The sequence below is a fragment of the Cellvibrio sp. ARAG 10.3 genome (genome assembly GCF_051846955.1).
GTDB lineage: Bacteria > Pseudomonadota > Gammaproteobacteria > Pseudomonadales > Cellvibrionaceae > Cellvibrio.
In genome coordinates this window covers 57672-115342 of sequence record NZ_JBPYCU010000014.1, presented here as the reverse complement: position 1 = coordinate 115342, position 57671 = coordinate 57672, and the positions used below count along the sequence as shown (strand labels likewise).

The following is a 57671-nucleotide window of genomic DNA, read 5'->3' as shown; positions in this document are numbered from 1 at the left end:
CAGCAGGGGCTTGAGCGTGGCCCGCGCCTCCGCAAACTGCTGGGCGTCTGTATAGGCCAGGACGAGGCCGTAGCGGCTGGCATCGGCAGAAGCACTTTCACCCTCGACTTCACCTTTAAAGCGTTTGACGGCTAATTGCGGCGTTTCTTCACTTCTGACCCGAATGCGGATGCGCATCAATTGGAATTCAAGGTTATCGTCATAATGTTTGCGCGGGTATTGCATGGCACGGTTACGCGCGTCCGAAATACGGCTTTCCGTCACCGGGTGGGTCAGCAGGAATTCCGGCGGGCGGCGACCGTAGCGACTGCCGCGCAGCATTTCCTCAAACATGTCGGAGGCAGCATAGGGATCTAGACCCGCCTGTATCATTGTCTGCATGCCGATTCGGTCGGCTTCCTGTTCGTTCTGACGGCTGAAGCGCAGTTGCGCATCAATAGCCGCTGCCTGGGTTGTGGCCAAAGCCGCCAGGCCCGCATCACTATTGGAGCCGCTGGTGGCCAGCAATACCAGGCTGGCCAGCATTCCCGCGTAAAAGGGCGCTGCCATATTTTTCTGTTGTTCCAACTGGCGGGCATAGTGGCGCTGGCTTAAGTGTGCCAATTCGTGTGCCAACACAGCGGCCAACTGGTTTTCGGTCCTGGCATAGGTCAACAGGCCGGTATGCACGCCGATGATGCCGCCGGGCACCGCGAAAGCATTGAGGGTATCGTTCTGAACAAGCACCAGTTCCAGGTCCTTGTTATCCAGTTGGCTATGGATGGCCAGCCGATTAAGCAGGTTTTCAAGGTAATCGATAATCAAGGGATCAGAGGACGTGGGAACCTGACTACGGTACAATCGCAACCACTTTTGCCCAAGTACACGCTCCTGCATGGGTGAAATCATGCTGGAGCTGGTGTCTCCCAACATCGGAAGTTCAATCTCCGCCGCCGCATTCATCGTAATGCCGCTTGCGAGAACCATTGGAATCAGCAAGGTTTTGCGAAACACAGACACAGTTGTTGGCACTCCTCCGGGTGGCGATATAGCGGCCGTTACTCTAGCGTCTTTGCTGGCCAAAGGCTATGGGCCGACGGATAGACAGGGATTGGACTAATATGCGCCAACTTTGTTCAACCGGACCGGGGCTCAGGCTTCACAGTACGAACGGGTTTTATCGACATGAGTGATCCAAATCAATCGCTGCCGCGCATCTCCTATGAAGAGATGATGGCTTGTTCTGTGGCCACAAGCCTTGACGCGAGCGGGTTGCGCTGTCCCTTGCCGCTCCTGCGCGCAAAGCAGGCCCTGCGGGACCTGGCCACCGGCGAATTATTGCGGGTCGTTGCAACGGATGCCGGTTCGATACGCGACTTTTATGCGTTTGCAGAGATCAGTGGCCACCGGTTAGAAGGCTTTTGTGAAAAGGACGGCAGTTATCTGTACGTCCTGCGCAAAAAATAAACCGCTTCGTTTCCTGTGATGTGACATCTCCCGTAGCACGTTCAATGAAAGGTAATTGTGTTAATGAATAGCGTAAGTCATTTTGCCCGGCATTTTTACTGGTTGTTACTTTGCTCTGCCTGCCTGTTGCGCAGTGGCTTGGTAACCGCCCAGGAAGAGCTGGCTGTGGATGATGACAGCGCGACGGTGGTGGCAAGGGTCGATGTCATCAAGAGTGAAAATGATGATCGCGAGTATCGCTACATTACGCTGCAAAACAAGCTGCGGGTTTTGTTGATATCTGACGCCGATGCCGAGAAGTCGGCGGCAGCCTTGGATGTTTTTGTTGGTCATAACCAAAATCCGGCGGATCGTCAGGGACTTGCGCATTTCCTTGAGCATATGCTGTTTCTGGGCACCGAAAAATATCCGGAGGCCGGTGAGTATCAGACGTTTATCAGTCAGCACGGTGGAAACCATAATGCGTTTACTGCACCGGAGCACACCAATTATTTCTTCGATATCGACAGCGATTATCTTGATCCGGCGCTGGATCGTTTTGCACAATTTTTTATTGCCCCCTTGTTTGATGCCGGTTATGTAGAGCGCGAACGCAACGCTGTGCATTCAGAGTACCTGGCGCGAATCAACGATGATGGCCGGCGCATTCTGGATGTGTATCGTGAATTGCTCAATCCGGAACACCCGGCGGCACAATTTTCTGTCGGCAGCCAGGAAACCCTGGCAGATCGGGAAGATGATGCCGTGCGTGATGATCTGATTGCTTTTTATCGCCAATATTATTCAGCTGATGCGATGACGCTGGTGGTGTTGGGTAAGGAGTCGCTGGATGAATTGCAAAAGATGGTGGTTGGGCGCTTCGGCGCAATTTCCTCCCATCCCCGCGAGCTTCCCGATGCTTACCCCGCACTGTTCCCGGCAGATTTTTTACCCGCCGCCGTCAGCATTAAACCGGAAAAAGAGCTGCGCCAACTCTCCATGCTTTTTCCCATTCCCAATCCCTGGGAAACCTACAGTAAAAAGCCCTGGCATTACATTGGCAATTTATTAGGTCATGAGGGGAAGGGCAGTGTCCTGTCGTTATTAAAAGATCTCGGCTGGGCGGAAGGGCTCAGTGCCGGCGTCGGGGCCAGCACGCGACACGATGCGTTCTTCCAGATCACTATACAACTGACCGAGAAGGGTACCCGCGCACGGGATCAAATTGTGCCTTTGATGTTTTACATGATTGAACAGCTGCAAGCGCGCGGTCTAAAGGATTGGCGCTACAACGAGCTGAAAGAGCTGGCCGATATTGACTTTCGCTTCCATGAACAAAGTCCACCTATAGATACGGTAAAAAACCTGGCGTACGTGATGCACATTTATCAGCCTCAGGATGTATTGCGAGGCGATTACCTCTATACCGCCTACGATGAAAAACTGATCCAGCAAGGATTAAGTTATCTGCGTGATGATAATGTGATGACAGTGTTTGTCGCCCCGGATGTGGAAACAGATAAATTAACGCATTTTTATCAGACGCCCTACGCTGTTGAAAAAATCAAATTTGAAGCATACGAAATCAAACCGAGCGTGCGCAAGAAATTATATTTTCCGGAGCCGAATGCCTTTATTCCCACGCGCCTCGCGGTTAAATCCCAGTTGCTGTTGCCTACGCCCAGCGAAAGTGCGGCGCCGCGCATCGCGGATCGGCCACAAATGGTGATCCGCAACGAGCGAACCCAAGCCTGGTTTAAGCAGGACCAGCAATTTCATGTTCCCAAAGCCAAGATAAACCTGCGCCTGAAACTACCCTTGGTGGCGATGAATGCAGAAGGTGCCGCACAAGCACAATTATTTGCCGCGTTGGTGATGGACGAGCTGAATGAGTTTTCTTACCCGGCAAGCTTGGCCGGTCTGCATTACGCCGTGCGTGCCAACACACGGGGGCTCGATATTTCCATTGATGGCTACAGCAGTCGTCAGGGCTTATTGCTGAGCAAGATCGCCAAAGCAATTCGGAAAGGCCGTTTTAATCAGGAGCGTTTTATTAACCTCAAACAGGAATTAATTCGCAACTGGCGCAACGAAGACAAGAACACACCTTATATTGTGCTGGCTCGCCAGATACCGGTGCTGCATTACGAGCCCTATTGGAGTAACGAGGCACTGATCAACGGGCTGGAAAGTAAAACCCTGGAGCAGTTCCACCAATTTTCCACGCGCCTCTTGCGCGACGGCACCATGGAAGCATTGCTGTACGGCAATCTGTTTCGCCAGGAGGCCATCAAGTTGGCGGCCCTGGCAGAGTATGAATTGCTCGGTACCAAAACCGGCAGGCCACAGCCCGCCGCACGCCTCTACCAGTTGTCGACAAAACAGGAAAAGCCCTGGCTATATCGCCATACGCTCGACCACAATGATCGCGTGGTGCAGTTGTATATCCAGAGCCTTCAGCCCAGCATCGTCGATACGGCGCATATGAAGTTGCTGCAACAAATGTTGCAGCCGGCCTTTTTCGATCGCTTGCGCACGGAAAAACAATTGGGCTACATCGTGAGCGTTTTTCCCATGCCGATTCGTAATCTCGAAGGAATGGTTTTCGTGGTTCAATCGCCTGCAACGGATGAAGCGCAGATTGTGCAAGAGATCGACAGTTTCCTGACAGATTATGCAAAAACTCTGGGCAAAAACCTGGCGGAAAACAAACAATCGCTGGTGCGCGATTTGAAAAAGCCAGCGCGCACCTTGACGGAGCAGGCTGATATTTATTGGGAAAGTATTTTGTTGGCGGACGAAGAGTTTGATCGGCGTCAGCAGATCGCGGCGGCTGTTGCGGGCATTACCGAAGCATCGCTGAATACTTATTATCAACGCGTCATTCTGGAAAAGCAGCGTCGGCTTTGGTTGACGTCGCAGAAGATGTCTGACACGGAAAACTTTCATTTATTAAACGATCTTGAAGCCTACCATCAACAGCTGGATAGTCTGGTATATCCCTGAATTATGTAGTGCTTTTCGGGTGATGGAATTTGCTTGGTATGAATTTGCAATTGACAACCTTGTCTGCACTCGCAAATAGATTGGGCAAAAAATGCGCAACGCTTTTTTACTTACCGCGCCTTTGTTCAGCTCCCGGTTAGTGGTGAGGGGCGGGGCTGGTAAAAAAACGCCATATATGTAAGAATTCGGGGATTTTTTCGCTCCGACGCTGGAGCGAAACCGCCAATAAACCTACAGAAATCAATGACTTCTGTGACACTACAAGCTGCGGTTACACCCTTCCCAATTCCTTTATTTGATACTGTTGCTACGTTTATATGTGCCACAGCGCGCATAGTTGAGGAGATTTGAATGCTAGAAGATATCGATGCCATTGAAACGAAAGAATGGCTGGATGCCTTGGAATCAGTTGTTCGCCATGGTGGCAAAGAGCGCGCCGCATACCTGTTAAAAATGCTGTCCGAGAAGGCTGTGAATAAAGGTATTGCGCAGCCTTCTTCCATCCAGACTCCTTACCGCAACAGTATTCCGCCGGAAAAAGAAGTTGCGTTTCCGGGTGATCGGGTTCTGGAGCGAAAAATTCGTTCCATTGTGCGTTGGAATGCCATGGCGATGGTCATGAAAGCCAACGATAATGAAGATGCTCTCGGTGGTCACATCGCGTCTTTTGCTTCATCCGCCACACTTTATGATGTGGGCTTCAACCATTTCTTCCGCGGTAATGATGGCGATGTGCCCGGCGACCTGGTGTATTTCCAGGGCCACGTTTCTCCCGGTATGTATGCTCGTTCTTATGTCGAAGGCCGCTTCGATGAACAACATCTGGACAATTTCCGCCGCGAAGTTGATGGCGGTGGACTTTCTTCTTATCCGCACCCCTGGTTGATGCCGGATTACTGGCAATTCCCGACGGTGTCCATGGGCTTGGGCCCAATCAAGGCTATTTATCAAGCGCGCTTTATCCGTTACATGGAAGCCCGTGGTCTGGTACCGGAAACTGATCGTAAAGTCTGGGCGTTTTTAGGTGACGGTGAATGTGATGAGCCGGAAAGCCTGGGTGCAATTTCGCTGGCAACCCGCGAAAAGCTCGACAACCTCATCTTTGTCATCAACTGTAACCTGCAACGTCTCGATGGCCCGGTGCGCGGCAACGGCAAGATTGTTCAGGAGCTCGAAGGTGTGTTCCGTGGTGCTGGCTGGAATGTCATCAAGGTGCTGTGGGGTAGCAGTTGGGATCGCCTGCTCGAAAAAGACAAGAGCGGTTTATTGCAGAAGCGCATGGACGAAGTCGTCGATGGCGAGATGCAAAATTACAAAGCCAACGGCGGCGCTTACACCCGCGAGCATTTCTTCGGCAAATACCCGGAGCTGCTTGAATTGGTAAGCGATATGTCCGATGACGAAATCCTGCATCTGGCACGCGGCGGCCACGACGCGAGCAAGGTGTATAACGCTTATCATCAAGCGGTAAATACCAAGGGCCAACCCACCGTTATCCTGGCGCAAACCGTCAAGGGTTATGGCATGGGTGCATCCGGTGAAGCGATTAACAAGACGCACTCCGTAAAGTCCCTCGATATTGAAAGCCTCAAGAAATTCCGCGACCGTTTTGAATTGCCTATCAGCGACGAAGACCTTCCCAAATTACCTTACTACCGTCCGTCCGAAGACAGCCCGGAGATGCAATATTTGCGCGCCCGTCGCCAGACGCTGAAAGGTTATTTGCCTGCGCGTAAGTCAGATTTTGAACCGCTGCAAACACCGGATCTGGATGCATTTGCTGCACAGCTCAAGTCTACTGGTGAGCGTGAAATTTCTACCACGATGAGTTTTGTGCGTATTTTGTCGTCGTTGGTAAAAGACAAACAAATCGGCAAAAACATTGTGCCGATTGTGCCGGACGAAGCGCGTACCTTTGGTATGGAAGGTATGTTTAAAACCATCGGTATTTATTCATCCGAAGGTCAGAAATACGTCCCCCATGATGCGGGCCAGATGATGTCTTACCATGAATCATCAAACGGTCAGATTCTGGAAGAGGGCATCAACGAAGCCGGCTCCATGTCATCCTGGATTGCAGCCGCAACCTCCTACAGCAATCATGGTGTGCCCATGATTCCGTTCTACATCTATTACTCCATGTTCGGTTTCCAGCGTATCGGTGACCTGGCCTGGGCTGCCGGTGATTCACAAGCGCGCGGCTTTATGCTGGGTGCAACCGCTGGCCGTACCACACTGAACGGTGAGGGTCTGCAACACCAGGATGGCCACAGCCATGTAATGGCGAATACCATTCCCAATTGTCGTACCTACGATCCGACCTACGCCTACGAGTTGGCAGTGATCATCCAGGACGGCATCAAGCGCATGTATCACGACAAGGAAAATTGTTTCTACTACATCACCTTGATGAACGAAAACTATCAGCACCCGGATCTCCCGGAAGGGGCGCAGGAAGGCATCATTAAAGGGATGTACTTGCTTGAACAAGGCAAGAGCAAAAAGAAAAATCGCGTGCAGTTGATGGGCGCCGGTACCATCCTCAACGAAGTGCGTGCAGCAGCAGAATTGTTGCGCAACGACTTTGATGTGGAAGCGGATGTGTGGAGTGTCACCAGCGTGAACGAGTTGACCCGCGATGGTCAGCGTGCCACGCGCTGGAATTTGCTGCACCCGACCGAAGCGCCGCGTAAGGCATACATTACCGAGCTTCTGGAAGGTCGTGACGGCCCGAAAATTATTGCAACAGACCATCTGAAAACCTACAGCGAACAATTGCGTGCATTTGTTCCCGGCACCTACACCGTATTGGGTACAGAAGGTTTCGGCCGCAGTGATTCTCGCGCGAAATTGCGTCATTTCTTTGAAGTGAATCGTTATTTTGTGGTTATCGCCGCGCTCAAGTCACTGGCCGATGAAGGCAAGATCAAAGCCGACGTTGTCGCCAAGGCCATCAAGAAATTCGGGATTGATCCGGAAAAAACGGACCCGATGAGCGTGTAAATCCAACGCCCTCTTACAAAGAGGGCGTTCTTGTATTCGCATTGAATAACAGTTGATCGAATTTGCAGAAAGTGAGGAGTTACAGTGGCAATTCAAACCATTAAAGTGCCCGATATCGGTGGTGCGGAAGGCGTCGATGTAATTGAGATCTCCGTGAAAGTAGGCGATGTAATTGCCGAAGGAGATTCCATCGTCGTGCTTGAAACGGACAAAGCATCCATGGAAATTCCTGCCGATAAAGCGGGTAAAGTTGTCGCTATCAAGGTGAAAGAGGGAGATAAGGTTTCGCAGGATGATGTACTGATCGAGGTTGAAGCAGAAGGTGCTGCCGAGGCCGCTCCGGCTCCTGCTGCCAAAGCACCCGCTGCCGCCCCGGCTCCGGCCAAGGCATCTGCTGCGACCAGTGAAATTACCATTGCGGTGCCGGATATCGGCGGCGCAGAAAATGTGGATGTGATTGAAGTCAGCGTCAAGCCCGGTGATGAAGTCGCCGAAGGCGATTCCCTGATTGTGCTGGAAACCGACAAAGCCTCTATGGAAGTGCCCGCTACCGCGTCCGGTAAGATCCTCAGTATCTCCGTGAAGGTGGGCGATAAGGTTTCCCAGGGCTCAGCTATTTGTGTTGTGGCTGTCAGTGGCGGCGCAGAAGCGGCCGCAGCGCCTGCGCCCGCCGCAGTGACACCTGCCGCCTCAGCGGGCAGCAGTGAACTTACCATCACGGTCCCGGATATCGGCGGCGCAGAAAATGTTGACGTGATTGAAGTGACAGTGAAGGCGGGCGACGACGTAGCGGAAGGCGATTCCCTGATCGTCCTTGAGACTGATAAAGCGTCTATGGAAGTACCGGCTACTGCATCGGGCAAGATCGTCAGTATCGCAGTGAAAGTGGGTGACAAGGTATCGCAAGGTTCGGTTATCGGTGTGATGACGACCTCAGGCGGCGCTGCACCAGCACAAGCTGCTGCACCGGCCAAAGCGGAAACCAGTGCGCCGGCACCTAAAGCGGAAACCCCAAAACCTGCCCCGGCGGCAGCGCCTGCAAAAGCTGAAGCGGTAGTAAACAGTGGTGATGTTTACGCCGGTCCGGCAGTGCGCAAGTTGGGCCGTCAATTGGGCGTGGATTTGGCCAAGGTGCCTGGAACCGGTCCCCGTGGTCGCCTGCTGAAAGATGATGTGCGCAACTATGTGAAAAACATTGTTGCCAGCGTCCAGTCCGGCGCATCGGTAGGCGGTGGTTCAGGTATTCCGCGTGTGCCAGCGGTTGATTTCGCCAAGTTCGGTGAGATTGAAATGGTCAAGATGAGCAAGATCAAAAAGCTCACCGCTGAAAACATGACCCGCAATTGGTTGAACGTTCCCCACGTGACCCAGTGGGATGACGTCGATATCACCGAGATGGAAGCTTTCCGTACCGGCCTGAAAGCGGAAGCGGAGAAGCGCGGCAGTAAATTAACGCCCTTGCCGTTCCTGTTGAAAGCCTGTGCTGCCGCATTGCGCGCTGAGCCGAGTTTCAACGTATCCATGCATCATGACGGCGAGCACATTGTGCAGAAAAACTATGTGCATATCGGTGTGGCAGTTGATACGCCAATTGGCCTGCTGGTACCGGTTGTGCGCGATGTGGACAAGAAAGGCCTGTGGGAACTGGCGGATGAGATTAACGTGCTGGCCAAGAAGGCGCGCGATGGTAAGTTGATGCCGGCAGAGATGCAGGGTGGTTGTTTTACTATCTCTAGCCTGGGTGCGATGGGCGGTAGTGGTTTTACGCCTATGGTGAATGCACCGGAAGTGGCGATCCTGGGTGTGTCTCGTGCGCAGATCAAGCCAGTGTGGAATGGTAAGGAGTTTGTGCCGCGCAATATGCTGCCGATTTCTTTGTCTTATGACCATCGTGCGGTGAATGGTGCGGATGCTGGTCGGTTCTTTACGTTCCTGACGAGTGTTATTGCGGATATTCGGCGTTTGGTGCTGTAGTAGTTGATAGGGTTTCGAAACAAAAGCCCTAACGCCAAACTCGCATTGTGCGAGTGCATAAATTGGTAGTGAAAAAGCCAGCATCGTTGCTGGCTTTTTTATTGCTGAAAAATTGTTTCATTGTTCATTTTTTATTACACAGAATGTGATCCGTTAACTTCATCTGCCTGAACTTTAATGCTCTATTGAACTCCTGAAAGATACATCAATAAAAATAACAACCAAGGGTTTCTGCAATGAGTGTCGAAACGAAAAAATTCTTGAATGCGCGTTTGCTCTTTCTGATGTTGCTAGCTGTATTTTTGGCTGCATGCGCTGCCGTGCCGCATCAATCTCACTACACCGCTGATGATATCTTCCGTCAACAAGTAAAACAGTATCCCTACATCGAGCTGGCCAGTGGTGTTGTGCCGGAGGGTATTGCTGAGTTTAAAAATCTGACGTATGTCCAACGAGGTACGGGTGATTTGCAGTTGGATGTGTATGCGCCGGGGACGACGATGGATGAGTTGCGCCCAGGTATCGTTTTGGTGCATGGCGGTGATTGGGTTGATGGACAGCGTGAGCATCTTGTTCCGTTTGCATTAGAGCTTGCGCTGCGCGGTTATGTGGTGGCTACCATCGATTATCGTTTGGCTTCGCAGGCGCCTTACCCAGCGGCGGTGGAGGATGCCCAGGTGGCTGTTCGCTGGATGCGTGAGCATGCGGAATCTTATGGGATAGATGCTTCACATATTGCATTAGGTGGGGCTGGCGCGGGTGGGGTGGTTGCGGCTTTGGGCGGATTGACGGCGGTTGGGGCGGCTGAGGTGCAGGTTATTCTCAATCTTGATGGTCCTTGGCAGCTTGATCCGGTGACGCTGAAAAGTGAGACCGGGCAGGCTGATCCGATCGGGTATTGGCTTGGGGGAGGGGCGGTTCAGCGGGAGGCTTTGCTGCATCAGGCATCTCCGATGAACCGCGTTCGTAAAGGGATGCCGGCGGTATTGTTGCTGAATAGCGGCGAGCCGGGCTATCGTGCCGGGCAGGATGAAATGCTCCGGCGTTTGGAGCACTTTCGGGTGCCGCATCGGGTGGGGGAAATCCCCGGCAGCTCCCATGCTTTCTGGTTATTTGAGCCTTGGGTGAGTCCGGCGGCCAATATCACGGCGGATTTTCTGGATCTGCAATTCAAGTACCGCATGACCTGTCATTAGGCATTATCTATAGCTGCCCCGGCTGGCTTTACATCTCGCTTTACAGAAAGTCGGCTGGTTTTATGGCGCTTGGTGCTTTATTGTCTCCGGTTCCAGTAATCGGTCAACAATAAGAGATAGTCCCTATGATCCTTCGGCATTGCGTTACCGTTGTCTTCACTCTGGCTGGCGGCTTTATGCTGGCGTTCATGGTCGGTTGTTCAACCACCGCACCCATTACTTCGATCAATGACCCTCAAAATACCTACACTCCGGCTGAAACCTACACCAAATATGTGAAGGATTTTCCGCAGATGCGCATGCTGGACGGCAAATTGCCGGAAGGCATTCTTGCATTTAAAAACCTGACCTATGTTAACTACGGCGCGCGGGAATTGCAGTTGGACCTCTATGCGCCCGAACCCACGATGGCGGATCAACGACCGGCTATCGTGTTGGTGCACGGTGGTGGCTGGCGGGCCGGTTACCGCGAAAACATGATGCCCCTGGCCCATCAACTGGCGTTGCGCGGTTATGTGACGGCGACCATCAGTTATCGTTTATCACCGGAAGCTGAATATCCTGCTGCGATTCACGATGTGAAGGCGGCGGTTCGTTGGTTGCGTGAAAATGCAAAAACCTATGGTGTCAATCCGGAACGAATTGCTGTGGCCGGTGGTTCCGCAGGTGGACAAATCGCGGCCTTGGTCGGCATGACAAACGGTGATGTAAAATTTGATCCGCAGGCGACGAAAAGCCTCTTTACCAGTGATGTGCAAGCCGTGATTAATATTGATGGCTTGTCGGATTTTACGTCGGAAGAAGCGCGTAAATATGAAGATGACCCGCGCAAAAATCCCTCATCGGCTGGTCAATGGTTTGGCGGAAACTATGCGACAAAAACTGCTTTATGGCACGAAGCCTCGCCGATTTATCACGTAAGCAAAGGCAAGCCACCGGTGTTATTTATTAACAGTTCACAGGCACGGTTTAGTGTGGGGCAGGCGGAGATGATCAAGCGACTTGAAGAAGCCAAGATTAATTATCATGCTGAGAAATTTTCGGATGCACCGCACAGCTTCTGGTTGTTTTATCCCTGGGCAAAACCGACAGCAACGATGATGGCGAATTTCCTGGATGCGCAATTTGCTTACAAGATGATGTGTCACTGATAGCCAAATAAAAAAATCCCCGCCGAATAGCGGGGATTTTTTTATCAAATCCCTTTGTATTTTATTATTGTCACTTTACGTTCTTATTGACGCATCAGTGATTTCACCAAGGTGCCTGACGGCGAAAGGTCACTGGCGGACCAGTTACCTGTTGTGCTGGCGCCGGGGTTCAGCGCAGCGGTGCCTTCCTCTTTTGGCGTAATGCTCCAGTTAATCCAGCTGATTCCACGTTGATTCAGGAAATTAATCCAAGTGCGGGTATCGTTTTCACACACACTGCCATCGCCAGTGGCGTCGGCGGTGCCCCATTCGGTCGAGAAAATCATCGCACCTTGCGCGCGTGCCTGGTCCACGCGGTCACGTAACCATTGACCATGGGTGCACGCATAGAAATGCATGGCATAGCCGACGTTCGGAAAACTCACCGGGTTGGCTGCTGCATCAGTAACATCCTGACTCCATGTCCCCGTGCCGACAATCACCAGACTATTCGGTGCATGGTTGCGAATCACCGGAATCACTTCCTGGGCATAAGGGCGAATCGCCGCATTCCAGGTGACACCACCGCCGTTGGGTTCGTTGGCAATTTCATAAATCACGTTGGGTGTGTTGCCATAGCGTTGCGCGACTTCATTGAAAAATGCTTTCGCTTCCGCTTTGTACTGTTGTGGATTGCCGTCGCTGAGAATATGCCAATCGACAATCACATAGATATCCAGCGCAATTGCGGCATCGACAATTTCAAACACTTTATTTTTGATTGATGGATTTTCGATGTAGCCTTCGCTGGCGGTGTACATAGCCGCACGAATCACGTTAATACCCCAGTCATCGCGCAACCAGCGGATGCTGCTGAGATTCATGTAGTCGCCATACCATTGCAGCCCGTGGGAGCTCATCCCGCGTAACTGAACAGCTGAACCGTTTTTGTTAACCAGTTGATTGCCGCTGGTACGCAGTTGCCCATGGGTACTGACAAAACCCTGGTTACCGGCGGAACTGCTTGAAGACGTCGCGACACTTGAGCTGCTGGACGAATTATTTCCGCCAACGATGCCGTAAGGTGCCGGTTGCGAGCTACAGGTACTGGGTGAAATACAACTGCGATTTGACTCCCAGCCCCAACCGCTTTGCGTATTGGCGCACAGGGGATACAAAGTGCCGTACCAGTTACATTGCTGCCCGGCGGTGTTGTTAGCCGACGATGAACTGATAGAGCTTGCACGGGATGATGGCGCGACGCTCTGGCTTGATGCGCTGCTTGATGGTGAACTGCTCACACTGGTTGCGGAAGAATTATTGTTGACACCGGAACACACTGCACCATTCAATGTGGGCGTCTCGGCGTTGCCACCATTTTTATTCACCTGAAAACCGATCTCTACACTGGCACCGGCGGGGATGTTGCCATTCCAGCCTAAATCCGTTGCGGTGTAAGGATTATTACCGGTGAGGTTGGTATTCCACGAACTGGTAACGCGATTGCTGTTGTATTGCCAGCTAAGACTCCAGCCGTTTAACGCACTGGAACCCGTGTTGCTGATCGTAATTGCACCGGTGTACCCGGTATTCCATTCATTGGTAATACGATAACTGCAACTGGTTTGCGCGTTTGCCTGTTGCACCAGCGCGCAAAATAAAACGAGCATTGCGCCCGAAAAGCCGAAGATTTTTTTTAACGCTATCATTGTTATTCTCCTGTATGCCTTATTGGAGTTATTACAGCTTTGTTATACACCCTGCGCTGAAACCCCAAGCGCGACGACGGTGATTTTTATCACTGCTCGATGCTGGTTTTAGCCAGCGTCGGACGGTGTTGGAGTGGTACATCAACAGGTCGTTATTGTTTTAACTGATTGAGTTCCTTGACAAGCAAATGACACCGGGAGTGGATATCCTTAGCGCTCCCACAGCCCGATGACGCTGTAATAGCATTACCCGGCGACATAATACGTGTCGGCGCCTGGCCACTGGCGTGACCAGCAAGCAGGATACAAGCGATGACGGGGAAAAAAGCCAGCTTCAAACAATGGATCAATTGGGAACGATACATGGTGGAAACCTCCGTCATCGAATCACGCAAAGCACAAAAAATTAACAGCAAAATCTTCGCGATGAATAAGTTGTTATCCATCGCCAAGACAAGGCTTCAGGGTTTAACCAGGTTTAGTTGCAAGGCGTTCCACTGACGACCGGCACAGATGCTGCGCTGCCGCCTTTGGTGCCCTGGAAACCAAACTCAGCGGTTTGGCCCGGTTGCAGGGTGCCGTTCCAGCCCAGGTTACTGGCACTGTAAGGGTTGCTGCCGGACAGGTTGGCATTCCAACTGTTGGTAATGCGTGAACCGTCGTTGTAACTCCAGCTCACACTCCACCCGTTGATGGGCGAACTGCCGTTGTTGGTGATGCGGATCGCACCGGTAAATCCGTTGTTCCACTGGTTGGTCACCACGTATTCGCAACTGCCGCTTCCGTTCGGTGCAGAGCTGGATGATGCACTGCTCGCGACCAGGCTGGAGCTGCTGCTGGACGCTGGTGCCGAGCTGGAACTGCTGGATGCAGGGCTGGAGCTGGATGAGGGACTGGAGCTGGCAGGACTGGAACTGGAGGTACCTCCGCCAACAATGCCCCAGGGCGCTGGCTGCGAGCTACAGGTGCTGCGTGAAATACAGCTGCGGTTTTGCTCCCATCCCCAACCGCTTTGGGTGGTGACACACAGCGGATACAAGGTGCCATACCAGTTACATTGTTGACCGGTGGGCGTGCTGGAGCTGCTCGATGAGGCCAGGCTGCTGGATGAGCTGAAGACCACTGAACTTGAGCTGCTTGAGCTGACCGGCACGCTACTGCTGGAAGAGCTCGATACTGGCACGCTGCTCACGCTGGACGAAGAGCTGCTGGGCAGACTGGAGCTGGCCTGACTGGAAGATGACGATGATGAAGCACCGCCTTCATTGCCGTAGTCATCATAAAACGCCAGCACCCATGCCAGGGCCGAGTTCCAGTTAATGGTGATCTCGTTAGTGGACCAGGAGTTGATGTCATCCATGTAGCAAGTAGCCGGACGAGTCTGGCAGCCATTCAAGGCAGCCTGGGCCACTTCATCTTCCAGGCCAGCGTTGGGTCCACCGGAGAAGGCGCCAGGCGGTAACCAGGGGTAAGCGCTGTTGAGTGCGCCAGCCCAGAAACGGTGGTGCGGCTGAGTCAGCGCGTTTTCGCCGTGGCCGGAGATGTAGGAGAACGACATGGGGTTGCGACCGAAGAGATAATCCACCGCTTTGCCGACGCCCTTGGCGTAATCCTCGTTGCCAGTGAAGTCATAAGCCAGGCCGACCAGGAACAGTTTATTGGCCACACCATTGTTGGAGCCCCAGTAATATTCCTCTTCAGTATGGGGTGTGAGATAACCGGTGCTGTCGATCACGCCCATATGAATATCAGCAATCTGGACGATGGTTTGCCGCGCGGTTGCGCGCAAACTTGCCGTATGGCTGGCTGGTACTGTGGCGAGAGAAATCAAAGCCGGCAATTCAGTGTCTGGCCAACCAAAATCGGTACGCTCGATTTCATAGTTCTGGATAGTCGGGAGGTACTTACTGTCACCGGTGGTGATGTATAGCTCTGCTGCTGCCCAGAAAAATTCGTCGGCGACGTACCGGTCACCGTAACCGCCGCCGCCGTTATCATAGTTGCCGCTATAGAGGTCATTGGGGTTTTGCTGCGCCGCATCCCAAGCGCGTTCCGCCGCGGTCAAACAGGTGCTGGCAAAAGCGGCATCGATGTTTTGCCACAAGCGTGCGCACTGTGCGGCAGTGGCGGCTACGTTCAAGGTTGCTGCGGTGCTGGGTGGTACCAGCGCGCGGTTCTGGCTGTCCTCATGGGGTGCCAAGGGTAAACCGGTCCAGCCTACGTCGTGCATCTTGTGGTGCACCATGCCGGCCTTGGCCTGGCCCTGGGGAACCTGCATGGAGAGCATGAACTCCATCTGCCAGCGCACTTCGTCGAGGATGTCAGGCACGCCATTGCCGCTTTCTGGAATGTTCAGTGTGCCGTCAGCGAATGCACTGGCGTTGTTGCTCAGGTGCAAGGCGCGTTCGTACATCGTGAGCAGTTTCCACACGGAGATCCCACCGTTAACCACATATTTCCCATGGTCACCCGCGTCATACCAGCCTTTGGTCACATCCAGGCTGTAATTACAGGTACCGGTCCAGCAGGGCACATCATAGTCGCCTTTATTGGCGCCCATGTTTAAGTGGCCTGCGGGGCGTGCCCATTGGGCATTTGGTGCGTAACTGGTGTTGCCGCCGCCGGTGTAGGCCGTCTCAATCGCGATGCCGCTGCGGTTGTGGTAGAAGTATTTGATGGAGTCGTAGAGCGCGCCGCTAAAGGCATCCGCGGCGATCTCAAAGGAGTAGCTCTCATCGTTGCCAACGTAGAGTTTATAACCCTCGCCCTCAGTCGTTACACCGCTGATGTCGATATGATGGACGGTATCACCGGAGGCAGCATCAATGCCGCGCGGCACTGTCATGCCGCTGGTGATGAGGGTGCCATTACGGCGTAGTTCCCAAGGCAGGGCTGCCATGGTGTCGCTGCTATAGGTAGCTACTTTGGCACTGTTGGGCAAATAACCCACCTGATTAACGCGCGGGTTACCTACCGCTGCCCAGGCGCTGCCTGCCACCAGACCGGATAACACTACGGCGCTGATGGCGCGGGTCAGAATCTTGGGGGTGCCTGTGTTCAAGCGGGATGTTAACGAACGTTGGGAATATGCCGGTTTCTTTGTTTGGGGAGCTTGAGTCATTGGAAGTGTCCTCACTTCATTTTTTTTATGTGGATTGGAGGGAGCGGGAGTAGCGGGTGCTCCGTCGCAGGAAAATACTTGGGCAATGCAATCAGGGTGTGAAAAAACAACCGGCCGCACCACGGGGTAATGGATAAGGCCGGTTAAACACACTGCATCGACTTACAACTCGTTTAAAACCACATCATCTCGGCTTTGGTGTTTGCATCTGCTGTGCATGGTCAAAGCCTGGTTTTGTTCATTTCTAAGCCATCCTGGCTTGAGGTCATCCGTGTTGTCGCTGGTGATTTACAGCGGCGGGTATGCGTTGTTCAACAGAATCTGGAATGCTTCGGTGTGCCAGCGGCCCGCATGAGGGGCATCAGGGATAGAGCCGGTCAGGGTGCCGCTGGCGTTGGTGAAGGTTGGATCGCAATTGCGGTCAAAACCTTTCGCCGGATCGACGGGATCGATGATGCCGGCAGAACCTACACCGTCTGATTCACCTGGTGGTTTCACCCACACGTAAGCATCGATGCCGGGTTCCGGCGCCACAGTAGGACGCTCACCGATACCGCCAGGCTGGTTACACCAGTTACCACGGTGGTAGCGACGGTCTACTCGAGATTGATCCACAAAGGTATCAACGCTGGTGCTGGTGGATTGCGCTGTCGGGCGATCAGAACCACCCCAACCATTGCGCGACGTATCGATCAACATACCGATAGTGCTCGGGAAGCCCAGTTCGATCATGCGGTTACGCCATGCCTGCACGAAGCTGATTTCGCTGAAGTAGGGGTTCCACTCGTAGAAGGCGGCCTGACGTACTTGCACGCCTGGGTTACCCGGCATACCGCTCATGGACAAGGCATCGAGGAACGGCTCGCGCAGTGGCGTGTAACCAGCGGTGTTGGAAACGAAACCGGCAACGCTGTTGACACCTTTTTCAGCGCCCTTGATGGCGTCGGCGATCAGCGTGGTTGCTTCCTGGAAGTTATCCGGCCAGCCTAACCAGCCTGAGTGGCCGATATCGATGTAGGAGTAGACGTTTGGCAATTTGCCCAGCTCGGTCAGCGTATGACGGGTACCGTCGATGTAACCGCCGGGACCAGCAGCTTCCTGACACTTGGGTGTAGAGATGTTGGTTACCAGGTTTGGCAAGGAATCCGGCTCAATGATGGTGACAATGCGCAAGCTGTTGTATTTCGGATCGGAGAAGATATCCACGATCGGCGCAATGTACTCGTTCACATAACGGTTGAAGCCATCTTCGGCCATCAACAATTCGCCGTTGGACGCCAGGGCGTGACAGTCGCGGTTAGGCAAGTCATAGATGACGACCTTGATCAGGTTGGCGCCTTGATCGAGAGCGGCGTCCAGGTGGTCGCGCAGACCGAGGGTGTTCGGATCTTCCGGATCAATGGCTCCGATACGGTCCATCCACACAGCCGTGCTGACGTTGGCGATAGCAGCACCACCTGAGGCAGTAGCGTTTTCAGCCCAGTCCTGGTTGATGTACCAGTTGGCGCCGATGAAGGGGTTATCCATACGGTTGCCCCAGTCAGCTGAACTGGTGGAGGAGGCGACGCTGGAAGACGGAGCGCTCGACGAGGGCGCGCTGGAAGAGGGCACACTCGAAGACGGCACGCTTGAAGAAGGAACGCTTGAAGAGGGCGCACTTGAAGACGGCGCGCTCGAGGAAGGCACACTGCTTACCACAACGCTTGAGCTACTGGAGCTGACCGGTGTACTGCTCGCGGATGAGCCACCGACAATGCCGTAAGGCGCCGGTTGTGAGCTACAGGTGCTCGCGGAGATACAGCTGCGATTTTGCTCCCAGCCCCAGCCGCTTTGGGTAGAGGTACACAAGGGATACAAGGTGCCGTACCAGTTACATTGCTGGCCACCGGTAGCGGGTGTGCTTGACGATGAACTCGGTGCGCTGCTCGCCGGAGTGCTGCTGGCCACGCTGGACGCAGAAGAGCTGGTCACGCCGCCGGAACAGACGGCGCCATTCACGGTTGGGGTTTCGGCAGAGCCACCGTTTTTATCGACCTGGAATCCGAAAGACACGGTTTGGCCGGGGGCAATGTTGCCGTTCCAGCCCAAAGAGGTCGCGGTATAGGGATTGCTGCCGCTGAGGTTAGCATTCCAGGAACTGGTCACACGGTTGGTGTTGTATTGCCAGTTCACACTCCAGCCGCTGATCGCGCTGGAATCGGTATTGTTGATGGAAATGGTACCGGTATAGCCGGTATTCCACTCGTTACTGATGCTGTAGGTACAGGTTGCCGCCTGGGCTGCCGAGCCAAAGGTCGCTGCCGCCATGCCGAGGCTCAGCATGGTCGCCAGGCCGTAGCCCCTTCTTGTTAGCCTTATCATTGTTAGTTCTCCAAAAGTCCGGTTAGGAGGGAGTACATCTGGTGCCCTCGTCGTCGTTACACACACTGGCTCGCCTTCAACGGAATGGCGAGGTGTGGTTCATGCTCTACGCCTTGTAGCTTGCTCGCCCGCTTAACCGGCCGAGGAATATTCATCCGTGGCAGACTCCGTATGGTTTGTCGGTGTTGGCCGACGGAGGCAGTTCATTGCCGCCTCATTTTTGCTATCGCTGGTTTGTCAGGTCAGTCGTGCGCCCGAGGACGCACGACTGTGTTGCTCTCCTTACTTGTTTTTATCGATTGTCCTGAATACTTTTCAGGCCGCCTAAAACAAAAAGACAGCGCTGTCATTTTCTGGGCGACCGTTGCGCCTTTTTATTTTTTTTCCCTGCGCATTCTGGTTGTAATTTTTTTACTGATTAAATGATGTAAAAGGTAGCGCTATCATTTTTTCAATAATCGGTTGCGCGTATTCAATCATTTGTTGCGCAACCGATTAGTTGTTGAGTCCTTTTAATTACAAACAGATCCGCTTACGGTCGGTACACTCGCTTGAGCAGAATTTTTTGTTCCTTGAAAACCGAACTCTACCGTTTGTCCCGGTTGAATTTCAGCGTTCCAGCCAACATTGCTGGCGCTGTAAGGATTACTGCCGCTGACCGTTGCATTCCAACTGTTTGTCACGCGTGACCCATCGGTGTAATTCCAGTTCACACTCCAACCGTTGATCGCGCTGTTACCCTTGTTGGTAATGCGAATTGCGCCAGTAAAACCGTTGCCCCATTGATTGGTGACAACGTAGGTGCAACTGCTGCTGCCACTGGTTGCGCTGCTCGATGAAGAACTCGCCGGCGAACTGCTGGATGACGACGAACTCGCAACGGATGAACTGCTGGACGAACTCGGTGCTGAAGAACTGGCTGTACCACCACCGACAATACCGTAAGGCGCCGGTTGTGAACTGCAGTTGCTGCGTGCAATACAACTGCGATTTTGTTCCCAGCCCCAACCACTTTGCGTTGTGGTGCACAAGGGATACAAGGTGCCGTACCAATTGCACTGCTCGCCGCCGCTTGTACTGCTCGAGGAACTGGATGGTGTACTGCTGGCGACAGAAGAACTGGATGAGCTGGAAACGGAGCTGCTGGAATTTCCGCCGCCATCAAACACGGAAGCAATTTCCGCTGTTGCGCGAATACCATTGGTGCCATTAATCAACCGATCACCCCAGGTAGACAAACTGTTTACATTCCAGTTGTTGACGATGTCCAGCGATGCGACTTCGCTGCTGTTACCAGACCAGGACCAACCGAGGTAACCGATGTTGTATTGCTCGGCTACCGCCAGAATAGAATCTTCATCCACGTTGTTGCCATAGTGATCTGCACCGAACTCACCCACGATCAATGGTAAATTATGCGTGCTTAAAAAATTTGAAACATAACCCTCGATCTTCGCGCGACTCTGATAAACCTCATACATGTGTACGCTGAACATTGTATTGTTGCGTGGGTCAGCGGCGGCCACGGTGGAGGCATTATCGAGCATCACTTCTTGCCAATCCTGACCCCAGTTTGCTGCATCAATCATCAGCGTATGCGTCAAGCCAGCATTACGGATGCGTTGAATGGCCTGGATATGACCGTCGATCCAACTGCTTTCCGGCACACCGTTGCCAAAAGGTTCGTTGGCAATATTGATGATGACGTAGTCTTCCTGGCCCTGCAGGGTACTGGCGATATCTATCCAGTAACTGGTGGCGTTGTAGAGGGTGCCCGCAGAACCTTGTTCGCCGGAACCGGTAACGTCATGCACTTCCAATACAGCAATTAATTTATTGTTCTTAGCCCATTGAATAATGTTGGCCACTTCTGTCGCGCTGGTGCGCGTCCATTGCTGGCCATCGGCCAATACGACGCGAACGGTATTCGCTTCAACACTGGCGATATCCGCCAGGGCTTGTTGCGTACGATTGGTATACCAGGCATGAGCGTGATTAACACCGCGCATAACAAACGAATTGCCGTTGCCGTCCAGCAATTGGGTGCCGGAAACCTGGAAGCCCGCATTTGCGCCATAGGTGGCTAACAGGGCGCTGGCAAGCAGCAATGTGTTCGTTAATTTTTTCATGCCTGTAAAGCGTCTGGTTTGTGTCATGTTTTGTTGGGTGCTCTTCATAGTCCAGCCTCATTATTGTTAATAATTGGAGTACAACAATTGGTACTGCTTTTTGTGCAGAACTTATTCAAAGAACTGCATTTTTCCGCAGACCGACTCGTTGAACTCTCGCCGGACAGCACACCTGTTATTGCGCAAAACGCCTGAATTTTCAGGGTACATTGTGTGTGTGTCATGCAAGACGGCTCACCAAATCAGTCCACAGGAAACGGAATTACAGCCCTTCAGGCCGTTCTGCTGTGTTCTTTTGGTAGCGCAATCATGCTCAAATCGGATTAATCCCCCGATTTGATAAAACTGCACAAACAAATACCCTTAAAAATGAATAATCGATGGTGGGGCGGAAAGCCGCCATCGATAATTGGCGCCTAAATTATTCTAATATTTTGTAGTAAATTCTTAATTACTTATAACGATTTATCGTGAACTGCTTTTCTTATTCGGATTTCAAATATATTTGCCTTTTATTTATTGCGATTCTTAAGTACAGCGGCGCACAACCATCTCAATAACGCCTAATCCATGGCAAGGTAGTGGAAAAGCGCTGAAATGACAATCCCAAAAAAGCCAGCCTTCCGGGAAATGTGACGTACGCAGAAAAGCGGCGTGTTTGCGATAACAAAATGTGTCGCCAAAAATAGAATTGTTTATTTTGATTCCTTATAAATAATGGAAAAACTCTTTTGTTTCCTAATTAAACTTATCTTTTCCAGGCCGTCAGGAACATCGAGAAGTTACAAAATGGTGTTGGCCGAAGGGTCGTTTATAGAAAATGTTTTTCAGTAATAAAATAATGATGGCTAAAAATATAAACCTTTTTAAGCCTTTTTTTGTATGAAGTATTATTAAATTTTCTGCGGTATGGACACGGTATGTTGCGGAGCGCATTCCCAGTATGGTCACCACTTTAAGGTTGTTCTGGTCAGGATTTTCTTCTTGAGAGATTGATGACTTTATAGTCGAGCGCGATTTTATTTTTACGTTGTGTTATCCAGATTCGTTTTTCGTCAAGCGGGATGGATAAAAAATCAATAGAAAATAACGCTATAGTTAATTTGCTGCAATATAGCGATTAATTTATTTTCCGGCTAAGTCGAAGCGACTGGTTTGTAACGTTTTTATTAATGATAACCCCCGTAAACACCTTATAAGTCCAAGCGATTGCGCAGTTTTTCAAGATAAGAAATTTTCCCTGTTTTTATAGATAAATAAAATGTGGCATCGGAAATCGAATAGGTTTTATGTCGGTTTTAGCACGCTGGATAAAAAATGGAATTTAAAAATAATTTTAATTAGCGCAAGATGTCCGACAAAATAACGATGGCTCAGGTACTTTTCCTTACGGGACAACCTTGTCTTGAATAGTGGGAAAAACCGGGGATCGACATATCGGATCTTCTGGGCATTGTTAAAGGGAAAATGATTTTCCCTATAAAAACATTCAGCTGCACACGCGTATCGATAACGATAATAGCTGTATTCATAATAAGGTACCTGATCAATGACAGCAGGTACCTTGGGTGCTAATCACCCATACAGAATTCCAACGATGCACAATTTAAAATCGAAGGGGAGCAACAGATGCAGTCTTGGTCTCTCCTGGAGAGCGTTAGCGTCGCTGTTGATTGTTAGCGCAGTCATTTTGCATGTGGCACTGCGTTGGTCGCCCTACAAGTGGGAAAACGTCCCTATTGAGGATGGTTTAGCTCCGGGGCGGGGTATGGGCTAATGCTGAAAAACGGGTTTGTTCATGATGTGCACTTTCCTGCAACCACGTGTGGTTGCAGGTTTTTTACAACAATGATGACAGGTTTTTTGTTTTTTCATCGGCATTGATAACGCGATCCCGGGAGGGCATCACCATGAAAACTCTCGTTATTTACGCTCACTTGCTGGCGGCATGTGTTTCTATCGGTACATTGTTACTACAAGATCTTGCGTTATGGCGTTCGCGCTATCGTGTGCTAACGCAGGATGAGATTCTTACCTTGCGCAATACCGCCACCATTGTTTTCATCGCACTGCTTGTGCTCTGGACGACGGGTGCTGGTCTGGTCACCATGGGCTATTTTGAGAATCCGCAGGCGTATTTTTCCAACCAGAAAATCTGGGCCAAGTTTTCAGTCGTGATTATTCTCAGTCTTAATGGCGTTTTTCTGCACTTTTACAGTTTTCCAAAAATTGTGGGTAACAAAGCAATCCTGCAATTGCCCTCGCTTGATCAAAAGTGGATTGGCTGCTCTGGCGCTTTATCCACAGTGTCCTGGTTGTTCGCATGCTACCTGGGTATTGCGCGCACCTGGAATTACAGTGTCGATTACTCAAGCATTATGTTGTTGTACGCGGGCCTGGTGCTTTTTGCGTTTATTGTGGCCCACGAAGTTATGCGTATGTCGCGCACAGTACTGCTCACCAATCTGAATATGAAAGAGAGCGCTGATCGGGATACGGTTTAAAGATTATTGAATCATGTGGTGGAGATCAGCAATGGTCTTCAACGTTTCATGATGTGTGCGTTCCTGCAACCTTCGCGGGTTGCAGGCCTTTTTTACATGCCGACTTGAGCAGGGATCAGTGGCTGGCATGTGACGTTTTTCACCGGATTATCAGGAACCGCCGAAGGATTACAATGTATGCACAAGGAGTGGAAAGCGGCTTCAATCATCATTCATTAAAACAGAAGAGGATAACGAAGATGCTACCAAAAAAAATAACACTCGGGCTCTTGTCTCTCGTGCTGTCCGGCACAGCCCTCGGCCACGGTTTGATGTCGGAACCGGCCTCACGTAACTGGTTATGTGGTGCGATCACAAAACCGGATCAGGCTCCCCCCGGTAGTGCGTGTGCACAAGCATTCGCCAACGACTCCAACGGCGGCTATCAATTCATGAGCGTGCTGACGCATGACATTGGCCGCAAAGGTGGACGCTCAAATAATGTGTGCGGCTTTGACAGTGAAACCTGGCAAGGCGGCGCGACGCCGTGGGACGCTCCTATTAATTGGCCAACCCAACAGGTATCCGCCGGGCCATTAACTATCACCTGGGATATCTCCTGGGGACCACACTTTGATGACACAGAAGAATTCAGTTACTGGATTACCAAACCTGACTTTCAATATCAGGTAGGTCGCGCGTTGACCTGGGATGATTTCGAAGAAGAACCCTTCTGTGACTTGCCTTATAACGATGCCAATCCCAACGGCAACCCCAACGTTACACCGGATAAAGGCGCTGCCTTGTTCCATACTCAATGTAATATTCCGGCCCGTTCCGGTCGCCACGTCATCTACGGCGAATGGGGTCGCAACCAATGGACCTATGAACGCTTCCATGGTTGTATCGACGTGTCATATGGCGGTGGCAATACAAACCCTGTGGTGGCAGATATCAGCGCTACACCATCCAATTCGACGTTTGCCGGCGCCGGTACCATTTCACTGAGTGCTGCGGGCTCAACCGGTAACAACCTCTCTTACCAGTGGAGCATTGAAGCAGCTAATCCATCGCTTTATAGCCTCAGTAGCACCACATCGGCGAACCCGACATTAACTCTGGCTGCCCCGACAGCACAAAGTAATGTCACGGTGCGTTTACAGGTGGCCAGCGGTAATACCACCAGCAATGATTCATTCACCTTCACTCATGTCCCGGTTGCGGGTGCCAGTTGGGAAGACCTTGGCGCCTTGACTGCAACATCCAGAACACTGGCTGTGGGGGATCGTGTGAGCGTGCGCCTGGTACGTGATGATGGTACCGATGTTTATCTGCCTGCATCGCCGTTGGTGATCACATCGGCTACTGCGTCAGCAACTGCCTGGCCCTTTGCCCTGGCACAAGCGGTTAATAATGCTGCCGATGATGTGCAAGTGGGTGTCTTGAACTCCAGCGGTGATGTGGCGCCGCAGCAAAGCGCAACCGGTAACCGTGTTTATGCTGAAACGCCCTCTGTGTATGCCAATGCCTTCCTGCAAGTGGAAAGCACCAACAGCAGTTCAAGCGTAAGCTCCAGTGCGGCCAGTTCCAGCAGTTCCAGTGCAGCGACCGGCAGCCAATGTAACTGGTATGGCACCTTGTATCCGCTTTGTACTACCACGCAAAGTGGCTGGGGCTGGGAACAAAACCGCAGTTGTATCGCGGCCAGTACCTGTAGTTCACAACCGGCACCTTACGGCATTGTGGGCGGTGGTACTTCCTCAACGCCAGCGTCCAGCGCGCCGTCCAGTTCTGCTGCGTCCAGCGTTGCAAGTAGCGTTGCCAGCAGTGCCGCAAGTAGCTCTACCGGCAACACCGGGGGTAACTGCGAGTATGTGATTACCAACGAGTGGAGTGATGGATTCACCGGTGCTATTCGCATCTCCAACGATGGCAGTAGTGCCATTAATGGATGGAATGTCAGCTGGAATTACACCGACGGTTCACGGGTAACCAGCAGCTGGAATGCCAATGTTTCGGGCACCAATCCCTACACAGCCACCAACATCAGTTGGAACGGTGCGATTCAGCCGGGGCAAACGGTAGAGTTTGGCTTCCAGGGAACCAAAGGCGGTTCCGGTAATGCCGCTACACCGACAGTAACCGGCTCAGTGTGCAACTGAACCTGACAGTTTAAAAAACTCCCGCTCGGGCGGGAGTTTTTTTATCCGGGCACAACAGATTCACAAAGGTTGTTAAATTTTCCGACAACGAATTTTCGTTAATAATAAAATACATTAACTCAATCATACGCTTAGCTCACTCCACTGCGATTGTTAAAAAGCGCAGCGCAACTTAAGAGTTCTCATAGATCGTCAAGATGATTATGATTGCCGGAATAATCAGTAATGGGCAGTTGCAGATTTACTGATATATCCATCAGCGGTGAAATGGAATCATAGCGATTGAGACACTATTCAGAACCCGGTTTTATCTTTGGTATTCCCATCATTGCGTTTGTGACCCTTGTGGTGTTAGCCGAGATTATGCTCTCGATGCATCAGCACAGCCTCGCAAAAAGTGATCGCATTGACGCCTTGGCATTTGCCACCGATTTACGTACGCGCAGTGAACAGCAATTGAATCGTGTACTGCATCTGACCAGCGGATTAAGCAGTTATTTTGCAGTGCGTCGCAATGACCTTAAGCAGCAAGAGGTGGAAGATATTCTGCGCATTGCTCACCAGACTACCTTGCATGTGCGAAATTTTGGTGTGGCGGTTGGCTATAACATTACGTATCTCTACCCACTCGAAGGCAATGAACAGGTCCTCGGTATGGATTACCGCTCGCAACCGGAACAGTGGCCGGCGGTAGAGGCGACGATAATTGGTCGCAAGGCGATTATGGATGAGCAGGTTAAATTATTGCAGGGCGGCACGGCCATGATTTACCGTGAACCGATCTTTGTGAACGATACCTATTGGGGACTGCTTTCCACGGTTATTGATTCGGATTCTTTTCTTGCTGATACTTTTGGCAAGATTAATCAGACCCATTATCAATTTGCGGTGAGTGGTTCGCGGGGACACAACCTATGGGGCGAAGCAAAGTTATTTAAAGACCCGCAAGCGGTTGTCATTACATCGGAGCGGGGTTGGCGTTTTGCGGTGAAGTTGCTCAATGCCGGTGGGCGTGTGCCTTCTGGATTATTACGCCTGGTTGGTTGGGTGTTTGCGTTAATGATGGCGATGGGGTTGTACAGCATCCTCGCACACCGACGCACACTGGCACATCTGGCATTGCATGACCCGGTGACCAGTTTACCTAATCGCACCTTGTTGAATGATCGTATAGAACACGCCATGTTGTTGGCTCGCCGTAAACCGGAAGAGGGTTTGGTGGTGGTGTTTATTGATCTTGATGATTTTAAAATTATCAACGACACCTATGGCCACCGCACTGGCGACTTCGTCCTGAAGACCGTCGCGCAGCGGTTGGAGAGTTGTGCACGTATCGGCGACACGACAGCGCGCTGGGCCGGTGATGAATTTGTCGTCTTGGTAGAAAATTTGGATAGCAGCGAAATCGATCCTTTATTGGAGCGTTTGGCCAAAGCGATTGCCGAACCGATTTATCACGATGGACATCGCTTGCAGATCTCGGCATCCTTTGGCTACGCCGTCGCTTTTAAAGATGCAGATACCGCTGCAGATTTGGTCTGGGCCGCTGACCGACGGATGTACGCGCACAAAACCCGGCGCAAGCAACGTATTTAACGCGCATTTTCCAGCGCATATCGATAACGTCCGGTGATGGTATAGCGAAACAGCGCATCTTCCGTCTGTGGTCCCGCGCCGACATTATGCACAATCAACGGTCGTTTACCGTCGGCTGATAGTTGATTCACCACAATACCGATATGCGGCAAATTGCCGGGCAACATCCAGGTGACAAGATCACCAGGTTGGTAATCGCGGCCCTGTTGTGTAACAGGTAGAATCTGCCCGTGGCGGGAAAAAAACGTTTGCAGGTTCGGCACGCGGCGATGATCAATATTGCGGTCGGTGCGTGTCTGGTTCCAGATGCGTTTGGCAGGGTATTCATGGAAATGATCGCGCATATCTTCATGAACCAGGCGTTGTAGATCAATGCCCAGCGTGCGATAGCTGCGGATAATGACATCGGTGCAGACGCCATACTGCGAGGGCACGTCGCCGTTCGGATAATCAATCCTGAAGTAGGCGCCGTTATAGGTTACATGGTGACGAGTGCGTTCTATTGCTGCGTTCACCAGCGCCTCGGTTTGCTCATCGGCTTTGGCGAGTTGATTGCATATCAGGACAAGCAGTAATGTCCAACAAAAACGTTTTTCCATAAGCGTATTATTTTCGTTATTTCGTTAAACACACTGAGCGCAGTGAGTGGCGGCCGGGTTAATTTCCAGACGACGCTGATCAATCTCTTCAGCGCATTGAACACAACGACCGTAGCTGCCATTAGCAATACGCTGCAAAGCTGCATCGATGCGCGCGAGATCCCGGGTGCGGCGGCGTTGGGTTTCCTGAGCCATTTGCTGGCCCTGAATGGCATCCGGGCGACCGGTGGTTACTTCATCCGACTGCACGGGCTGTGCAGCCTGCAGCGCTGATTGTTCCAATTCCAATAATTCTTCCCGGTGTGCCAATAACATAATCTTGAAACGGGTCTGTTCTCCAATGTTCATGGCCTACCTCTTAATTACTTGAACAAATTACATCAAGTGGTGCCTTAATGCGGTGACTTTATTTGAGTACGTCATAAACTCCACTATCTCATAAACGGTTTTGCCCAAACCGGCGCAATAGACTTCAGCAACATGAAGAGCCCCAAACCAGCGACTATACCACTGAAGTTGGCGAGAATATCCAGTGCGCTGAATGTGCGCGGCGGTAAAAAGTGCTGCCCAACTTCAATCGCGATGGAATAACCCAACAAAAAAACGGCGCGCTGCCAATAAGGCGTTCTCGGCCAGGCAAAGGAAATGGAAATGCCTGCCACCAGATAACCGCAAAAGTGCATCAATAAGTCGTTGAACACCGGCACCATGCTGCCCGGATTTGAACTCAACCCCAGCACCGTATAAATAGCCAACATAACCCAGAATTGAAGATGACACAGTGGTCGCCAAACCTTTAGTATCGATTCCATACCCATCCTTAGCGCAAAATCATCAATGAAATACGGCTTTTGCGAATCATCGCGGTGGTTGTGCTACCGACGATCATATGGCGAATCCGGGAATGCCCGTAAGCACCCATCACCATTAAATCAATGGTTTCCCTTTGTTGGTATTCCACCAGCACAATTTCCGGATCACCGGGGATAATGGCGGCGTGAGTGGTGAAACCGGCATCACGCAATTGTTGCTCTGCTTCTGTCAGCGATGCGCGCAATGTATCGTCTTCATTGCCCACCATGACCAAATGACAGGGCAGGTTGCGCAGCAACGGGCTGGCGGCAATCATGTCGACGCCTTTGCGGGTTGTCGCGCTGCCATCGAAGGCGAGCATAAAATTTTTTGGTGGAATAAAGGTTTGCTGTGCAATCAAAATCGGTTTATGTAATGCCCGTATGACATTTTCCACATGGCTGCCGATATGACCGTGGGCGGATTCTGTATCGGCACCGCGTTTGCCTATGACCAACATCCGGATCTCTGCCTCAATATCTTTTAGTGTGCTGAGCAGATCACCGTGGCGCTGACGGGTTTCTATATTCTGGATGCCTAGCGCCAGGATTCGTTCCCGGGCGGCGGCCAATAAATGTTTGCCTTGTTCCATCGCAATTTTTGCGCGCTTCTCATCCAACAGGGCCAGTTCCTGCAATAAGGCTTCTTGTGCACCAAACCCAATGCTGCCGCTCAGGTTCTTGCGGCCTTCACCATGAGGTTCATCCAGTGCGTGCAAAAGTGTAAGCGGCGCAGCCATCCGCTGGGCAGACCAGGCCGCATAGTCGCAAACGGCTTCGGCATAACGGGAATCGTCGATACAGGCAATAACATTCAAAGACATAATTTTTATCCTTTTCAATGACCCATCAGGCGTTCAATAGCGTCGGGCTCGCTGGCTAGCAAAACGAACCGCTGAGCGGCGCTGGCCACTCAGACCCACGATTTCGACGTCAGTGCCTCGGCTGAAAGCGTTTATAACAAACTTTATCCACGTCAGTGTATTCCTGAAAGGTGCAGGGTGGCTTGCTTCGACAATGGGCATGTCACACAGATACAACGTCAGCGATAAGAGGGTGTGGAGCCGTTATTGGACCTGCGGCAATTGCGCTTCTGCGCTGTACAGATCTTGCGGGGTATTGATATTAAAGAAAGGGTCGTAGGCTGCTGCGGGAAAATCCACATACACAGGCTTAAAATCTTCGATCCATTCCTGCAAACGCGGCGTATCGCCTTTTTGCAGTCGCTGCTCAACCTTGCTCAACATGGACGCGTGCCACAGCGCAAATATCGGATGCACGCGATCCTTGGAGCGTGCGACCACTAATCGCGTATCGCCGCTGGCGGCGAGCAACTGCTGCACCATATCGCGCGGAAAGAAAGGCGTATCGCAGGCAAAGCTGGCCAGCCATTCATTATTCGGGTTGCGTTCGTCCATAAAAGTTAACGCTGCGTGAATACCGGCAAGGGGACCGGGAAAACCTTCAAAAAGATCAGCGATAACCGGCAGCCGGCTGCGCGCAAAACGCAGGCTGTTGCCGTTGGCATTCAGGATGAGTTCGCTGACCTGGGGTTGAGCGCGTTCAATACTGCGTTGCAGAAGCGTTTTTCCACCGAGCGGCAAAAGACATTTATCCCCGCCCCCCATGCGTTTGGCGAGGCCTCCGGCGAGGATCACGCCTGTAATCGATTGTTTATCATCTGTCATGGAAAGCTTCTATTACTGCACCGCGAGGGTGATGAATTGCACGCCATGATTATAGTATGGCTCTGTCATCAAGTGTAGCTGGATAACCATAAGTGTATCGTTATCCATGTGCATCAGATCAATATTTTCACTTTTCTTTCCCTGGCTTCGTATAAAGATTCGCTCCGCTTTTACCAGGCAGACCGGGAGCCTCTATACCTTTTTATGTTGTCAATGCTCCGGATATGCCTATCATCAAAAACTATCTAAACGATACTTATTATTAATTTTTATTAATGTCAGCCAAGCCGTAGGATGAGTTCGTCAACACAACCTGTTCAGCAACTCAGGCAACTCCTATGAAATCATCAATCCAGGCAACCGTAAGGATATGACCATGAGCAAAACAACCTTAACGACCTCTTCAGGCGCCCCCGTAGCCGATGACAACAACAGCATCAGCGCGGGTGAGCGTGGCCCCCTGACTTTTGATAACCACTATTTGTTTGAGAAGCTCGCGCACTTTAACCGTGAGCGGATACCGGAGCGTGTCGTGCATGCCCGAGGCACCGGCGCCTATGGCCAGTTTACGCTGACCAAGAGTTTGAGCGATTACAGCATTGCGGACTTTTTACAGAAGGTCGGCGAGAAAACCGAAGTATTCCTGCGCTTTTCCACCGTAGGCGGTGGCCAGGACTCCAGCGATTACGCCCGTGACCCGCGCGGTTTTGCGGTGAAGTTTTACACCCGCCAGGGCAATTACGACATCGTGGGTAATAACACACCGGTGTTTTTTCTGAATGATCCGATCAAGTTTCCGGATTTTATTCACTCGCAGAAGAAAAACCCGCGTACCAATTTGCCTGATCCGGCGGCGGCCTTTGAGTTCTGGGCCAATCACCCGCAATCGCTGCATCAGATGACCATCCTTATGTCTGATCGCGGTATTCCGGCATCTTACCGCCATATGCATGGCTTTGGCTCGCATACCTTGAGCTTGTGGAATGCCAAAGGGGAGCGTTACTGGGTGAAATGGCATTTCAAAACCAATCAGGGCATCAAAACCCTGACGGATGAAGAGGCGAACAAGTTGCCGCCGTTCGGCGCACAAAAAGATCTGGTGGATGCCATTGATCGCGGCGATTTTCCGAGTTGGACGGTGAAGGTCCAGATCATGCCGGATGCGGATGCCGAGACCTACCACCTCAACCCCTTTGATTTAACCAAGGTGTGGCCTTACAAGGATTACCCTTTGATTGAGATCGGCCAGTTGGAATTGAACCGCAACGTGCAGAGTTACTTTGCCGAAACCGAGCAGGCAGCCTTTGCACCGAGCAACCTTGTGCCGGGTACTGGCGCGTCGCCGGACAAGATGCTACAGGCCCGTTTGCTGGCCTACCAGGACGCACACCGCTACCGCGTGGGGGTAAATGTTAATCAGATCCCGGTAAACGCGCCTCGTTGCCCGGTGAACCATTACCAGCGCGACGGTTTTATGGCCGGTTGCCCGATGAGTAACGGCAGCCAGATTCAAACCAGCGGCGCGAACTATTATCCAAATGATCGGGCAGAGCAGGGTGATCCGGCGCCGAACCCGGCTTATCGTGAGCCACCACTGCAGTTGTCCAAAGGTGCCGTGACAACCTACGACCAATCGGATGTGGATTACTACTCTCAGGCAGGCGATTTATTCCGCTTGATGAGTACCGACCAGAAACGCCAGTTGGTCAACAACATCGCCGGCGGTTTATCCCAGGCTAACGCGTCCATCCAGGAGCGGATGCTGGCCTACCTGAACAAAGCCGACCCGGAATACGCCGCCATGGTAAAAGCCGCGTTAGCTGCCTGATCCCTGTTCTATCGACGAGCCTTTGGGCGCACTTGCAAAAGTGCGCCCCTTTTTTATAGGGGTAGAGCAAATCGCTCTGTGCGGCATCCATTGGAATTTGCCGGATAAGGCGATTACTATGCGGGCTTCATTCCGAGTGAGGCTGTCAAACCATGGATATGAACCTGGAAAATTTACGCCGCGAATACCTCAAGGGCGGATTGCATCGCGATCAATTAGCTGACGATCCAATCGTGCAATTTGAACGGTGGATGACGCAGATCATCGCCACAAATATTCCTGACCCCAACGCTATGACAGTGGCGACGGTCGACGCCGATGGTCAACCCTCCCAGCGTATTGTGTTACTAAAAGGCCTCGACCAACGCGGCTTTGTGTTTTACACGAATTTGCGCAGCCGCAAGGCGCAGGACTTGAAACACAACCCGCGCATCAGTTTGCATTTTCCCTGGCATTGCCTGGAGCGCCAGGTAAAAGTCTGCGGCATCGCCGAGCCGCTGTCTGCGGCGGAATCCTTAAAATATTTTGTCAGCCGTCCGCGCGAAAGTCAGTTGGCGGCCTGGGCCTCACAACAAAGTCGGCCTATTTCTTCCCGCTCCATGCTGTTGCAGCAATTTGAAGCCATGAAAAATAAATTTGGTAAAGGTGAAATTCCCCTGCCGGATTTTTGGGGCGGCTATCGTGTTAAACCGCAGCGAATCGAATTCTGGCAAGGTGGCGTCCATCGTCTGCACGACCGTTTCCAATACACCCGCCAGGCAGACGACAGCTGGTCTATCGAGCGCCTCGAACCTTAATGGTTTACACAAACTCGTAGGTCGGATTAGCCAAAGGCGTAATCCGACACCCAACCACCAAAGAACATCACCATGAAATATATCCACTTCCAACGCCCGGGCGATGCCGACGTTTTACAACTAAGCGACATGCCCACTCCCACGCCGTCAACTGGCGAGGTATTGATTCGCGTTGCCGCTGCCGGTGTCAATCGTCCGGATGTGTTGCAGCGTCGGGGTTTATATCCAGCCCCTGTGGATGCATCACCGGTATTGGGTTTGGAAGTCGCTGGTGAAATAGTCGCTTGCGGCGAGGGTGTGACGCAATGGCGGGTGGGCGACAAGGTCTGCGCGTTAGTAAACGGCGGCGGCTATGCAGAATTTGCCTGTGCACCGCAGACACAATGCCTGCCTATTCCCGCCTCACTGACATTAGTGGAGGCTGCGACCTTGCCGGAAACTTTTTTTACGGTGTGGCATAACCTGTTTCAGCGTGCGCGTTTGGCAGAGGGCGAGACATTATTGGTGCATGGCGGCAGCAGCGGTATAGGTACTACCGCGATTCAATTGGCCGCTGCAAAAGGCATCCAGGTTTTTGCCACGGCGGGCAGCGCGGAAAAATGTGCGGCCTGCGAACAACTGGGCGCACGTAAAGCGATTGACTATCGCGCTGTGGATTTTGTGGATGCGACCAAACAACTCACTCACGGCCGCGGGGTGGATGTGATCCTCGACATGGTTGGGGATGATTATATTCAACGCAATATCAGCGCCGCTGCGCGCGATGGCCGCATCGTGAATATTGCTTTTCTTAACGGCAGCAAGGTCACAGTGGATTTTATGCCGGTGATGCTCAAACGGCTCACGCTCACTGGTTCCACCTTGCGTGCGCAGTCGGCAGCTGTTAAAGAAACTATTGCACAGGAATTACAAACAAACGTGTGGCCCCTGATCGAACAACAAAAAATTAAACCGATTATCGCTGCGCGTTTTCCATTGGCTCAGGCCGCCGCGGCTCATCGGTTGATGGAGTCGAGCCAGCACATCGGCAAGATCGTGTTGTGCAATTAACAATAAATACTGTCTGGACATTTCATCATGACTGCAAGCTCTCGCCGTCCGCTCGACGGCATTCGCGTTATTGAAGTTGGCCAATTACTGGCGGGGCCTTTTGCGGGCTGTATGCTGGCTTATTTCGGTGCAGAAGTTATCAAGATTGAACCGCCCAAAAGCGGCGATCCGATTCGCGGGTGGCGTGTAGTGGAAGATGGCACGTCACTCTGGTGGCGCAGCCTGGGGCGCAATAAAAAAAGTGTGACCCTGGATTTAAAACAGGGAGCCGGGCGCGCCTTGGCAAAACAATTAATCGACGGCGCGGATGTGGTTATTGAAAATTTCCGCCCCGGTGTAATGGAAGAGTGGGGCTTGGGACCTGCCGACTGCAAGCAAACGAATCCCGGCCTGGTGTATGCACGTATCTCCGGCTTCGGGCAGGATGGGCCCTACGCCAATAAACCCGGCTTTGCCTCGGTGTGCGAAGGCATCAGCGGCTTTCGTTATGTTAATGGTTTTCCCGGTGAGGCGCCCGTACGCCCTAATCTAAGTATTGGCGATACTATTGCGGGCATTCATGCAGCCTTGGGTATTGCCCTGGCTTTGCTTGAACGGGAGCGGTCTGAAGAGCACTGCGGGCAGGTGATTGATGTTGCATTATATGAAGCCATGTTCAATCTGATGGAAGCCGTGGTGCCGGAATATGACGGTGCCGGTGTCGTGCGACAAGCCTCCGGTACTACCGTAACCGGCATAGTGCCTACCAACACCTATCGTTGTCGCAACGGTAAATATGTTGTGATTGGTGGTAACGGCGATTCGATCTTTCAACGCCTTATGCAAGTAGCGGGTCACCCGGAGATGGCGAAAGATCCACGCATGGCAAATAATGCGGGTCGCGTTGTTCATGAAAGAATTATCGACCAGGCCCTGGCGGATTGGTGTGCGAGTAAAGACGCGGATGACATTCTCGCCTTGCTGGAACAGGCGCGGGTGCCCGGCGGGCCAATCTATAACGTGGAAGATATGGTTGCTGATCCGCACTTTAATGCACGCGGGCTTTTTGAACAGGTTGAAATCAATGGCAAGCCGCTGAAAATTCCTGCCATACTCCCCAAACTTGAGCGCACACCGGGACGCACTGATTGGCCGGGTGCTGCGGTGGGTAGTCACACCGACCATGTGCTGCGCGAACTGTTGCAACTGGACGAAGAGAAAATCCAGTCGCTGCGTTCCGAGGGTATCATTTAACAGGCGGATTTGACCGGCGTTAACCTGCCGCTGTTGGAAGCGAATGATGATTGAATTAACGCTATTTAATATTAATGATATTACCGTTATCTTCGGTGGATTCTTGTCGTTAGTGCTGGCCGTATTATTGGTGAGCAGACGCCACGAAGGACGGATCAAACAGCGTTACTGGATGCTGCTGGCCACATTTTTTTTGCTCAGCGTGTTCCATGCCATCGATACCCTGATGTACTGGAACATCAACATCCGCACCTTCCTGTCTTCTGTGTCCACTAACTTCTTCTTTCTGTTTGGCTTTGTATTTTTTTTGCAAGGCCCGCTATTGTACTGGTTTACCCGAGCCGCGATTTATCGCAACTTTGCATTAAAGCCCTACGATGCCTTGCATCTGCTACCCGCCTTGCTTTACCCCTTTTATGTGTATGCGATTTACCACCAGTACGACCATGATGCTAAGTTGCGTTATGTTTATGATTGGTCATTGGTGACGTCCGATCCTTATTTTGAAGGCCTGGTGTGGGCGCAGCGCCTGACGGTTTTTTTCTACAGCGCTCTGTGTGTCTCGCAGTTGTACCGCTACGTGCGCCATCTGAAAAGTACTCACTTTTCCCTTAATCAAATAGATTTACAGTGGCTTAAACTGTTGTTGATTGGTTTCTTGTGCGTTAATACCTGGGTTGTCCTCACCTTGCTGGAGTCCCGTTTCACCAACCTCGGCTTTGACAGCCCCATGGGTATTGCGGAAAGTTATATCCGGTTTCTGTATGTAAGTGCGCTGATTGTGTATTTGCTGCAACATTCGAAAGGTTTTGCCGAAATTCAGGTCGAGCATACCATCAGCGATACACCGGTAGTCGAGGAACCCCATCAGCAGTTGCTGGAAAAGTTACTGCACTACATGGACACCCAGCGGCCATATCTGGAGCCTAATATTACGGTCGAACGTCTGGCGCAACGTTTGCAGGTGTCCCCCAAGCTTTTGTCCAGCACCATCAATAGCCAACTGCATAAGAATTTTTTTGAGATGATCGGCTCCTACCGCCTCGAAGCGGCCAAGAAACAATTGGCCGACGCGCAATACCGCGAACTCTCCATCAGCGAGATCATGAAAAACTGTGGTTTTAACAGCAAGTCTGTCTTCAACCAGGCTTTTAAAAAAAGCGTGGGAGTAACTCCGAGCCATTATCGACAACAATATCTCGGTTGACGGTTTCAGCTCAAATGCAACGAGCGAGTAAAAGCAGTCTCCATCTTTGTGATTCCATTATGGTGCGCTACGAGGAAAGGTAATGCACCAAAACAAAAATTGTGTATTGTTGACAGGCTTCTTTTTGGGGCGAATGATGATGCCACCTCTAGCTGAATACACCTTTCTTCTCGCCTTCTGTTTATAACCTCAGGTGTTCCGAGATTAACAGGTAACACATTCCGGCCAATGCCCGCAAAGCGTGCCCTTATTCATTTTCTGCCTTCGGTTACAACGTTGTCGCTTTAACAAACTATTTTTTCATTAAAATTTCTGCCTGCTAAAATATATTTGCATATGTGCTCGCCCGCATGGCGCGAATTCAAGGGATTTAGCACGGCCATCTGCTTTAAGGGTGGTTCCAGATGGGCGCAAGATTCCTGTTGACAACGTTGTCCGTTCGGGAGTAAAACTACAAGAAGTGATTGTGATGACAAAGTTTTCGTTTTCACGAAGCCTTGTTTGTCACCGCCCACTGTTAAGTTGTTTCCAATCGTAGCGGCGGGTAACACTAAGGTCTGACAGAAAGTTTGGGGGCGCCTTGGTCGTATGACTGAGAGCAATATTAAAAAAGTTAGATTTATAGGACCAACTATGGCTATGCAATTTAAAAAAAACCTGCTCAACCTGGCAGTCTGCTCCGCAGTCGCCGGTTTGGCTCCGGCAATGACATTCGCTCAAGAAGCAGAAGTTGTTGATGAAATTGTGGTTATGGGAATGCGCAGCAGTATCGAAAGCGCCCAGGACCTAAAACGAAACGCTGACACCGTTAAAGACGTGATCACCGCCACTGATATCGGTGCACTGCCCGATAAATCAGTAACCGAAGCATTGCAACGTGTGCCCGGTGTGACGATTGAACGCTTTGCCTCTTCTGATGACCCCAAGCACTATGCCGATGAAGGTACTGGCGTATTGGTGCGCGGTCTTGATCGTGTTCGTTCAGAAATTAACGGTCGCGATGCATTCAGTGCGAACCCTTGGGGTGGCCTGAGCTACGAGGATTTTCCCGCAGAATTATTGGGTGCAGTGGAAGTTGTTAAAAACCAGACTGCCGACCTGATCTCTGGCGGTATTGCGGGTACGGTTAACCTGATTACACGCAAGCCATTTGATTCTGACGAACAAATTATTTCATTCAGTGCAAAAGCCAACTATGGCGATTTCCGTGAAGAAGTTACTCCGTCTTTCTCTGCGCTGTTTGCGGATAGCTGGGAGACGAGTGCGGGTAAATTTGGTTTCTTGCTTGCCGGTTCGCATTCCGAATATCAAACTCGTGGTGACGGTGTTGGCTTGGGTAACTTCCAGTCGCGCGGGGTTGATACAACCACCGTTTATGATGAATGGGGTACTGCTCAAGTAGGTATTACGCCTGGCACTTACTCACACCCTTGTGTTCCAAATGCCACTGATTGGCGTAATTGCGATAACCTGGGTTACCCTGATGGTATCCAATATTCTGCTGCTGATGCGCCTTATGAAGGCACAGGGCTTACTGGTCAACCGGAGGGGGTAACTTGGTACACGCCTTCTCAGTATCATATGAGTACCGCTGAGAATGACCGCGAGCGTACCGGTTTTACCACCTCGCTACAGTGGGCTAACACCGATGAAACCATTGTTGCCACTCTGGAACATATCAACTCCAAAGCCTCACTGGAGTATGACGAGCGCCGTGTCGGTCACGCTGCCCAAGGCTTCAAGAGCTTTATGGGGAGTTCGCATGATTGGCTGGATCAACCGGGTGAGGGGCGCCCCAGAACCTTTGATGCCAATAATCACTTGACGTCGGGCGTGGGTGTAAGTAGCAATGCTGAGGTACCGCTCTTTTATATCACTCGTTGGAACTACACCGAAAATACGGTTGAAGACACGTCGTTCAATCTGACCTTAAAGCCTAATGATCGTCTGACAATCGGCCTTGATTATCAGCACATTGATTCTGAAAAATTAGTGCATAACTACAGTTTGTCCGGACAGACACGCGGCGGCGCAGCTGCTTCGGGTACGCTGTTACCCTTCTTCCTCGATTTGCGTGGCGATCTCCCCACTATCGAGTACCTGAACAATACGGATTTTACCGGCTGGATCAATGAAGGCACTCTGGAACCGGAAGTGTTTATCGGTTCGGGCATGCAACAGGAAGAGCTCAATAACGCTAAAGCAGACAGCTTTAAAATTGATGTGGAATATGCCTTGGATGGTGTCGTCACTGCTGTTAAAAGCGGTGTTTACTACTCCGATAAAACACTGACAGTGCGTGATACTGAGTATGCTGGCTGGTCACCCATTTCTACCGCTTGGGTTAATGATCAACGTTCTGCTTCAGCTGCGGTAAACCGTCCTGAACTGTACGAAAGAATTGACTTCTCCGATTACTATAACGGTGAAGTCCTGAAGGGTGATCTACAGAGCTTCCTGTTCCCTCGCGTCGATTTGGTAAGAGACTACGCCCAAACACTGCGCGACGGTTGTGCAGCTGGTTGGTCTACCGTGGGTGATGTTAACGGTAACGCTGCGGACGGGAGCGGCGGCTGTGCCATTCCTTATGAAGATATGGACGGTCGTATCAGTCATTTTGCGCCGTATGATATAAGCGAATCGAATGAGAAGCGCACAGAATTTTACGTGCGTGGTGATTTCGAGTTTGCGGATCTTGCCGTACCTGTTAAAGGTAATGTTGGTCTTCGCTATGTTAACTATAAGTTGGAATCAACCGGTTACACTGTGTTGCCGTCCGAAACCAGTCGCGGTAGTGCGCAAACGGCCGCAGCTCTGCTGGCCGAATACCCGAGCGTTTATAACCTTGCTGGTGGAGAGGCGCAATTAAGTACGGTTGACGGTACAGACTACGATACGGTTTTACCGAGCTTGAACCTGACCTTTGGCATTACTGATGATGTAGTAGTTCGCTTCGGTGTGTCCAAAGGTTTGTATTATCCAAGCCTGGTGGAGACCCGCAACCGGGTGATTCTCGGCATGGATGTCGATCCGCTGCTTCAAGATGAATCTATGCCGCAGGATGATACCAACAACCCTGTTGTTGGTATCGAAAGTGTATCTTTGAATGCTGAGTCTAGTAACCCCTATCTGGAACCGGAAGAGTCAATCAACTTCGATTTGAGCACTGAATGGTACTTTGCTCCAGCGGGTTCAATGAGTGTTGGCTTGTTCCACAAAGAACTGGATAACATCATCCGTAACAGACAATTTGATCTGAGCTTCACTCACGAGGGTGCAGAGAATATTGTTTCTGCCTATGGTCCGGCGAATACCGGTTCAGGTACGATCCGTGGTGTGGAGTTCTCCTACTCGCAGTTCTACGATATGTTGCCAGGTGCCTGGAGTGGTTTAGGCTTGCAGTTTAACTACACCTACATTGACCAAAATGATCTGGAAGATCCCAATGGTGCGATAGCGCCGAGCACTCGCTTTAACGCCGCTGGTGAGCCGATTGTTGATGAGCGCAATACCTTCCGTGTATTTAGCGGTTTGCCGTTACAAGGTTACTCTGACGAAAACCTGAATATTGTGGGTATGTATGAATACAACGATATCTCATTCCGTCTTGCGTACACATGGCGCTCTGAGTACCTGTTGACGTTGCGCGAGTCTGAGGACTTCGCACCTGTTTACGCCGAGGCGTCAGGTATGATGGATGCAAGCTTGTACTACACCATCAATGATAACTGGAAAGTTGGTATCGAAGGCAGCAATTTGCTGGATACTGAAACCAAAACCAGGTATCAGAAGAACCAGGAAGGCATAAAAACTGATGCGTTAAGCTTCACCACTGACCGTCGTTACGCCTTGAGTGTCCGTGCAACTTTCTAATCTGTTATTTTTAATAGAATAGAAATTCGGTAAAAAGCGCGCAGTAGCAATACTGCGCGCTTTTTTGTCATAATCGCCACAGATAAATAGTTCGCTGAGTGGAAGCAGGCTATGCAAAAAAATCCCCTGAACTCCATCTGTATTGTCGGTGGCGGCACTGCCGGTTGGATGGCTGCCAGTTTGCTGTCTTCTGCCTTACAGGGTAGTAAGATAAAAATCACCCTGATCGAATCGCCGGATATTGCCACCATAGGTGTCGGTGAATCCACGGTGCCTTCGATCATGGATTTTCTCTACACCTGTCAAATTAACATCAGGGAGTTTGTTGAGGCGACGTCGGCAACCTTTAAGCTGGGTATTCGCTTTGATGATTGGCTAAAACCGGGTGAGCAATTTTTTCACCCATTTGGTCGTGTCGGGCAGGATGTTAATGGCTTTGAGTTTTATCAGCTGTGGTTAAAAAATGTAATGGGTGGAAAATCCACCTGTTGGCTTGACCATTCTCCTTGCGCGATCATGGCAGAAAACCAGCGTTTCATGCTGCGCCAGTCCCCGCAGAAAAATTGGGTATTGAACAGCTACAGTCATGCCTTACATTTGGATGCGCTGTTAGCTGCTCGTTATCTGCGTGATTTTTCGCAAAAGCGCGGTATAGAAAGAGTGGAAGCAACTGTTAATAAGGTTGTGATGGATGAGCGACAATTTATTCACTCACTTGAATTGGATAATGGGCAAACTGTTGTCAGTGATTTTTTTATTGATTGTACCGGCTTCAAGGGACTATTAATTGAAGGTGCCCTTAACATCGGCTATGAAGAGTGGACGCATTATCTACCTTGTGACCGCGCCGTTGCCGTGCAAACAGAAAATGCGAGTGGCTTGCATCCGTTTACTATAGCGACTGCCCGCGAGGCAGGTTGGACCTGGAAAATTCCATTGCAGCATCGCACAGGCAATGGTTACGTGTTTTCAAGCCAATACTGCACGGATGACCAAGCGATTGATACTTTGTGTAAAGTGGTCGCAGGGAAACTACTTGGTGAGCCGCGAGTCATTCCATTTACCACCGGGCGGCGCAACAAAATATGGCACAACAACTGTTTGGCCTTGGGGCTTGCATCGGGTTTTCTTGAGCCGTTGGAATCTACCGCCATTCATCTGGTGCATAAAACGCTGGTTCACTTTATTCGACATTTTCCCGATCGGGATTTTGAATCCTATACAGAACAGGCGTTCAATCAAAAAATTAATACAGATTATCAGGAAATTCGCGATTTTATTATTTTGCACTATTGCACCAGTGGGCGTGATGACACTGAATTTTGGCGTTGGTGTCAGACTATGCCGGTACCCGATTCCTTACGTGAAAAAATCAGTTTATTCCGCGAGCGCGGTCAGATAGAACATGTTCCCGGTCAGCTTTTTACTATTGATAGTTGGTGTTCTATTCTGGAGGGAATGAAGGTGCGCCCAAAGAAATATCACCCCTTGATTGATGCATTTAATGAGCAATATTTAGCTGCGTTGATGCAAGAGAGTTCGCGTAACGTCCGTGAAACCGTTATAAATATGCCAAGGCATGACGATTTTATCCGGCAGCACTGCGCCGTAAAACTCCGGTGAGGAAAAATGGCTATGACGGCATATAAACGAATTCCAGAATACCAACAGCTTGATGCTACCCAGTTTTTTGAGCAGATCGCCCCTGAGCAAAAACCGGTGGTGATTCGTGGATTTGCCAAAAATTGGCCACTAGTAGCGGCAGCGCAAAAAACACCGCAGGATTTTGCCGCCTACCTCATGCGCTTTTACACAGGTAAAAAAGCCCGCATTTTTGTTGCGCCACCCGCCGCCAACAAGCGCTTTTATTATAACGATGACATGACCGATGTGAATTACCTTAGCGGTGAGGAGCGCGTGGATTTATTTTTGGGAAGACTGTTGGAGTTGATAGACAGGGAAGTATATCCCGCCATTTCCATACAAAATTCCTTGCCCAAAGAATTGTTGCCAGGCTTGGTCGACGAGAACCCATCCAGCTTTTTCCCTGAGGTGGAGCCGCGCCTGTGGATAGGCAATGAAGGTATCGTCAGCGCCCACTATGATGGTTCTGACAATATTGCTTGCGTTGTCGCTGGACGTAGGCGCTTTGTGTTGTTTCCGCCGGAGCAGGTCGGCAATTTATATCCGGGCCCGCTGAATTTTACTCCTGCTGGTGCACCTACCAGTATGGTCAATTTGAACGAGCCGGACTTTGATCGTTATCCTAGGTTCAAAACCGCACTGGCTAATGCCTACTTTGCAGAACTTGATCCAGGGGATGCGATTTTTATCCCCATGCTGTGGTGGCATCATGTAGAGTCACTTGAAAAAGTTAATGCGTTGATGAACTACTGGTGGAACGGTTCTTCTGCCAAAGGCTCAACACCACCAAGCCCCATTGATAGTTTACATATCGCCCTTCTAGCTATGCGTGATTTGACTCCTAAACAGCGCAACGCATGGCGCAGCATGTTTGATCATTATTTATTTAGGCAAGGTGTTGATCCGGCTTCCTATATTCCTGAGCACCAGCAGCATGTCCTGGGAAAAGTGTCTCCAGAGTATGTCAGAGCTATCAAAGATAACTTTATTGAAAAGTTAAAAAAATAGTGGCTGTGTTGAGTGCCCAATCGCGAGTTTCAGAATATGACAAGTGAAAACCAGAAGCCTAAAAAAATCCTGATTGTTGGTGGTGGCACCGCAGGTTGGATGGCTGCAAATTTATTGGTTTCCCGTTGGAAGGATGTAGAAATCTATCTATTGGAATCCACAGATATCGGCATTATTGGTGTGGGCGAGGGGTCTACACCGCATCTAAAATTCTTCTTCGATGCAGCAGACATTTCTGAGTCGGAGTGGATGCCTCGTTGTAATGCCACTTATAAAAATGGAATTTCGTTTGTTAATTGGTCGTCTGTCCCCGGGTTTGAATCCTATTTCCATCCGTTTCCAGCGCAAACGGATGATATTTTCACTGTCCCGGTGTTCTTCAATAATATTAAAGCGCGGATGCAGGGCAGTAACGCGAATGTACATCCAGACCACTTTTTTTTGGAAACTTATCTTACAAGAGAAAATCTTGGCCCTATTCCTGCGGAAACCTTCCCGTTCGGAGTGGCCTATGGTTATCACTTTGACTCTACGCTCTTGGGGCAGTTTCTCGCCGAGAAGGCTATTAGCCGAGGCGTTAAAAGGATTTTTGGCACATTAACTAAGGTGGTACATGATTCGGATGGCGCATTAACCGCAGTTAGATTGGATGATGACAGCCTTTTGGAGGCGGATTTTTTTATTGATTGCTCCGGATTCAAGTCGTTGCTCCTGCAGGGTTCGTTGAAAGCCAGCTTTAAAAGCTTTAAAGAAAATTTATTTAACAACGCGGCTGTTGTGATGCCGAGTGTGATGTCGGAAGTCATACCGCCAGAGACAAGAGCAACAGCGCTGTCCAGCGGTTGGGCATGGAAAATTCCGCTTACCAATCGTTACGGTAATGGCTATGTTTATAGCGCCGACTACATCACACCAGACCAGGCTGAAATAGAACTAAGGCAACACCTGGGATTACTTGACAGTGATGTTGCTGCCAGGCATCTCCAGATGAACGTCGGTCGCGTTGAAAAGCACTGGATGAAAAATTGCGTGGCTGTAGGTTTGTCCCAAGGGTTTATTGAACCATTAGAAGCCACTGCATTGGCGTTGTCTTTTGATACTATTTCACGGTTTATGACGTATTACGAGAATGGGTTATATACCAATAAATTTCAGGACGAGTTTAATAAGGAAATTAACGCGAAGTTCGATGGTGTCAGAGACTATATTGTCTGCCATTACAAGGTTAATCAAAGGCAAGATACCGACTATTGGCGGGATAACGCGACCAATACTAACTTATCGCAAAGCCTGAATAGAATATTGCACTTCTGGAGCAATAGTAAAGATTTTGCAAAGGACATGTATATGAATAATCTGGTGCTGAGTTATCAGCCAAAGTCGTGGGCCTGCTTGTTGGCTGGTTATGGCGTTCTCCCTCCATTGAGGGTTGGCGAGGAAAGTGCGTGCTACAAGTCCTCACAGGATATGGATCAACTCGCCGATTTTATTCGCCGGTGTGGACTGAACTTTAGAAAGCATAACGAGCTACTTATTTAATCAGGTAATTGATTAGAGGTATCTGATATCTACTGATTCAAATCATAATTGATCAAGGTTCATTTGAACGGAACCTTGACTCAACCGTATTGGTTTACTCCCTGTGTAATTCTCCCTTATCTAGCATCTATCTCATAGCCAGAAATGAATGCTAAATCATCTTTTACAAATTAAGTCCGACAACGGATTCAGCTGTTCTGAAGAGCGGTTATGCATTGTTTATATGTTCGGCAAGCGAAAAGTACGACTTTCGGAAAACCAAGTACGACTTTCGGATGTCTGTAGAACCCCCAAAAAGCCAGTGGTAGATTCAAAAGCGCCCTCAGATGCCAGCCCATGCTCCGTTTTTTATGGGTTGGCTTTTGAGCGTCGGTATGAGGAGGTTTGTCTCTTCTATCAATTCAACGATAAGGCGTAGCTATAAGGGGTTGGATATGTTGCACCACAAAAATCAAGATAGGGCGGCAACGAAAAGCATGAGGTTTAAAAAATCTATGCTGGCAATGTCGATCATGGCATTAAGCACTCCGTCATTCTCACAAGTAGCCAATGAGGGTGTAGGGCTGGAAGAAATTGTTGTTCTTGGGATGAAAACCAGTCTCGAGAATGCGCAGGACATTAAACGGGAAGCGGCGACGGTCAAGGATGTGATTACCGCGTCCGATATCGGTGCATTACCCGATAAGAGTGTGACGGAGGCGTTGCAGCGGGTGCCGGGCGTTACGATTGAGCGGTTTGCGTCCTCGACGGACCCGAATCATTTTGCTGCGGAAGGCCGTGGGGTCGTTGTGCGCGGCCTGGACAAGGTCAGAAGCGAATTTAATGGACGTGATTCCTTCAGTGCCAATACCAGTGGTGGTTTGAATTTTGAGGATATTCCGCCGGAGTTGTTGGGTTCGGTGGAGGTGGTAAAAAATCAGACGGCAGATTTGATTGCGGGTGGTATTTCAGGAACGGTTAACCTGATTACGCGCAAGCCGTTTGATTCTACTGAGCGCATTGTTTCGTTCACGGCTAAAGCTAGCTACGGCGATATGGTGGATGATATTGCGCCGGCGTTTTCCGGCCTGTTCAGTGATTCGTGGGAGACCGCTGCAGGGGAGTTTGGCTTTTTGCTCAGTGTGTCCGAGTCGGAGTTCACTGCCCACGGTGACGGTGTGGCGGTAGAAAATTTCTACGAACGCAGTGCAACCCAAACCGAGTTTCCCGCTTATGGTTCTACCGAGTTTGTCTGGATTGACCCGGCTGACAGTACGAATCGGATAACCTACCGACCGGGTGAAACACTGTATATGCCGCACGGTGCGCAGATCAATACCTCGGAGTCCGAGCGGGATCGCACGGGTGTCGCAACCTCATTGCAGTGGCGCAATCCGTCGGAAACTGTGTTGGCGACGGCGGAATTTATTCGTTCGGATTCTTCGGAAACCTGGCGCGAGCGCGTGGTGTATCCCGGTATTCAGGGGTTCAATGCTAACGTCAATGGTGCGAAATTATTGGATCTGGACCCTGCAACGCCGGGTATCCAGTCAGATGCTGTATTTGATAGCCGAGGTTATTTTGTCAGTGGGAGTATGACGTTTGACGATCCATTTATTGCATCGACGCGCAGCCATCAGGTGGACAATGTTATCGAGGATTTGAGTTTGCATCTGACATTGACGCCGACAGATAATCTCAAGATAGATCTCGATGCCCAGCGCGTCGACACCACCGCCGATGTGGTAAACAACACCATCAGTAATGCCTTCAGAAACAGCCACCTGTATCTGGATGTGAGTGGCGATATTCCCCAAGCCCAATTCCTGCAAGACACCACCGCACTTGACCCTGCTGCGCCGGATCGTTATTACCAGGCGTCCATTATGGATACCGAAATTGCGGCAAAGGGCGATCTCGAATCCTTTTCGGCGGATGTGGAATATTCTATTGAGCGGGGCTGGTTTAAGGCGGCTTCAGCGGGGCTCTATTATTCTGAACGGGAACAAACCATTCGCGATGATGATTACGCGAATTGGGGTGGCGTGTCGGCAACCTGGGCCGCGGCGGGTTTGCAATCCGGCCTGGTGGATCGTCCTGAGCTTTATGAAGCGCACACCTTTGGTGGTGATTTCTTTGACGGTGATGGTTTGCAGGGAGACAACCGGACATTTCTGTTTCCACGCATGGAAAACACGTTTGACGTCGTGGCGTATGACGAATACCTGGTCGGCAAGGGCATCAGTAATATTGATCGGGTAAACCGTCGCAACCGGGATTTTAATGGCGATGGTATTCCTGATACCGATGCCGACGGTTACTTGCCTTACGAAAAAACCATCACCGGCGAAGAGCGTCAGGAAGCTTATTTGCGCGTTGATTTTGCAAATGAAGAACTGGCCATGCCCATTAAAGGTAATGTCGGTATGCGCTACGTTCGTTATGAGGTCGAGGCGACTGGCTCATCGCGCTTTCTGGAGGTGGTACCGGAAGCCAATGAAAATTTTTATCCCTTCTATGCCGCCGGTTATCCGGAGTTAGCCGCCTTTTTTGATAACACCGGCTCGCTCGACGAAACAAAAAACGCAGAACCTTATTCAACCGTGCTACCCAGTTTTAACATCAGCCTGGGCGTTACGGATGACTTTATTGTGCGTTTGGCGGCGTCCAAGGCATTGTATTTCCCGCAAATGCGCGAGCTTCGTAACACGGGAACTTATCGCGGCTCGTTTAGTGAATTATGGCTATATGACGACCTGGAAAAAACCACGGCTTCATGGGCCTGCGATACCTGGAGCGAACCCGGTGTCACACGCTGTAATGAGCCCGTCGGTATTACCGGTGTCGGGGTTGCCGGTTTCCGGGGCAATCCGGAACTGGAACCGGAAAAGGCAACGCAGTTTGACCTCACCGGGGAGTGGTATTTTGCAGACGTCGGTTCGTTAACGCTAAGCCTTTTCTATAAAGAAATTGAGGACTTGATTCGCGAGCAGAACTTTCAGGAAACGATTGTGAATCCCAATTCCGGCCTGGAATTGGAGATGAGCGTTCGTCGTCCGGTGAATGAAGGCGAAGGAGAGATTAAAGGGTTTGAGATCGCCTATCAGCAATTCTATGATTTCCTGCCCGGCGCCTGGAGCGGGTTAGGTTTGCAGTTGAATTACACCTACATTGATCAAAAGGATTTGAATGATGAACGTGGTGATCTCGGTGCGCCTAACGACTTATCCGCCTATGGCGATACACGCAATTCATTCCGCAACTTTACTGGTTTAAGTTTGCCCGGCTTATCGGAAGAAACCTTCAACATTGTCGGCATGTATGAGTACAACAATATTTCTGCGCGTGTGGCCTATAACTGGCGTTCGGAATATTTGCTGGCTCGACGTGACGCCAACTCGTTCTCAGCGATTTATGCCGATGCAACCGGCTTTATGGATGCATCCATCTGGTATGCCATCAACGAGAATATCAAGGTGGGGGTTGAAGCGGCAAACTTGACGGGCGAAGTGGTATCAACCACTACGCAGTTGAATCAGGCCGGTGTGAAGACAGAGAAATCCAACTTCCTCACCGACACACGCTATGCCCTTTCATTGCGAGCAACCTTCTAGCGGGCTCGGGACTGTTATCGATCAAAGGTGGCCATCTTTGACCGATAACGTCCTGGTTATTCACGTTACTTCGGAAAAAAAATACTATGGCTGAAAATACTGCCAGAAGCGCTGCCATCCGCAATGTTCTTATCGTCGGTGGGGGTACAGCCGGGTGGATGACGGCGGCGGCGTTATCAAATGTCTTCAGCAAAACGCAGTGTCGCATTCGCCTGATTGAATCGGATCACATCGGAACAGTTGGTGTTGGTGAGGCGACCATTCCCGTGGTGTTGAAGTTTAACCAGATGTTAGGTATTGATGAAGATGATTTTCTGCGCAGCACCCAGGGCACCTTCAAGTTGGGTATTCAATTTGTTAACTGGGGTAGTTTGGGCAATCACTATATTCACCCCTTTGGTTCCTACGGTACGCCGATGGGAAATTTGTCGTTTTATCACTATTGGTTGAAGTATCACCGCCAGGGGAAATCAAAAGATATCGGTGAATTTTCCATCGCTGTGCAAGCCGCCCTGAACGGAAAATTTATGCGACCGGCCAATATGCCTAATTCGCCATTAGCGCAAATTGCCTACGCCTACCATTTTGATGCGGGTCTGTACGCGAAATACCTGCGCAATTTTTCCGAACAAAAAGGTGTGGAACGTATCGAGGGTGAGATTATTGATGTTGCCATTCGCCCTGACGATGGATTCATTGAATCCGTTACGTTAAAAGATGGTGAGAAATATAGCGCTGACCTGTATATCGATTGCACCGGTTTCCGCGGCTTATTGATTGAGCGGGCGTTGAATACTGGCTTTATCGATTGGAGTCACTATTTGCCCTGCGACCGTGCCGTTACTGTCCCCAGTAGCAATATAGGTCCGCCAGATTCCTATACACGTTCAACAGCACACACCGCAGGTTGGCAGTGGCGGATCCCCCTGCAGCATCGAACCGGCAATGGTCATGTTTATTCCAGCAAATACATGAGTGATGAGCAAGCCAGGGAGATATTGTTGAACCATACTGAGGGAAAGGCGCTGGCTGATCCGCGCATTATCCATTTCAGAACCGGTATTCGGAAAAAATTCTGGAATAAAAACTGTGTGGCTATCGGTTTATCCAGCGGGTTTCTGGAGCCATTGGAATCAACCAGCATTCACCTTATCCAATCCAGTATTGCCAAGTTGCTGGCACTATTCCCTACAACTGATTTCCCCCAACCGGTTATTGATAAATATAACCAGATTCTCAGCGCCGAATTTGTCGGGGTGAGGGATTTTATTATCCTTCATTACAAAGCCACCCAGCGCACGGATTCAGCCTTCTGGAACTACTGTCGCCATATGGATATTCCCGAGAATCTCCACAATAAAATTGCACTTTATCAATCCAGCGGAAGACTTTTTCGCGATAACAGTGAGCTCTTCGATGAGATCAGTTTAATCGCGGTCATGCACGGCCAAGGAATTCGCGCCAGCCAGTATCATCCCATGGTTGACGATATCAACGACGAAGAATTTGATCGTTTAATGAAGGAAATAAAGTCTGTGATAGATCGCTCGGCTCAAGCCATGCCTCGCCACAGTGATTTCATTGCCAGGCATTGTGCGGCGCAAGTGTAATAAACATCAATAAAAAGGTTAATCATGTCTATCGAGTCAAATCCACCTCGTTACCAGGCATTGGATGCATTGCGTGGGCTTACTATTGCGCTGATGATCCTGGTGAACACTCCAGGTTCCTGGGCGTACATCTACGCACCATTCCAACATGCAGATTGGCATGGCTGCACACCGACGGATCTGGTATTCCCTTTCTTTTTATGTGTTGTCGGCGCGGCAATGTATTTTTCGTTTCGGCCGTCAGGTTTCTCCTGGTCCTGGCCCTTGGGCGTAAAAATTTTACGTCGGTTTGCCATTATCTTCAGCCTGGGGATTTTCCTTAATGCGTTTCCATTTAATGAACCGGTAGCGCAGTGGCGTATTCCAGGTGTGTTGCAACGCATTGCCTTGGCCTATCTGTTAGCGGCTGCTGTTGTGTTGAGTTTTCGCCGTTTTGGGATCATTGTCATCAGTCTTGTTGTGTTGCTGGGCTATTGGTTGGTGCTCTGGCTGTATGGCGGGGATCAAGCTTATGGACTGGAAACCAACCTGGTGCGGCAGATTGACTTGCTTGTTCTGGGTGAAAATCATCTCTGGCTTGGCAAAGCCATTCCCTTTGATCCGGAAGGGTTGCTCAGTACTTTCCCTGCCGTCGTCAATGTATTGATTGGCTTTGAGATTGCACGTTTGATTACCCGGCAGCACAGTAAAACCAGGGCGCTGATAACTATAGGTGTGGGTGGGGTAACGGCTATTCTCCTCGGCCTGCTCTGGAATCTGGTTATGCCCATTAACAAGTCGCTGTGGACCAGCTCATTTGTTATCTATTCGGGGGGTTACTTTGCTCTTACGCTGGCGTTGTTTATCTGGTTAATTGATCTTCGTGGTTATCGGGCACTGGCGCAGCCGTTGATTATTTATGGCACCAATCCTTTGTTTATTTATGTGCTATCCATCCTGTGGGTGAAAATCTATTACTTCATTCCGTGGGGGGAGGGCGGCAATTTTTATGAAGGACTATTCTCCATGCTAAATCAATGGATCAGTCCTCTGAATGCCTCGCTGGTGTTTGCCATCATTCATGTCATCTTGTTCTGGTTTGTCAGCGTCATACTGTTCAAACGACATATTTTTATAAAAGTATAAGGCGGATCGTGTGGCGTAGCCTCGACTTGGAAAATGTGAAGCAGTCGAGGTTGACCTTGCTGTATGAATCAACCATTTATGTAGCTTGTCGCTCCCCGTAACCAGTAGCGCTTTTATATCAAAAAGTGGGACACCGGTTTACGGTTTTAATGTTGCGACCATTGGGCTGATGAATAGGCCGTTGGTCGGTCATTACACACATAAGCCGTTCGACTTTTAGTAATGCCGGTACGAATTTGCGCGCGTTGTTGCAGCGGCATTTTGTGAATGTTAGCTTGCTCCTGCAGTCGTTCAGCGATGCAAATTCAGATGTGCCATTACGGATTCTGTTAACAACGTTAACAATAAAAAATTGGAGATAAATCCTATGAAAATTTTTCGGCAGAAAAATCGGTTCATTCCCCAGGCGAAGTCATTGGTTTATGGTGTGTTGGGGGCAGTTGCTCTGGGTTCAGTGGCTCAGGTGGCCAATGCGCAAACCAAAGTGGTGGGTTATATTCCCTCTTACAAAAATATGACGGCGGTGGTCGATAATACAGACCTCAGCAAATTAACCCACATCAACATCTCGTTTCTGAATCCTAATGCCAGCGGGGCCGTGATGAGTGGTGGCGATCCGGTGTGTATGGCGGGTGCCTTTGGCGGTAACGCGGCGGGCTCCGAATTAAGTTACGTGGTGCAAAAAGCGCATCAAGCGGGTGTAAAAGTATTAGTGTCGGTCGCGGGTGGCGTTATCCCGCCATGTTCCGGTAATTGGGCAACATTATTGCAACCCGGTAACCGAACGGCGTTGGTGAATAATCTGTTGCAGTTTGTGAATTATTTCAACCTGGACGGCCTGGATATCGATATTGAAGGCGCGCTGCTGACCAACATTGATAACGCCGGTAATTACACGCCTTTTATCCAGGCGCTCAGAAACGGTTTACCTTCCGGTAAATTGTTGACCTCAGCCACCGCATCCTATGTCGGCGGCATGGTGCCCACGTCATCCTTACCTTATTTTGATTTCGTTAACATCATGTCTTACGACGCGATTGGTCCGAGTTGGGGAACGCCGGGTATCGAGCATTCTTCTTACAGCCAGGCGGTTTCGCATATCAACACCTGGAAAGCGCGCGGACTCACTAAAGACAAGCTGGTTCTGGGTGTACCTTTTTATGGTTATGGTTTCGGCAGTTATAACGCTGATTACAGCTTCGCCCAGATTGTCAGCCAATTCGGTGCAGCGGCGGCGCAGAGTGATGTGATCGGTAGCGTGTGCGCCGGCTGCAGTTACATAACCTACAACGGCATCCCAACCATTCGCAGCAAAACCCAGCTGGCGCTGCAGGAAGGTTCGGGGGTGATGATCTGGGAACTGTCGCAAGACGCGGCAGGGACTAACAGTTTGTTGTCGGCTATTGATAACGAAATCGGGCAGGGTGGTTCATCCAGTTCAAGTTCCAGCTCAAGCAGTTCATCCAGCTCCAGCTTCAGCGGGCAACAATGTAACTGGTGGGGCACGATTTATCCGATCTGCACCCACATCACCACCGGGTGGGGCTGGCAAAACAATGCAGACTGTGTCGGCATCAATACCTGCGCAACCCTGTCTCCGCCTTATGGTGTGATGGGTGGCTCATCCAGTTCCAGTTCTTCAAGCGCGGGCTTTAGTCAAACGATTCAGGCGGAGTCCTACTCCAACATGAGCGGTGTACAACTGGAGCCCACCACCGACGCTGGTGGTGGCCAGAATGTAGGCTGGATCGATGCCAATGATTGGCTGGCTTACGCCAATATCAATATTCCCACTCCTGGCACATATCGTGTTGAATATCGTGTGGCCAGCATCAGCGGTTCGTTGTTATCGCTGGATTTGAACGGCGGGCAAATCCAATTAGGTCAGGTCGCTATTCCGGCTACCGGCGGTTGGCAGAGCTGGACGACCGTGTCGCATAACGTTCAGCTGTCTGCGGGTACTTTCAGTGTTGGTGTCTACGCCCAACAGGGGGGATGGAACCTTAACTGGTTGCGCATTACTCGTTTATAAGTGCAGCGGATGATCGAGCTGATCGATCATTTACGCTGTGTCACCTGTTGTATAGTCGTCCCCTTGCCCGACCACGCCGGTCGGGCTTTTTTATTTTTATGCCCTGTTTATTTTCACCCCGTGATTTCAACTTTCACGCATGGCAGACTAAAATGGCCCGGTCACTTTTTCGCAAGATCTTTTTACACAGGACGCTTCTCATGCAAGTTCAAACCGGTATCTATCGCCATTACAAAGGTAAGGAATATCAGGTTTTCCAGGTGGCCACCCACAGCGAAACGCTTGAACAGTTTGTCGTTTATCGCTGCTTATACGGGGATTATTCCTGGTGGGTGCGCCCATTAGGTATGTTTACCGAAACCGTTACGATTGCGGGTGAAACCTTGCCACGCTTTCAATTGATTAAAGCGCTTGAAAGTGAACTGGCCTTACCGATGCAGGAGAAAACGTGAACGAGCAAGCAGAGCGGGATGCCGCCTGGATGCGCTATGCGATGGACCTGGCTGCACAGGGGGAAGCAGCGGGTGAAGTGCCCGTGGGCGCCGTCATCGTAAAAGATAACCAGGTGATAGGCGAAGGTTGGAATCAACCCATCAGCAGCCAGGATCCGACTGCTCATGCCGAAGTGGTCGCCATTCGCATGGCGGCGCGAGAGCTCAATAATTATCGCTTACCTGGTTGTACGCTTTACGTCACCCTCGAGCCCTGCACCATGTGTGTGGGTGCTATGGTTCATGCGCGCATTGAGCGGTTGGTTTTTGGTACGGCCGAACCCAAGGCGGGAGCGATTCAAAGTCAATCACGGTTACTGGACAGCCATTGGTTTAACCATCGGGTGAATTATCAGGGCGCGGTACTGGCGACGGAATGTCAACATCAGTTGAGTTATTTTTTTCAGCAGCGGCGACTACAGTTAAAAGCACAGCGGCAGGAAAATAAAGCGCAGGTTGATGAGGGTGATGAAGCCTCATAAATTTTTGACAGCTTTCCAGTAAAGCTATATTGCGGCGGGACATTCAGGCAACGAAAGTGCTACACACTTTCGTTGCCCTAATAAGATTAAATGGCTTTCGCTTGTGCTACCGCGTTACCAATATAATTTGCCGGTGTCAGTTCGCGTATTGCCTGTTTTGCGTCTTCCGGGATATTCAAGGTTTCCACAAAATTAGCCAGCACGTCTCGGGTAATAGCCTGGCCGCGTGTCAATGCTTTCAATTTTTCGTAAGGTTCTTCCACATTGTAGCGACGCATAATGGTTTGAATGGGCTCAGCAAGCACTTCCCAACTGTTATTCAAATCTTCTGCTAAACGCGCACGATTGATTTCGAGTTTACCAATACCCTTCAAGGTTGATCCATAAGCGATCATGCCGTAACCGAAACCGACCCCCATATTGCGCAAGACGGTTGAATCCGTAAGGTCGCGCTGCCAGCGGGAGATCGGCAATTTCTGCGCGAGGTGTGTAAAGATCGCGTTGGCGATACCGAGGTTGCCTTCAGAGTTTTCAAAATCAATCGGGTTGACTTTATGCGGCATGGTGGATGAACCCACTTCACCGGCAACGGTTTTTTGTTTGAAGTAGCCGAGGGAGATATAACCCCAGATATCGCGATCAAAATCAATCAGGATGGTGTTGAAGCGCACAATGCCATCGAATAATTCAGCGATGTAGTCGTGAGGTTCAATTTGCGTCGTGTAAGGATTCCAGGTTAAGCCGAGGCTCTCTACAAACAGCTTGGCATTGGTTTGCCAATCTACATCCGGATAGGCAGACAAATGTGCATTGTAATTACCCACGGCGCCGTTGATCTTGCCGAGCAATTCGACCTTTTCAATCTGAGCCAGTTGACGGCGCAGGCGTGCGGCCACGTTGGCCATTTCTTTGCCCACGGTGGTGGGTGATGCGGTCTGGCCATGGGTGCGGGAGAGCATGGGATCGGCGGCATAATCGTGGGCAAGCTTAACAATCGCGTCGATAATCGCCTGCGCGTCCTTTACAAAAACCTCGCGGCCGGCTTTTAACATCAGCGCGTGGGACAAATTATTAATGTCTTCGCTGGTGCAGGCAAAGTGTACAAATTCCAGCACCGCTTCCAGTTCTTTGTTGCCCGCAAACTGTTTCTTCAGAAAATACTCCACGGCCTTAACATCGTGGTTGGTGGTGCGTTCAATATCTTTGATGCTTTGGGCGTGTTGTTCATTGAATTGAGTGATGATGGCATCCAGCTGAGCGTTGGTAGCATCACTGAATGCAGGGACTTCTGGAATACCGGCATGGCGACCGAGTTGTTGCAGCCAGCGCACCTCCACTTCCACCCGGCAGCGAATCAGCCCGAATTCACTGAAGATGCTGCGTAGGGCAAGGGTTTTGCTGCCGTAGCGGCCATCGACAGGGGATACAGCGTTGAGCGGGGAGAGGGTGACGAATGCGGTTTCCATGGGCGGAGGTCTCTTTCTGCGATCAGGTTAAAAGGCCGCCATGATACCCAAAAACCGGGTTTTTTTCAGAGGTTTGTCGCAGCCTAGGCCGCTAATGGAAAGCCCGCTAATGGAGGGGAATCGAGCGCAACAGCGTGTCTGCCGCGTCGGCGATTTTCTTGCGATGTACCAGAAGTTGCCAGCGATTGCCCCCCAGTTGTCGCCAGAGGGTGGCCGCGCGAATGCCAGCCAGCAGCAAGGCGCGCACCTGATGGGCCACACGTTGCTGCTGCAAATAGTTGTAATCCCCGGTGACCTGGATGCGAAAACGAAAGGTGCTGATGGTTTCGGAATATAGCCCACCGATATTGGCGATGACGTTATCGTGGGTTGTCGAGAAGTGTTCCGCCTGTTGTGCCGCCTGTTTCAGCCGGCTGCCGATGACGCCCAGCATATCCTTGCGGCCACTCAATTTTTTCTGCAGGTGTAATATCCCCAGGCTGTAACGCAGGGCATCGGCATGCGCGTGTGGGCGCTGCTTTCCGACGCTGGCCTGTTGCAATACATCGCGTAGGATCGTCAGGCCAAAATGCAGATTGGCAATATTGCCGCCATATACCGCCAGTGTGTCCGCCGGGTTAAGCTCGAACAGGCTTTCGATACTGACTTTATAGCTATCGGTGGGGACATAGCCGGTCTTTGCTAATTGTTCGACGAGCCCGGTCGCCTGGAAGAGTCCGGCGAGGGCGATGCTGAGGTCAGTCCAGTTCTTACTCACAAAAAATCATTCCACTCACAAGGGGGCAGTATTGCCGATTCACTACACGTTATCCGTTGCTTCGATGACTGCGCCACCCAGGCATACATCCCCCATATAAAATACGGCGGACTGGCCGGGTGTGATCGCGCGTTGCGCCTCATCAAACACCACGGTCAGCTTGCCATCCTGTTCCACGGTGACAATGCAATCCTGGTCAGCCTGACGATAGCGGACTTTGGCGGTGCAACGAAATTGATGTGAGGGCGGCTCGCCATTAATCCAATGGGCTTGTTGTGCGGTCAGGCGGTTGTTGAACAATAAGGGGTGGTCAGTGCCTTGGGCGACCAGCAGGACATTGCGCTGCAGATCTTTGCCCACCACAAACCAGGGCGCCTCGCTCGCGCCCCTGACACCGCCGATCCCCAAGCCTTGCCGCTGGCCAATAGTGTGATACATCAGGCCACTGTGTTCTCCAATCACCACGCCATCGGGTGTTTCAATGGCGCCCGGCTGGGCAGGGAGGTATTGCTGTAGAAAGTCCTTAAAGCGGCGTTCGCCGATAAAGCAGATGCCGGTGCTGTCTTTCTTGTCGTGGGTTACCAGGCCGTGTTGCTCCGCCAGACGCCGGACCTCCGGTTTCTCTAGCTCACCAACCGGAAACAGCGAGCGGGAAAACTCCGCTTCGCCCACCGCATGCAGGAAGTAGCTTTGGTCTTTGTTCGGATCCAGCCCTTTTAACAGGTAGGTGCGGCCATCGCGATCGGAACGGCGAGTATAGTGGCCTGTAGCAATCAGCTCGCCGCCAAGCATCTGCGCATATTCCAGGAAGACCTTGAACTTGATTTCGCGGTTGCACAGGATGTCGGGATTGGGTGTGCGCCCGGCTTTGTACTCCGCGAGGAAATGCTCAAACACATTGTCCCAATACTCCGCCGCAAAATTGGCCGTGTGCAAAGGGATGCCGAGTTTATCGCACACCCGCTGTGCGTCAGCCAGGTCGGCCTTGGCGGTGCAGTATTCGGTGCCGTCGTCCTCGTCCCAGTTCTTCATAAATAACCCTTCCACCCGGTAGCCCTGTTGCTGTAACAGCAAAGCTGAGACGGACGAGTCCACACCGCCGGACATGCCGACAATTACCAGGGGATTGGACGATGAAGTTGAAATAGACATAGCTCACTACAGAAGGGAAGTAACGGCTGCGCATTTTACCCGTCGAATGCGTTTGTGGCACGGATTAATTGGTAGCTCAGCCAATTACTGCCAAGGGAAAGCGACGGCCTGCGCGGTATTCGTCGATAATTTGTAATGTCATAGGACTGCGCAGTTGCGCGCGGCGTTCCAGAATTTCTTCGTAGGTCAGCCATACGGCTTCGATAATGCCGGTATCCAGCGATCGCCCCATATCCTGGCTGACCGCTTCGGCGATAAAGGTGGTTCGCACATAAGTTATGCCATTGCTCGGTGCTTCATAGAGATTGACTCCCACCACACCGGTTAACCTCACGTGCCATGCCGTTTCCT

41 protein-coding genes (2 of these 41 cut by a window edge) are annotated in these 57671 nt (G+C 50.9%); 25 read left to right on the top strand and 16 right to left on the bottom strand.

Features of this window, described 5'->3' with window-relative positions:
• A protein-coding gene (locus ACSV5M_RS16510) for a M48 family metalloprotease (protein WP_439177455.1) crosses the window boundary here: on the bottom strand, positions 1 to 999 show its 5' portion. 447 nt of this gene lie to the left of the window's left edge; only the first 999 of its 1446 coding nucleotides appear in the window; its start codon is at positions 997 to 999; the stop codon falls past the left edge of the window.
• Positions 1000 to 1164: 165 nt separating this feature from the next.
• Between ACSV5M_RS16510 and ACSV5M_RS16505 the strand changes: the two genes are divergently transcribed.
• The 6 genes from ACSV5M_RS16505 (at position 1165) to ACSV5M_RS16480 (ending at position 11755) form a co-directional block, all read left to right on the top strand.
• Complete coding sequence (locus tag ACSV5M_RS16505) at positions 1165 to 1446, top strand: sulfurtransferase TusA family protein (protein ID WP_439177453.1); 282 nt, start codon at positions 1165 to 1167, stop codon at positions 1444 to 1446.
• Positions 1447 to 1509: 63 nt separating this feature from the next.
• A complete protein-coding gene (locus ACSV5M_RS16500; RefSeq protein ID WP_439177451.1) occupies positions 1510 to 4431 on the top strand; it encodes an insulinase family protein in 2922 nt (973 codons plus the stop codon).
• Between the two features lie 351 nt (positions 4432 to 4782).
• The gene (gene aceE, locus ACSV5M_RS16495; RefSeq protein ID WP_439177450.1) at positions 4783 to 7434 is read left to right on the top strand and encodes a pyruvate dehydrogenase (acetyl-transferring), homodimeric type; all 2652 of its coding nucleotides are present in this window, start codon (positions 4783 to 4785) and stop codon (positions 7432 to 7434) included.
• 84 nt (positions 7435 to 7518) lie between these two features.
• Positions 7519 to 9408: a dihydrolipoyllysine-residue acetyltransferase gene (gene aceF, locus ACSV5M_RS16490; RefSeq protein ID WP_439177449.1), complete on the top strand. Its 1890-nt coding sequence runs from the start codon at positions 7519 to 7521 to the stop codon at positions 9406 to 9408.
• Between the two features lie 236 nt (positions 9409 to 9644).
• The gene (locus ACSV5M_RS16485; RefSeq protein ID WP_439177448.1) at positions 9645 to 10604 is read left to right on the top strand and encodes an alpha/beta hydrolase; all 960 of its coding nucleotides are present in this window, start codon (positions 9645 to 9647) and stop codon (positions 10602 to 10604) included.
• Positions 10605 to 10729: 125 nt separating this feature from the next.
• Positions 10730 to 11755: an alpha/beta hydrolase fold domain-containing protein gene (locus ACSV5M_RS16480; RefSeq protein ID WP_439177447.1), complete on the top strand. Its 1026-nt coding sequence runs from the start codon at positions 10730 to 10732 to the stop codon at positions 11753 to 11755.
• A gap of 83 nt (positions 11756 to 11838) precedes the next feature.
• Here ACSV5M_RS16480 and ACSV5M_RS16475 read toward each other — a convergent pair whose 3' ends face one another.
• From ACSV5M_RS16475 to ACSV5M_RS16460, 4 genes are all read right to left on the bottom strand, one after another.
• On the bottom strand, positions 11839 to 13443 hold the full coding sequence (locus ACSV5M_RS16475) for a cellulase family glycosylhydrolase (RefSeq protein ID WP_439177446.1): 1605 nt from the start codon (positions 13441 to 13443) through the stop codon (positions 11839 to 11841).
• Between the two features lie 152 nt (positions 13444 to 13595).
• Complete coding sequence (locus ACSV5M_RS16470; RefSeq protein WP_439177445.1) at positions 13596 to 13889, bottom strand: hypothetical protein; 294 nt, start codon at positions 13887 to 13889, stop codon at positions 13596 to 13598.
• A 32-nt stretch (positions 13890 to 13921) separates the two neighbouring features.
• A complete protein-coding gene (locus ACSV5M_RS16465; protein ID WP_439177443.1) occupies positions 13922 to 16564 on the bottom strand; it encodes a glycoside hydrolase family 9 protein in 2643 nt (880 codons plus the stop codon).
• A gap of 288 nt (positions 16565 to 16852) precedes the next feature.
• Positions 16853 to 18925: a glycoside hydrolase family 6 protein gene (locus tag ACSV5M_RS16460; RefSeq protein ID WP_439177442.1), complete on the bottom strand. Its 2073-nt coding sequence runs from the start codon at positions 18923 to 18925 to the stop codon at positions 16853 to 16855.
• A gap of 270 nt (positions 18926 to 19195) precedes the next feature.
• Here ACSV5M_RS16460 and ACSV5M_RS16455 point away from each other — a divergent pair, with 270 nt between their 5' ends.
• On the top strand, positions 19196 to 19351 hold the full coding sequence (locus tag ACSV5M_RS16455; RefSeq protein ID WP_439177440.1) for a hypothetical protein: 156 nt from the start codon (positions 19196 to 19198) through the stop codon (positions 19349 to 19351).
• A gap of 86 nt (positions 19352 to 19437) precedes the next feature.
• Here the strand turns inward: ACSV5M_RS16455 and ACSV5M_RS16450 are convergent, their stop codons facing one another.
• Complete coding sequence (locus tag ACSV5M_RS16450; protein WP_439177439.1) at positions 19438 to 21102, bottom strand: cellulase family glycosylhydrolase; 1665 nt, start codon at positions 21100 to 21102, stop codon at positions 19438 to 19440.
• 1862 nt (positions 21103 to 22964) lie between these two features.
• Here ACSV5M_RS16450 and ACSV5M_RS16445 point away from each other — a divergent pair.
• The 3 genes from ACSV5M_RS16445 (at position 22965) to ACSV5M_RS16435 (ending at position 27295) form a co-directional block, all read left to right on the top strand.
• Positions 22965 to 23558 carry a DUF2214 domain-containing protein gene (locus tag ACSV5M_RS16445; protein ID WP_439177437.1) on the top strand — a complete coding sequence of 198 codons (594 nt, stop codon included), beginning with the start codon at positions 22965 to 22967 and terminating at the stop codon, positions 23556 to 23558.
• Between the two features lie 239 nt (positions 23559 to 23797).
• Entirely contained in the window at positions 23798 to 25699 is a 1902-nt protein-coding gene (locus ACSV5M_RS16440) for a lytic polysaccharide monooxygenase (protein ID WP_439177436.1), read from the top strand.
• Positions 25700 to 25981: 282 nt separating this feature from the next.
• Positions 25982 to 27295, top strand: coding sequence for a diguanylate cyclase domain-containing protein (locus ACSV5M_RS16435; RefSeq protein WP_439177434.1), 1314 nt, complete (start codon positions 25982 to 25984; stop codon positions 27293 to 27295).
• On the opposite strand, the gene ACSV5M_RS16430 is transcribed toward ACSV5M_RS16435, so the two are convergent.
• From ACSV5M_RS16430 to mobA, 5 genes are all read right to left on the bottom strand, one after another.
• Positions 27292 to 27894 carry a DUF1287 domain-containing protein gene (locus ACSV5M_RS16430; protein WP_439177433.1) on the bottom strand — a complete coding sequence of 201 codons (603 nt, stop codon included), beginning with the start codon at positions 27892 to 27894 and terminating at the stop codon, positions 27292 to 27294. The genes ACSV5M_RS16435 and ACSV5M_RS16430 overlap by 4 nt on opposite strands.
• 24 nt (positions 27895 to 27918) lie before the next feature.
• Entirely contained in the window at positions 27919 to 28242 is a 324-nt protein-coding gene (locus tag ACSV5M_RS16425; RefSeq protein WP_439177431.1) for a TraR/DksA family transcriptional regulator, read from the bottom strand.
• Between the two features lie 83 nt (positions 28243 to 28325).
• The gene (locus tag ACSV5M_RS16420; protein WP_439177429.1) at positions 28326 to 28706 is read right to left on the bottom strand and encodes a VanZ family protein; all 381 of its coding nucleotides are present in this window, start codon (positions 28704 to 28706) and stop codon (positions 28326 to 28328) included.
• 8 nt (positions 28707 to 28714) lie between these two features.
• Positions 28715 to 29569 carry a universal stress protein gene (locus ACSV5M_RS16415; protein ID WP_439177428.1) on the bottom strand — a complete coding sequence of 285 codons (855 nt, stop codon included), beginning with the start codon at positions 29567 to 29569 and terminating at the stop codon, positions 28715 to 28717.
• Positions 29570 to 29812: 243 nt separating this feature from the next.
• Positions 29813 to 30433: a molybdenum cofactor guanylyltransferase MobA gene (gene mobA, locus ACSV5M_RS16410; protein WP_439177426.1), complete on the bottom strand. Its 621-nt coding sequence runs from the start codon at positions 30431 to 30433 to the stop codon at positions 29813 to 29815.
• Positions 30434 to 30809: 376 nt separating this feature from the next.
• Here mobA and ACSV5M_RS16405 point away from each other — a divergent pair, with 376 nt between their 5' ends.
• From ACSV5M_RS16405 to ACSV5M_RS16380, 6 genes are all read left to right on the top strand, one after another.
• The gene (locus ACSV5M_RS16405; RefSeq protein WP_439177424.1) at positions 30810 to 32261 is read left to right on the top strand and encodes a catalase; all 1452 of its coding nucleotides are present in this window, start codon (positions 30810 to 30812) and stop codon (positions 32259 to 32261) included.
• A gap of 158 nt (positions 32262 to 32419) precedes the next feature.
• The gene (pdxH, locus tag ACSV5M_RS16400) at positions 32420 to 33058 is read left to right on the top strand and encodes a pyridoxamine 5'-phosphate oxidase (RefSeq protein ID WP_439177471.1); all 639 of its coding nucleotides are present in this window, start codon (positions 32420 to 32422) and stop codon (positions 33056 to 33058) included.
• Positions 33059 to 33130: 72 nt separating this feature from the next.
• Positions 33131 to 34108, top strand: a complete 978-nt coding sequence (locus ACSV5M_RS16395; RefSeq protein ID WP_439177422.1) for an NAD(P)H-quinone oxidoreductase — start codon at positions 33131 to 33133, stop codon at positions 34106 to 34108.
• Between the two features lie 27 nt (positions 34109 to 34135).
• On the top strand, positions 34136 to 35341 hold the full coding sequence (locus ACSV5M_RS16390; protein WP_439177421.1) for a CaiB/BaiF CoA transferase family protein: 1206 nt from the start codon (positions 34136 to 34138) through the stop codon (positions 35339 to 35341).
• A gap of 43 nt (positions 35342 to 35384) precedes the next feature.
• On the top strand, positions 35385 to 36548 hold the full coding sequence (locus ACSV5M_RS16385; RefSeq protein WP_439177420.1) for a helix-turn-helix domain-containing protein: 1164 nt from the start codon (positions 35385 to 35387) through the stop codon (positions 36546 to 36548).
• 633 nt (positions 36549 to 37181) lie between these two features.
• On the top strand, positions 37182 to 40421 hold the full coding sequence (locus ACSV5M_RS16380; RefSeq protein WP_439177418.1) for a TonB-dependent receptor: 3240 nt from the start codon (positions 37182 to 37184) through the stop codon (positions 40419 to 40421).
• On the opposite strand, the gene ACSV5M_RS16375 is transcribed toward ACSV5M_RS16380, so the two are convergent.
• Positions 40418 to 40705, bottom strand: a complete 288-nt coding sequence (locus ACSV5M_RS16375) for a hypothetical protein (protein ID WP_439177472.1) — start codon at positions 40703 to 40705, stop codon at positions 40418 to 40420. The two genes, ACSV5M_RS16380 and ACSV5M_RS16375, sit on opposite strands and share 4 nt — an antisense overlap.
• On the opposite strand from ACSV5M_RS16375, the gene ACSV5M_RS16370 reads away from it, so the two are divergent.
• The 9 genes from ACSV5M_RS16370 (at position 40590) to tadA (ending at position 53945) form a co-directional block, all read left to right on the top strand.
• On the top strand, positions 40590 to 42044 hold the full coding sequence (locus ACSV5M_RS16370) for a tryptophan halogenase family protein (RefSeq protein WP_439177469.1): 1455 nt from the start codon (positions 40590 to 40592) through the stop codon (positions 42042 to 42044). The genes ACSV5M_RS16375 and ACSV5M_RS16370 overlap by 116 nt on opposite strands.
• A 12-nt stretch (positions 42045 to 42056) precedes the next feature.
• A complete protein-coding gene (locus ACSV5M_RS16365) occupies positions 42057 to 43073 on the top strand; it encodes a cupin-like domain-containing protein (RefSeq protein ID WP_439177417.1) in 1017 nt (338 codons plus the stop codon).
• A gap of 36 nt (positions 43074 to 43109) precedes the next feature.
• Positions 43110 to 44612 (top strand): tryptophan halogenase family protein, encoded by a 1503-nt coding sequence (locus ACSV5M_RS16360; protein ID WP_439177415.1) that lies wholly within the window; start codon positions 43110 to 43112, stop codon positions 44610 to 44612.
• Positions 44613 to 45124: 512 nt separating this feature from the next.
• A complete protein-coding gene (locus ACSV5M_RS16355) occupies positions 45125 to 48205 on the top strand; it encodes a TonB-dependent receptor (protein ID WP_439177413.1) in 3081 nt (1026 codons plus the stop codon).
• 86 nt (positions 48206 to 48291) lie between these two features.
• Positions 48292 to 49815, top strand: coding sequence for a tryptophan halogenase family protein (locus tag ACSV5M_RS16350; protein WP_439177412.1), 1524 nt, complete (start codon positions 48292 to 48294; stop codon positions 49813 to 49815).
• 24 nt (positions 49816 to 49839) lie between these two features.
• A complete protein-coding gene (locus ACSV5M_RS16345) occupies positions 49840 to 50940 on the top strand; it encodes an acyltransferase family protein (RefSeq protein ID WP_439177411.1) in 1101 nt (366 codons plus the stop codon).
• Positions 50941 to 51307: 367 nt separating this feature from the next.
• Positions 51308 to 52972: a carbohydrate-binding protein gene (locus ACSV5M_RS16340; RefSeq protein ID WP_439177410.1), complete on the top strand. Its 1665-nt coding sequence runs from the start codon at positions 51308 to 51310 to the stop codon at positions 52970 to 52972.
• Between the two features lie 200 nt (positions 52973 to 53172).
• Positions 53173 to 53424 (top strand): DUF1653 domain-containing protein, encoded by a 252-nt coding sequence (locus tag ACSV5M_RS16335; protein ID WP_439177408.1) that lies wholly within the window; start codon positions 53173 to 53175, stop codon positions 53422 to 53424.
• A complete protein-coding gene (gene tadA / locus ACSV5M_RS16330) occupies positions 53421 to 53945 on the top strand; it encodes a tRNA adenosine(34) deaminase TadA (RefSeq protein ID WP_439177407.1) in 525 nt (174 codons plus the stop codon). Before ACSV5M_RS16335 ends, tadA begins: the two co-directional genes overlap by 4 nt.
• A gap of 86 nt (positions 53946 to 54031) precedes the next feature.
• Here the strand turns inward: tadA and purB are convergent, their stop codons facing one another.
• The 4 genes from purB to ACSV5M_RS16310 form a co-directional block, all read right to left on the bottom strand.
• A complete protein-coding gene (purB, locus tag ACSV5M_RS16325; protein ID WP_439177406.1) occupies positions 54032 to 55411 on the bottom strand; it encodes an adenylosuccinate lyase in 1380 nt (459 codons plus the stop codon).
• Between the two features lie 106 nt (positions 55412 to 55517).
• Positions 55518 to 56168, bottom strand: a complete 651-nt coding sequence (gene hflD / locus ACSV5M_RS16320; RefSeq protein WP_439177405.1) for a high frequency lysogenization protein HflD — start codon at positions 56166 to 56168, stop codon at positions 55518 to 55520.
• Between the two features lie 42 nt (positions 56169 to 56210).
• Entirely contained in the window at positions 56211 to 57320 is a 1110-nt protein-coding gene (mnmA, locus tag ACSV5M_RS16315) for a tRNA 2-thiouridine(34) synthase MnmA (RefSeq protein WP_439177404.1), read from the bottom strand.
• A gap of 76 nt (positions 57321 to 57396) precedes the next feature.
• Positions 57397 to 57671, bottom strand: partial view of an NUDIX hydrolase gene (locus ACSV5M_RS16310; protein ID WP_439177403.1) — the 3' portion only. It continues 163 nt past the right edge of the window; only the last 275 of its 438 coding nucleotides appear in the window; its start codon lies off the right edge, out of view; the stop codon is at positions 57397 to 57399.

Coding starts and splice junctions, on each gene's coding strand:
- ACSV5M_RS16505 (WP_439177453.1), top strand. CDS start 1,165: ATGAGTGATCCAAATCAATCGCTGCCGCGCATCTCCTATGAAGAGATG.
- ACSV5M_RS16500 (WP_439177451.1), top strand. CDS start 1,510: ATGAATAGCGTAAGTCATTTTGCCCGGCATTTTTACTGGTTGTTACTT.
- aceE (WP_439177450.1), top strand. CDS start 4,783: ATGCTAGAAGATATCGATGCCATTGAAACGAAAGAATGGCTGGATGCC.
- ACSV5M_RS16485 (WP_439177448.1), top strand. CDS start 9,645: ATGAGTGTCGAAACGAAAAAATTCTTGAATGCGCGTTTGCTCTTTCTG.
- ACSV5M_RS16480 (WP_439177447.1), top strand. CDS start 10,730: ATGATCCTTCGGCATTGCGTTACCGTTGTCTTCACTCTGGCTGGCGGC.
- ACSV5M_RS16475 (WP_439177446.1), bottom strand. CDS start 13,443: ATGATAGCGTTAAAAAAAATCTTCGGCTTTTCGGGCGCAATGCTCGTT.
- ACSV5M_RS16470 (WP_439177445.1), bottom strand. CDS start 13,889: ATGGATAACAACTTATTCATCGCGAAGATTTTGCTGTTAATTTTTTGT.
- ACSV5M_RS16465 (WP_439177443.1), bottom strand. CDS start 16,564: ATGACTCAAGCTCCCCAAACAAAGAAACCGGCATATTCCCAACGTTCG.
- ACSV5M_RS16460 (WP_439177442.1), bottom strand. CDS start 18,925: ATGATAAGGCTAACAAGAAGGGGCTACGGCCTGGCGACCATGCTGAGC.
- ACSV5M_RS16450 (WP_439177439.1), bottom strand. CDS start 21,102: ATGAAGAGCACCCAACAAAACATGACACAAACCAGACGCTTTACAGGC.
- ACSV5M_RS16445 (WP_439177437.1), top strand. CDS start 22,965: ATGAAAACTCTCGTTATTTACGCTCACTTGCTGGCGGCATGTGTTTCT.
- ACSV5M_RS16440 (WP_439177436.1), top strand. CDS start 23,798: ATGCTACCAAAAAAAATAACACTCGGGCTCTTGTCTCTCGTGCTGTCC.
- ACSV5M_RS16430 (WP_439177433.1), bottom strand. CDS start 27,894: ATGGAAAAACGTTTTTGTTGGACATTACTGCTTGTCCTGATATGCAAT.
- ACSV5M_RS16425 (WP_439177431.1), bottom strand. CDS start 28,242: ATGAACATTGGAGAACAGACCCGTTTCAAGATTATGTTATTGGCACAC.
- ACSV5M_RS16420 (WP_439177429.1), bottom strand. CDS start 28,706: ATGGAATCGATACTAAAGGTTTGGCGACCACTGTGTCATCTTCAATTC.
- ACSV5M_RS16415 (WP_439177428.1), bottom strand. CDS start 29,569: ATGTCTTTGAATGTTATTGCCTGTATCGACGATTCCCGTTATGCCGAA.
- mobA (WP_439177426.1), bottom strand. CDS start 30,433: ATGACAGATGATAAACAATCGATTACAGGCGTGATCCTCGCCGGAGGC.
- ACSV5M_RS16405 (WP_439177424.1), top strand. CDS start 30,810: ATGAGCAAAACAACCTTAACGACCTCTTCAGGCGCCCCCGTAGCCGAT.
- pdxH (WP_439177471.1), top strand. CDS start 32,420: ATGAACCTGGAAAATTTACGCCGCGAATACCTCAAGGGCGGATTGCAT.
- ACSV5M_RS16395 (WP_439177422.1), top strand. CDS start 33,131: ATGAAATATATCCACTTCCAACGCCCGGGCGATGCCGACGTTTTACAA.
- ACSV5M_RS16390 (WP_439177421.1), top strand. CDS start 34,136: ATGACTGCAAGCTCTCGCCGTCCGCTCGACGGCATTCGCGTTATTGAA.
- ACSV5M_RS16385 (WP_439177420.1), top strand. CDS start 35,385: ATGATGATTGAATTAACGCTATTTAATATTAATGATATTACCGTTATC.
- ACSV5M_RS16380 (WP_439177418.1), top strand. CDS start 37,182: ATGGCTATGCAATTTAAAAAAAACCTGCTCAACCTGGCAGTCTGCTCC.
- ACSV5M_RS16370 (WP_439177469.1), top strand. CDS start 40,590: ATGGCTGCCAGTTTGCTGTCTTCTGCCTTACAGGGTAGTAAGATAAAA.
- ACSV5M_RS16375 (WP_439177472.1), bottom strand. CDS start 40,705: ATGATCGAAGGCACCGTGGATTCACCGACACCTATGGTGGCAATATCC.
- ACSV5M_RS16365 (WP_439177417.1), top strand. CDS start 42,057: ATGACGGCATATAAACGAATTCCAGAATACCAACAGCTTGATGCTACC.
- ACSV5M_RS16360 (WP_439177415.1), top strand. CDS start 43,110: ATGACAAGTGAAAACCAGAAGCCTAAAAAAATCCTGATTGTTGGTGGT.
- ACSV5M_RS16355 (WP_439177413.1), top strand. CDS start 45,125: ATGGCATTAAGCACTCCGTCATTCTCACAAGTAGCCAATGAGGGTGTA.
- ACSV5M_RS16350 (WP_439177412.1), top strand. CDS start 48,292: ATGGCTGAAAATACTGCCAGAAGCGCTGCCATCCGCAATGTTCTTATC.
- ACSV5M_RS16345 (WP_439177411.1), top strand. CDS start 49,840: ATGTCTATCGAGTCAAATCCACCTCGTTACCAGGCATTGGATGCATTG.
- ACSV5M_RS16340 (WP_439177410.1), top strand. CDS start 51,308: ATGAAAATTTTTCGGCAGAAAAATCGGTTCATTCCCCAGGCGAAGTCA.
- ACSV5M_RS16335 (WP_439177408.1), top strand. CDS start 53,173: ATGCAAGTTCAAACCGGTATCTATCGCCATTACAAAGGTAAGGAATAT.
- purB (WP_439177406.1), bottom strand. CDS start 55,411: ATGGAAACCGCATTCGTCACCCTCTCCCCGCTCAACGCTGTATCCCCT.
- mnmA (WP_439177404.1), bottom strand. CDS start 57,320: ATGTCTATTTCAACTTCATCGTCCAATCCCCTGGTAATTGTCGGCATG.